Genomic DNA, 54,737 nt, shown 5'->3' on the forward strand with positions numbered 1-54,737 from the left:
TGCGCAGGTTCTGGATGAATGAGTTGAGCGCGCCGACCACGCCGATGTTCGGCACGGCCACGTTCTGCTCCTTGGCCCACTCGTTGACGAAGGTGCCCATCTGCTTGGCCGCCTCGGCGTTGTCCACGCCCACCTGGGTGTCGACCGCCGGGGAGTCCACGATCGCGTCGACGGCCACGACCTTCAGTCCCGCGTCCTTGGCGATCTTGACGGCGGGCTTGATGCCCTCGACGTCGATGGCCACCACGATGACGCCGTCGAACTGCTGCTGAACGAAGTTGTCAATGGCCTCGTTCTGCTTCACGGAGTCGTCGTTGGCGTTGAAGATCGTGAGGTCGACGCCCGCCTCCTCCGCGGCCTGCTGGGCGCCGGCGTTCATCTCGTTGAAGAAGATCGCCTGCTGGTTGATCTGCACCAGGCCGATCTTCGGCTTTTCTCCGCCGTCGGCCGAGGGCGCGCTGCCGGCGGAATCCGTGCCGCCACATGCCGCGGCCAGCAGACCGGTTGCAAGGATCGCCGTGACGGCGGTCAGGCGGGTGAAGCGAGTCGGTCGTGCCATCGAATCAGCCTTTCGAGACGCTGATACAGGGGGGCTTGGTAATCGATTACCAATGTCCGGGGATGGTAGCGACCAGGGCAAACCCTCGTCAAGGTGACGTAAGGCCGTGGACGCTCTATGGTTCTAACAACCCGCACCTGAGCGACCTCACGTGGCGGGGAGGCGACCGGTTATCCTCAGCGCGACCAGGGAAATCGATTACACAACATGGGCGTGACAATCCACGACGTGGCCAGAGCGGCCGGCGTCTCCGTGGCCTCGGCCTCGCGTGCCCTGTCCGGCCGCCGCAAGGTCACCCCCGAGGTGGCCGAGCGGGTGAAACGGGCCGCCGCAGAGCTGGGCTACCGGCCGAACGCCGTCGCCAAGGCACTGCGCGACCAGACCACCGGAACGATCGGCATGATCGTTCCCGGCATCGGCAACCCGTTCTTCACCACGATCGTCGAAGCGGTGGAGCATCAGCTCCAGGAGACCGGGCGCGACCTGCTGCTGTGCGCCTCCCTGTACACGCCCGAGATCGAGGCCCGACGGCTGAACACGTTGCTGGCCCGGCGGGTGGACGGCCTGATCATCAGTCCGTGCGACTTCGAGGCCAGTGCGCCGGCCGTCCTGAACGCCGCCCGTCAGGTGCCCCTGGTGCAGGTGGACCGCTACATCGAGGGCGGCGGAGCCGACTGGGTCGGCGTGGACGACGACTCGGCGCTGGCCCAGGCGGTCGACCACGTGGTCGCCGGAGGAGCACGCTCCGTCGTCTTCGTCAGCAGCCGCCTGATGAACTCCTCCGCGAGGTTGCGGCTGGCCGGCTTCCAGCTCGCCACGGCCCGCGCCGGGATCGTCTCCAGGTCGCCGCTGCTCGGCGAGTTCACCCTCGCCTGGGGCTTCGAGGCCGGGCGGTCGCTCCTGGCCGACGGCCCCCTGCCGGACGCGGTGGTCTGCGGGAACGACGAGATCGCGGTCGGCCTGCTGCGAGCGCTGCGGCTCGGCGGCGTACGCGTTCCCGAGGAGGTGGCGGTGGTGGGATTCGACGACGTCGGCCACGCGGCGATGTGCGACCCGCCGCTCACCACCGTGCGCCAGCCGGTGGAGGAGATGGCTGCCGAGGCGGTACGCCTGCTGGGCCAGGTGCGGGTGGGCGAGCCGCGGGCCGCGCAACGCATCGCGATCGCGCCCCGGCTCGTCGTACGGGAGACCAGCCGCCTCGTGACCGGAGGAACCATGACCGGGGACGGTCAGGAAGGCGAGGAAACGACATGACCGACGTCGTGGCACTGACCCGCGAGCTGATCAGGATCGACTCGGTGGGCGGCGGCGAGGCCGCGGTCGCCGAGCCGCTCGCCCGCAGGCTGGAGGCCGCCGGTTTCGAGGTGCGGGCGCACGACCACGCGCCCGGCCGTACCGGACTGGTGGCCCGATGGGGCACGGGGGTGCCCGTCACCCTCACCGGTCACCTCGACACGGTCCCGCTGGGCGGCCGGCCGTGGACGCACGAGCCGCACACCGCGGAGGTGGACGGCGACCGGCTCTACGGGCGGGGGTCCAGCGACATGAAGGCCGGGGTGGCCGCGCTGGTCGTCGCCGCCGAGCGGCACGTGCGCGGGCCGAACCACCGGGTGGCACTGGAGATCGTCCTCACCGCGGGAGAGGAGACCGGCTGCGAGGGGGCGATCGACATGGTCGCCCGTGGACTGGTCAGCCGGTCCCGGGGGCTGCTGGTCGCCGAGCCGACCGCGAACCGCGCCCTGCTCGGGCACAAGGGCGCGCTCTGGCTGAAGGCGACCGCCCACGGCCGGACCGCCCACGGCTCGATGCCCCACCTGGGCGACAACGCGATCTACAAGCTGGCCCGCGCGATCGGCGCCGTCGAGCGCTTCGATCCCGGCGTGTCCCCTCATCCCTGGCTCGGCGCGCCGACCGTGAACGTGGGGACCGTACACGGCGGGATCAACGTGAACTCCGTCCCCGACCTCGCCGAGGCGACCGTCGACATGCGCACGGTCACCGGTCAGGACCACGCGGAGCTACGCGAGCGGCTCCGGGAGAGGCTCGGCGGGGAGACCTCGCTGGAGGTGCTGACCGACCTGCCCTCGGTGTGGACCGACCCGGACGACCCCTTCGTGCGGGTCCTGGTCGCCGCGGGGGCCCGTCCCCCGGGCGAGCGACCGGCCGCCAGCTACTTCACCGACGCCTCGGTGCTGGCCGTCGCCTGCGGTGGCGCCCCCACCGTGATCTGCGGCCCCGGGGAGCCGGAGCAGGCGCACGTCACCGACGAGTACTGCGAGATTCCCCGGATCGAGGAGGCCGTCGAGATCTACGCCGGCGCCCTGGCGGGACTCTCGGCCCCATAGGCCCTGTCCTGCGCTCCGTTCCTCGGCGGAGGTCGCGAACGCGCTGCGGGAAACCAGCCTGCCTTCCCATGCCGGGACCGAGGTGGATCTGCGCTCCCGGCGCTAGGGTGCGTCGGCGATCTCCCCGAGGCGGGCGGCCAGTTGCCCGGGTTCGCCGTCGACCAGCGCGGACACCCCGCGCCACCAGGCGAACCACTCGCCGCTGCGCCACATCCAGTCGATCCGCTCGATGGCGGCGATGACGTCGCCCCTGTTGCGCCAGACCGCACCCGCCTGTTCCGCGGAGGCGCCCTGGCGCAGCGCCCAGGTGTGCAGGATCCCGGCCGCCTCGGCGTCGACCGGCTGCTCGTACGGGTCGGGGTGCTCGTCCAGCCGGTGCGGGCCCAGCCCCGCGGCGACGCCCCAGCTCCACTGGGCCTCGGCGGGACGGGAGTAGCGCAGGGAGTCGAAGTCGAGGTTGGAACCGAGCTCGTCGTCCGTCCGGCGCAGGACCAGCGCGTCGAGGCGGCCGCCCGCGTCGAAGGAGACCACGATCCGCTGGCCTGGGCGCGCGTCGGGTGGCAGCTCGACCCGGTCCTCGGCCTGCCAGGAGTTGAGGTCCGCGACGGCGGCGGGGCGGCCCCAGGTCTCGTCCGCCGCGTCGTCGGCTATCCAGGCGGCGAGCATCTCCAGGACCGTCAGGTCGGTCCACGGCTCGATCGCGGTGGAGCTCCAGAGCACCTCGTCCGGCGCGGGCAGCTTGCCGCCACGCTCGCGCCGCCACCACCGCTCGCCGAGCTCGCGGGTTCCGACCAGCAGGGCGGCCAGCGCGGCGAGCTCGGTGGATCTGCGGGTGAGAGGGGCGCCTCGGGCCAGTTCGACGGAACGCGCGACACGGTCGGCGCCCAGCACCGCTCCCGCCTCGCCCAGCAGCAGGGCGGCGTCCGGCCGCTCCTCGCCCAGTAGGTCACGGATCAGTCGTCTGGCCTCGGTCCTCGCGTCCTCCGCACGTCCCTCACGCATACCGACACGGTACGCCGGGAGATCCTTAGGCGCGAGCGTCACCGGAGGACGGTACGGCCGTGCCGTCGTCGCCGTCGTCGCCGCCCTGCGGCTTCGCGGTGAGATAGGCGGCTCTTCCCACCATGTAGGCGGCCACCGCGGCCGTCACCACCTGGTAGACGGCGACCAGGATGATGACACCGGCGATCTTCCAGCTGGGGTCGCGCAGCCACATGGCGAGCAGGATGAGGTGGAGGCCGAGCACCTGGGGCTTGGTCGCGGCGTGCATGCGCGCCAGGGTGCCGGGGAACCTGACCATGCCCACTCCCGCCGCGAACGCCAGCGTCGCCCCCAGCAGCAGGCAGACGGCCGCGGCCACGTCCATCGCGGTCATCGGGCACGCCCGGAGAAGAACCTGGCCAGCGAGACCGAGCCGACGAACCCCAGCAGGGAGAGCACCAGCAGCACGGGCAGCATCGAGTACTCCCGGTAGGTCGCCGCCCCCGCCCCGATCGCGCAGATGACGACGGCGGTGAGCACGTCCAGCGAGACGGCGCGGTCCAGCATCGTCGGACCGCGCACCAGGCGGTAGAGCGTCATCGCCGCCGCGGCGGCGAGCAGCCCCAGCGTGATCAGGTAAACCGTCGTCATCGCACCTCCTCCTGATCCGCGCGGGTGCCGAAGGCGGTCACGATGCGCTTCTCCAGCCGGGTCACGTCGTCCTGGGTGACCTGGCCGACCGTCGACGGGTCGCCGGGCACGCCGAGCACGTGAAGCAGGAGCGTTCTCTCCCGGACGTTCGCCTCCAGCACCAGGCTGCCCGGCAGCGCCGACAGCGCCACCGTCACCAGCACCGCCATCGGCTCCGACGAGGCGCGCAGCCTCACCTCGACGACCTGGACCGGCGGCGGTCTGCCCAGTCTCAGCGCCCAGAAGGCCACCCGGAAGCTGGAGATCACCATGTCCCGCGCGAAGCGGACGAGGAACAGCAGGATCCCGACAGGGTGCAGCCGGATGCCGGTGTCCTGGATCGGCAGGGGCAGCAGCCACACGAGGACCAGCCCGACCAGCAGGCCGCCGAGCACGTTGCCCACGCTCAGGTCTCCCCAGAGCAGCAGCCAGATCAGCGTCAGCCAGAGCACCTGCGGCAGCGGCACGGGTCTGCCCAGCAGCCGTAGCACCGTGAACGCCGGGCGGGGCTCGCTCATCGCTCACCGCCGAGCACCGCGGAGATGTACGGTTCGCGGGCCAGCAGTTCCGCTGCGGCCCGCTCCGACAGGGCGGACAGCGGGCCGGCCAGCACGGTGAAGGACAGGGCCAGGGCCACCAGGGCGGCCGTGGAGGCGAACATGAGCTTCGGCATGGTGACGGAGGTGACGATCGTCTCGCCGACGGGCCCGGCGGCGGGCCTCGGGTCCGCTCCGTCCCCGTCCCCGTCCTCCTGGGTCTCCAGCACGGTTCCCCCCTCGGTGACCATTCCCTCGGGCGGCACCCGCCAGAACGCCTTGTTCCAGGTCGTGGCCACCGCGTACAGGGTGAGCAGGCTGGTCACCAGCCCTCCGGCGACCAGGGTCAGGGCCATCGGACCGCCGTCCGCCACTCCCGCCTGGATCAGCCCGAGCTTGCCCAGGAAGCCTGACATCGGCGGGATGCCCGCCAGGTTCATCGCGGGCACGAAGAAGAGCACCGCGATCACGGGTGTCAGTTTCGCCAGACCGCCGAGACCGTCCAGGGAGGTGGTGCCGGTGCGGCGCTCGATCATGCCGGTCACCAGGAACAGGCTCGTCTGCACGGTGATGTGGTGGGCCACGTAGAAGATGGCACCCGCCATGCCCTGGACGCTGAACAGGGCGACTCCGAACACCATGTAGCCGATATGGCTGACCAGGGTGAAGGAGAGCATCCGTTTTATGTCGGTCTGAGCTACCGCCCCGAGCACCCCGACGAGCATGGTCAGCAGCGCCGCCCACATCAGCACGCCGCCCACCGGGCCCCCGGGGAACAGCAGCGCCTCCAGCCGGATGATCGAGTAGACGCCGACCTTGGTGAGCAGCCCGGCGAAGAGCGCCGTCGCGGGGGCGGGCGCGGTCGGATACGAGTCGGGCAGCCACGCCGACATCGGGAAGATCGCGGCTTTGACCACGAAGACCAGCAGGAGTGTCAGCTCGACCAGCAGCCTGACGTGCTGGGGCAGCACCGAGAACCGCTCGGCCAGCTGCGCCATCGACACGGTGCCCGTGGCGCCGTAGGCCACCGCGATCGCGACCAGGAACAGCAGTGACGAGGCCAGTCCTATCACCGTGTAGGTGGCGCCCGCCCGGATGCGGGACTCGGTCCCGCCGAAGGTCAGCAGTACGTACGAGCCGCCGAGCAGCATCTCGAACCCGACGAAGAGGTTGAACAGGTCCCCGGACAGGAAGGCATCCGACACTCCGGCGACCATGATCAGGTAAGCCGGGTGGAAGATCGACAGCGAGGCCTTGTACTCCTGGTCGGCCCAGGACTGGGACAGCGAGTAGATCATCACGCAGAGCGTCACCGCGGAGGAGACCGCCAGCATCAGTGTGGAGAGCCGGTCGGCGACGAGCGCGATGCCGATCTGCGCGCCCCAACCCCCGGCGCGGGCCACCAGCGGCCCCTGCTGATCCGCCGCGAACAGCAGGACCAGCGACACGAGCAGCACCACCGTGAGCGTGCCCACACTGATGAGCGCCTGCAACCTGCGCAGCCGCTGGCCGATGGCCAGCTTGAGACCGACGGCCAGCAGCGGCAGCACCACGGGCACCGGGATCAGCGCCTCCATCAGTCCTCCCCCTCCAGCTCGGGATCTTCCGCCCTGGCCTGTCGTGCCCGGTCCTCCCGGATCGCGGCGCGCATCTGCCTGCGGGCATCGCGCTGGCGGGCGCGGAGCCGTTTGCGGATCTCACGCTCGCGCGCCGCCTGCTCCCGCTGCCTGCGGGCGAACTCGGCGCGCACCTCACGGAGGCGCTGCTCCCGGCCTTCCTTGGAGACGTCCTCCGCCTGCTGGGCCTCGGCGAAACGCTCGGCGAGCCGCTCGGCGGACAGACCGTCGTTCTTGTGCTCCTGCAACCAGCGGCCCAGGTCGACGTTCACGTCCAGGATCCGCTGCTCCAGTTCCTCGGCCTCCCTGCGCTCCCACTCGTGGTGTTCCTCCTCCAGCCGGGCCAGCTCGGCGCGCTGCTCGCGGACCAGCCGCTGGTAGGCGGCCTGCCGGTCGAGCACGGCCTGGCTCAGCTCGCCCTGCCTGGCGCGCAGCCGCACCTGGCGGTCCTCGGTGTCGTCCTGCACCTCGTCGGCACCGGTGAGCTGCCAGGACCGATGGATCATGGCGAGCAGGAAGGCGGTGACGCCCAGCGTGATGACGATGGAGGTGAGCACCATGGCCTGCGGCAGCGGGTCGGCCATCCGCTCCGGATCGGAGGCGCCCAGGATCGGCGGTTCTCCCGGTGGCCCGCCCACGGTGAGGATCAGCAGGTTCACCCCGTTGCTGAGCAGGATGACGCCGGCCAGCAGCCGGACCAGGCTCCTCTCCAGCAGCAGCGTGACCCCCGCGGCCACCAGCACGGCGACCACCAGGAGCGGCAGCGCGGGCGCGGTCACCGGCCCTCCCCCTCGGCGATCTGCCGATCCAGTTCGGCGCCCAGGCTGCGCAGGATGTCCCGCACCATGCCGATCACCGTGATGTAGACCCCGAGGTCGAACAGGAGCACCGTCGACAGGTGCAGCTTGCCGACCAGCGGGACGTACAGGTCGGCGGAGAGCATGTCCAGCACTCCGGCGCCGCCCAGCAGCCCCACCAGCGCGGTGAGCGTGGACAGCAGGAGCCCCAGCCCGATCATCACCCCGGGGGCGACCGGCGCGGCGGCGGCCAGCTCGTGCCTGCCTCCGGCGAGGTAGCGCAGGACCAGCGCGAGACCTGCCACGATGCCTCCGGCGAACCCGCCGCCCACCCCGCTGTGCCCGGTGAACAGCAGGAAGACCGAGACCAGCATCACGGTGTGGAAGGTCACCCGGGCCACGAACTCGAGGACCACCGTCCGCTGCCCCTGCGGCAGGGTGGTCGCCAGCCAGTACGTCCGGGGCTCCTCCCCGGTTCTCTCCGGCGGCGGCTGCGGCGCGTGCGAGCGTCTGCGCAGGAAGATCAGGCCGGTCATGCCGAGGGTGAGCACGACGAGCACGGAGCTCTCCCCCATCGTGTCCCAGGCCCGGATGTCGACCAGGAGCGCGCTGACGATGTTGGCGGCCCCGGCCTCCTTCGCCGCTTCGGCCATCAGCGTGCCGATCGGTGTCGCCTGCCGCGCGTTCATCGCGAACATGCCGGCCCCCGCCAGCACGACACCGCTCACGATGCCGAGGGTGAGCCGCGCGCCGAACGACAGCCGTCCCCGCTCCTCCCTCGGCCCGAGCGGAAGCCTCCGCAGCACCAGCACGAACACGACCAGGCTCAGCGTCTCGACGAGGAACTGGGTCAGCGCCAGGTCGGGCGCGCCGTGGACGAGGAAGAGCAGCGCCGTGCCGTACCCGGTCAGGCCGGCCAGCAGCACGAGCACGATGTGCGCGCGCACCCTGAGCGCGATGGCCGTCGCGGCGATGACGAGCACGCCGATGACGGGCTGCTCGATGCGGTCCCAGGCCACCACGTCCAGCTGGAGGACGGGTCCGGGGCCGTACAGCAGCGAGAAGGCGCCCACCGCCGCCACCAGGACGAATGCGATCATGAGGTAGTCGGGCAGCGAGCCGCGCTGGACCACGCCGGTCAGCTGCAGGGAGAAACGTTCCAGCCCGCGGACCAGGCCCCAGTAGGCCCGGCCGGAGTCGATCACGTGCAGGGTCTCCCCGATCCGCGCCAGCGGCCTCCTGGCCAGGAAGAGGAGCGCTCCACCCGCCAGCGCGACGGCCGAGAGCAGCAGCGGCACCGGAGCACCACTCCACAGCGCGAGGTGGGTGCCGTGGCCGGGCCCGGGGAAGGTGTCGGTGTAGCTCCGCATCGCCTCGCCGTAGCGTGCGGCGAGCGGGGCGACGGCGAGGCCGAGCGCGGAGAGCAGCGCGGGCGGCAGGAACAGCGCGGCGCCGAAGGAGTGCACGGGCACCGGCTCGACACCGGGCTTGACGGCGAAGGCGCCCCACAGGAAACGCGCGCTGTAGCCGGCGGTGAGCGCCGACCCGAGGACGACTCCGGCGAGCACCACCGTGTCGATGCCCCGTCCGGTCAGCAGCGACTCGAAGGCGGCCTCCTTGCCGACGAACCCCAGGAACATCGGGATGCCCGCCATCGAGGCGGCGGCCCCGGTGGCGATCGCGGCCAGCCACGGCGCCGAACGCCGCAGGCCGCTCAGCTCTCGCAGGTCACGGGTGCCGGTGGCGTGGTCGATGATGCCGACGACCAGGAAGAGGGAGGCTTTGAACAGCGCGTGCGCGAGCAGCATTCCGACCCCGGCGATCGCGGTGTCGCGGGTGCCCGCGCCGAACAGCACCGTCAGGAAACCCAGCTGGCTCACCGTTCCGTAGGCGAGCAGCTTCTTGAGGTCGTGCTCGCGCAGCGCCCGCCAGGCGCAGAGCAGCATGGTGAGCAGGCCCAGGGGTACGGCGGTCCACCGCCAGGCGGCGAGCTCCCCGAAAGCCGGTCCCAGGCGGGCGAGCAGGTAGATTCCCGCCTTCACCATCGCCGCGGCGTGCAGGTAGGCCGAGACCGGGGTCGGCGCGGCCATCGCGGCGGGCAGCCACATGCTGAACGGGAAGACCGCCGACTTCGACAGCGCGCCGACCAGGATCAGCACCACCGCCACCGTCACCAGGCCGCCGGACGGCGGGCTCTGCACGATCCGCGAGATGCGGTACGTTCCCGCCGCCTCGCCGAGCATGATCATGCCACCCAGCATCGCCAGGCCACCGGAGGTGGTGACGATCAGCGCCTGCATCGCGGCGCGGCGGCTGGTCCTGCTGGCGGGGTCGTGGCCGATCATCAGGTAGGAGAAGACCGTGGTCAGCTCCCAGAACACGTACAGCAGCAGCAGGTCGTCCGCGACCACCAGCCCGAGCATCGCCCCGGCGAAGGCGACGAGCACCCCGGCGAACCGGCCCAGCCCCTCGGCGTCGGCGGAGAAGTAGCGCGAGCAGTACAGCACGACCAGCGCGCCCACGCCCGTGACCAGGGCCATCATGAGCAGGGCCAGCGCGTCGGCGCGGAAGGACAGTCCCAGGCCGAGGCCGGGCGCCCAGTCGTGGTGTGACTCGACGGGGATGCCGGTCAGGGCGACCCAGATCGTGTAGCCGAACCCGCAGGCCGGTGGCACGGCGAGCATGAGGAACGCGGCCCTGCCGAAGCGGCGCACCAGCGCCGGAGCGATCGCCGCCGCCACGGCGTGCAGGATCAGCAGCGGCTCCATGTTCCCCCGTGACCCGTCGTGGCAGACGTACGCCAGGATCCTAAAAGGCGTAAGTTTGCCTGGTCAAACGCGCGGAGCGCTGACCCGAACACCGTAGATCCTTCACCTCGGCATGATCGACTCCTCGAATGTTCCTGCTGGCAGGGACATTGGCCCTCCCCGGCACCGCCGTCGGCGGAAGCGCTTACCCTTCTCCTTTTGTGAGCGACGTCACCGCTTCCTGCCGGTGCGGCCGAGCACCCAGCCGATCACCGCGCTGCCGAGCGCGATGCCCGCGCCCATGCCGAACGCGGCGAGGAGCGACCAGGCGGGGACTCCGGCCCGGGGCTGTTTCGCCGGGCGCTCGAAGACGTGCGCGGGGCCGACCTCGACCGGTGCTTTCGCTTTCGGTGCGGCGGACGCGGCGACCTCCGCGGGTACGGTCGCGGCGGGGATCTCGCCGGAGACACCGGATACGCCGGAGACGAGATGGCTCTCCACCGCGGAGAAGAAGTCGCCCGCGGTCTTCCTCGCGACGGAGCCGAGCATGCGCTGGCCGACACCCCCGATCATGCCGCCGATCACGGCCTCGGCGTCGTAGTCGATCCGGGTGCCGCCCTCGACCTCGCTGAGACGGACCCGCACCGTGGCGTCCACGGTGCCGGGGGCGCCCTGGCCGCGGGCCCTGAGCACGAACCGTTCCGGAGCCTCGGGCTCCGACAGGGCGACCTCGCCCTGGTAGACGCCCTTGATGGAGGCCACGCCCGCGGTGACGGTCATCCGGTAGGTGTCCGGGCCCGTCTCCTCAAGGCGCTCGCACCCCGGAATCGTGCGTACGAGCACGGCCGGGTTCTGGAGCGCTGACCACACACGATCTCTGTCGATGCCGAGCACGGCACTGCCTGCGAGCTTCACACCAGCACCCTAGGCAATCTCGGGGCGGGCGGATAACAGCAACATCTGCCCGCCGGCGCGGCCCTTCGTTGTCAGTGCTGCCGCCCTGGCGCACGAGACCGGCCGGGTCAGCCGGGCGCGGGGCTTCCGGCTCGCAGGGACGCGCCCACCTCGTGCAGGTGGCGCAGCGCCTGCGCGTACGAGCTGACGATCCCGGTCTCCAGGTAGTCGACGCCCAGCTCCTGGCAGTAGGCCTGGACGATCGGCTGGGCGCGGCGCAGGTTGGGCATCGGCATGCTGGGGAAGAGGTGGTGCTCGATCTGGTAGTTGAGCCCGCCGAGCACGGTGTCGAGGACCCTGCCGCCGCGCACGTTGCGCGAGGTCAGCACCTGGCGCCGGAGGAAGTCGAGCTTCTCCTCGCCCCTGAGCATCGGCATCCCCTTGTGGTTGGGCGCGAAGGTGCAGCCGAGGTAGACGCCGAAGATCGCCTGGTGCAGCAGCAGGAAGGCCACGGCCTTGCCCGGCGACAGCACGGTGAACAGCGCGCCCAGGTACAGGGCGGCGTGCACGGCCAGCAGCGACGCCTCCGCGGCCCGGTTCCTGGTCGTCGGGCGCGTCAGGGCCCGGACGCTGGACACGTGGAGGTTGAACCCCTCCAGCGTGAGCAGCGGGAAGAACAGGAAAGCCTGCCGGCGGCCCAGCAGCCTGGGCAGTCCCCTGCTCTCAGCGGCCTGCTCGTGCGACCAGATCAGGAAGTCGGGGGCGACGTCGGGGTCGTGGTCCTCGTGGTTGGGGTTGGCGTGGTGGCGGGTGTGCTTGTCCATCCACCAGCCGTAGCTCATGCCGATGGCGAGGTTTCCCGCCACCAGCCCGGCGAGCTCGCTGGAACGGCGGGAGCGGAAGACCTGGCGGTGTGCCAGGTCGTGGGCGACCAGGCCGATCTGCGCGAACACCACCGCGAGGAAGGCGGCGACCAGCAGCTGGTACCACGAGTCGCCGACGGCGAAGAAGACGGCCCAGCCGCCGACGAAGGACGCCGCCACCAGGCCGAGCCGTGCGGCGTAGTGACCGGGGCGCCGGTCCAGCAGCCCCGCCTGGGTGATCCGGCGCGACAGGCGGGCGAAGTCACTACCCCGTTCCGCGCTTTCAGGGGGGATGGGGGGATCCGCGTCGTCGATCGCGGTGGAGTTGGTCACGGTTCTCCTCAGATGGGCCGGATCACTCGACATGACAACGTCAGCCGGCGACGCCACATATCCGCGTCAACCGAACATCACGCCTTTCCCAGGATTGCGCGGCTGCCGTGATCGCAAACCCCCGCTTCCACCCCTAATCGTGGTAGTGCTGACCCTACCCCGCCGAACACCGCGATCATCGGAGTACGAGAACATAGCCACTCGGATCATCCTCGCGAGGCATGATCGATCAGACTCCCGGCTGCTGGCAGGATGGTCGCCCATGGCATCGGGGACGTACTGGACGACAAGAGCGGTGGCGGCGGCGACGGCCCTGGCGGTGAGCGCCGGGTGCGCCACGGGCCCGGACGGCGGGGCCGACGAGGGCGCCGCCCCCGTGCCGGGCGCCTCCTCCGGTGCGGGGAAGGCACCCGCCGACGGGAACGGCCGGGCCGCGAGGACACCGGCAGGGCCGCCGGGCGCGATGCCCAGGCCCGGCGAGGTGGGCGTGATCCCCCGCCCCGATGACGGCCTGCCTCCGGTGATCAGCTCCATTCCCACCAGGCGGAAAGTCGTCTTCCTGACCATCGACGACGGCTGGGAGCAGGATCCCGGCTTCGTGGCACAGGTCCGCGACCAGCGGATCCCCGTGGCGGCCTTCGTCACCCGCGACGCCGTGGAGGCCAGGGGCGCGACCGATCCGACCGCCCAGGGCGGCAGGTTCCTGGGCGCGGGCAAGTGGAGGTACGTACGCGACCTGCGCGACGCGGGGGCGACGATCGAGAACCACACGCTGACGCACCCGAACCTGCCCGCACTCGGCTACCAGGGACAGAAGGCCGAGATCTGCGGCACCTCCACGCTGATCCGCAGGCACACCGGCACCGCGCCCACCCTGTTCCGCCCCCCGTTCGGCAACCACAACACCCTGACCCGCAGGGCCGCCAAGGCCTGTGGCATCGACGCGCTCCTGCTCTGGACCGCGACCGTGCAGCCCGGCGGGAAGATCGCCTACCAGGTGCCCGACAAGAGGCTCCGCCCCGGCGATGTGCTGCTGCTGCACTTCCGTCCGAACCTCGCCCGTGACTTCGAGATCCTGGTCGCCAAGATCAGGCGCCGGGGGTTCGAACTCGGCAACCTCGACGCGTACCTGAAGGCGGCGACCTCGAAGGCGGCGACCCGCTAGCCCCGGCCGGGTACCTCGACCGGCTTTCCGGCCGTCGTCCCGCCGCGGCCGTCACCGGTGACCGGGAGTCACCGAATCCGGGGGGCACAGGCACGCCCGCTTCACACGGCGGCGAGGGCCGTGAATCCGGCGCGCGAGACTCGCGATGTCGCCCGCGCGACGTACCTCGAAATCACTCCGGAGGTGGATGCCCCGGGGGCGCCGCCCGCCCCACCATGAAGTCACGCCTCCGGGGGGATGGCGGGCGGCGGGGGTACGTCCCATGTGACGGGACATGCGTGGAGGTATTCCCCACGGCAGGAGGAGAGCCGGCGCCGCGAGCCGAAGGACGGTCTCGGTCCGGCTGAGAAGTGCGGTCTCGCACCGGACCATGTGACAAAGATCGCACCAGCTCGCGGCGCCCCTCCCGCTTTTTACTCTACAGCTTGTAGTACTACTAGGGATAGAACTACAAGCTGTAGAGCAACAGGCCCGCGAGGGGAACGCGAAGGGAAGATGGACGCACTAGACCTGGCCCGGTGGCAGTTCGGGGTGACCACCGTGTACCACTTTCTGTTCGTGCCCCTGACCATCGGCCTCGGCGTCTTCGTGGCCGGCCTGCAGACCGCATGGCACCGCACGGGCAAGGAGCACTACCTGCGGCTGACGAAGTTCTTCGGGAAGATCTTCCTGATCAACTTCGCGATGGGCGTGGTGACCGGCATCGTGCAGGAGTTCCAGTTCGGCATGAACTGGAGCGAGTACTCGATCTTCGTCGGCGACGTCTTCGGTGCCCCGCTGGCGCTGGAGGCACTGCTCGCGTTCTTCCTGGAGTCCACCTTCATCGGCCTGTGGATCTTCGGCTGGGACAAGCTCCCCAAACGCATCCACCTGGCCACCATCTGGATCGCGGTCATCGGCTCCACCGTGTCCGCCTACTTCATCCTCGCCGCCAACGCCTGGATGAAGCACCCTGTCGGCTACGAGGTGATCGACGGCAAGGCCCGGATGACCGACCTGTGGGCGGTGCTCACCAACTCCGCCGCCCTCGCGCAGGTGCCCCACGTGGTGGGGGCGGCCTTCGTGGTCGGAGGCGGTTTCGTGCTGGCGATCTGCGGCTACCAGGTCCTGAAGGAGCGGCGCGCCGCCACGGCGCGGCGGAACACCCCGAGCGTCTGGCGGACCCCGATCCGGGCCGCGCTGGCCATGACGGCGATCGCCGGCGCGGTGGTCGCGGTCAGCGGGGACATGTCCGCCAAGCTGCTGTACGAGCAGCAGCCGATGAAGCTGGCCGCCGCCGAGGGGCTCACCCACGACACGGCCGGCGCGGCGTTCTCCCCGGTGCCGGGCGTGGAGATCCCCAAACTGCTCAGCTTCCTGTCCACCAACGACCCGAACGCGGTCGTCCAGGGCACGGCGGACATACAGACCCGGTTCACCGAGCAGTTCGGCCCGGCCGACTACCTGCCCAACCTGCCGGTGGTCTTCTGGTCCTTCCGCGTGATGATCGTCTTCGGGATGGCCACGGTGGGCCTGTCGGTTCTCGGCCTCTGGCTGACCCGAAGGCGCCGCGGCGGCGGCCGCCCGCAGCAGGAACTCCCGACCTGGTTCGCCAGGGCCGCCCTGCTGGCGCTGCCGCTGCCGACCATCGCGATGATCTCGGGCTGGCTGCTCTCCGAGATCGGCCGCCAGCCGTGGACCGTCCAAGGTGAGCTGCTCACGGCCGCGAGCGTCTCGCCGGGCGTCAGCCTGACCGAGGTGGCCATCTCACTTGCGGTCTTCACCCTGGTCTACGGCGTGTTCGCGGTGGCCGAGGCCGTACTGATCATCCGCCACGTCAAGGCGGGCCCCCAACCCGCCGCTCCCGCCGTGCCCCTCATCCCGCCCTCTCGCGACGACCAGACCGCGGACGTCCGGCTCCAGCCGACGCTGATGTACTGAAGGCGACGATCATGGAACTCACCACCTTCTGGTTCGTACTCATCGCGTTCCTGTGGATCGGCTACTTCGTGCTGGAGGGCTTCGACTTCGGCGTGGGCATGCTGGCACCGGCACTGGCCGGGAACGAGGCCGAGCGCAAGCAGGTCCTGGGCACGATCGGCCCGGTCTGGGACGGCAACGAGGTCTGGCTGATCACCGCGGTCGGCGCCATGTTCGCCGCCTTCCCCGCCTGGTACGCCGGGCTGCTCAGCGAGTTCTACCTGCCGATCACGCTGATCCTCGTCGGGTTGATCGTGCGCGGCGTCGGCCTGGAGTGGCGCGGCAAGGTCCAGCACGCCTCCGACCGCGTCTGGTGCGATCTGGGCGTGCTGGTCGGCAGCGCGCTGCCCGCGTTCCTGTGGGGCGCCGTCTTCGCCGATCTGCTGCGGAACAGCGCGGTGGCCGCGCTGGTCGGCGGGGCACTCTCCCTCTCGCTGTGCGTGCTGCACGGAGCGGTGTTCGTCGCGCTCAAGACCTCGGGGCCGGTGCGCTCCCGTGCCCGGCACGCCGCGATGATCGCCGCCGCGGTGGCGCTGCCCACCGCGGTGGTGGCACTGCCGAACATCCCCGTCACCGACGCGGTGGCCGCCGGCTGGTCGGCGGCCCCGTGGCTCTGGGCGGGCGCGCTCGCCTCGATGGCGGCCCTGGCCGCGGGGATCGCGCTGACCTGGCGCGGCCGGGACGGCTGGGCGTTCGCCGCCACCGCCTCGTCCATCGCACTGGGCGGCGCCGCCCTGTTCGGCGCCCTGTGGCCCGCCCCGCTCCCCGGCCTCACCGTCGCCGAGGCCGCCTCCGGCCCGTACACGCTGGGCATGCTCACCTGGATCGGCCTGATCGCGCTGCCGTTCGTACTCGGCTACCAGGCGTGGTCGTACTGGGTCTTCCGCAAGCGCCTGGTCGCCGAGGTGTCCTGAGACACCCCGGCCCGCCTCTCACGGGTCGGGCCTCCCGCTTCACCGCCGGTCGCCGCTCGCCGGGAGGGACCCGTCGCGGGGCGTTCAGTGCAGGCCCAGCCTGGCGAGCGGCTCGACCAGTTCCCTCTCCTCGTACGACAGGTGGGACAGGAGCGTGTCGGTGAGCAGGTCCATGGCCGCTCGCAGTTCCTTGTGGCCGTCCGGCCGACCGACGAAGGCGACCAGCGCCCGGTCGACGCCTTCGAGGACCTCGTGGATGGCGTGGTGCTCCTGCTGGAGGCGGTCGACGACGGGCGCGAGCCTGGGGTCCGAACGGCGCAGGTGCGGGAAGAGGCTCTGGTCCTCCAGGGTGTGATGGGTCGTGACGAGGCGGCAGTAGGACTCGCAGTACGTGCCGACGGTCCAGTTGTTCTGGCGCATCGTCATCGTGTTGATGTGCGAGCGCGCGGCGCCGGGGTCCATGACACCGGTGGTGACCTGGTCGACGAGCCCGCGAATCTCGGTGAGCTCCTTGCGAAGGTGGTCGTGGATGTCGACGAGGTGCTGTCCGGCCGCCCGCTGCCGAGAGGTGTAGACGCGGTCCGGGTCGGGATCGGGCCCGGTCGGACGGGTGCTCTCGTCCCAGACCTGGACGTCGGCGAGCCGGACGCCGTCGTCCGGGGTGGGGGTGACTCCCAGGGCGGGCACCACTCCCCTGACCTGGGCGGGCGGGACGACGGCCGCCGACGTACCGCGTACCTCGGCGGCGGACGGCCCCGAACCGCCGCGCTCGGCCGCGACCAGTTCGCGGACCCCGGGAACGACCTCGGCGGCGAAACGCCGGACGTCGTCGGGGTCGTCACTGGCCAGGATGTAGGCGCTCATCCCCTGGGTGAGGGTGAGCTCGGCGAGCTGCTCGGCCCAGACCTCCGCCGGCCCCCGCAGGAAGTCGCGCCCCGAGCCGGTGAAGGCGCCGGAGATGTTGTACAGCCGCCGGACGTCACCGGGTGAGCGTCCCGCACCGGTCGCGGCCTCGTCGACGGCGGCGTTCATCGCCGGGAGCGCGTCCGGGGCGGCGTAGGCGCTGCTGGGCAGCCAGCCGTCCGCGAGCCGCCCGGTCAGGCCGAGCATCCGCCTCTTGTAGGCCCCCAGCCAGATGCCGACGTCGTGGGCGGGCGCCGGGCCCGGGTGTGCTCCCCAGACGCGGTGGTACCGGCCGTCGAGGCGGACCGACCCGCCGCCGGTCGCCCAGACGGCCCGGATGACCTCGATGCCCTCCGCCAGGGCGTCGACCCCCTGGGCGGCGTTCAGCCGGGGGCCGCCGACGGCGGCGATGGCCTCCCAGAAGGCGCCCGCCCCGAGCCCGAGCTCGACCCGGCCGCCGCTCAGGATGTCCAGGGTCGCGACGCTACGGGCCAGTACCACCGGCGGGCGGAGCGGCAGGTTCGCCACGTTCGGCGACACCCGCACCGTCGAGGTGCTCGCCGCGATGACCGACAGCAGCGTCCAGGTGTCGAGGAACCGCGCCTGGTACGGATGGTCCTGCACGGTCACCAGATCCAGGCCGACCTGCTCGGTGAGCCGGGCGAGCGCGACGACCCGCTGAGCCTGCTCGGCGACCGGCGTCAGGAAGGTTCCGAACAGCAGCTCGTGCCCGTAGTCGGCCATGTCTCTCCTTGGAATGTCATGTCAGATGTTCGGCACTTGTGGCATGACAGATCGTATTTAAAGCAGATAGATTGTCAAACAGAAGGTCTTTTTCGCCTTTAGTACTGATAATCTGGCGGCATGTCCGCACCCCAACGTCCCGGCACGGAGACCTCGGACGCCCTGGACAGCGACCTGGGCTGGACCCTCGGGGTGGTCTTCCGCGCCTACGTCAGGACGGTGGACGCGCTGTTCGGCCACCTGCCCGGCGGGCCCAGGGGCTACCAGGTGCTCGCCGCGGCCGCCCAGGAACTCCCCGGCGGCCAGGGAGCGCTGGCGCAACGCCTGGGCATCGACAAGACGGTCATGACCTACCTGCTGGACGACCTGGAGCAGGCCGGCCTGGTCGAACGCCGCCCGGACCCCGCCGACCGGCGCAACAAGCGCGTCGTCGCCACCGAGCACGGCAGGGCGACCTGGGCCGACGCGCAGACCCGGCTCGAACACGCCGAGGACCATGTCCTGGCCCCGCTGGAGGAGGCGGACCGCTCGGTCTTCCGCGAGCTGCTCAGGAGGCTTGCCGTCCAGGCCGACAGCCTGGACCCGGTGCACGACACCTGCCGACTCGTCACCGAACTGGCCCCCGACGCCGCCCCTCCCAGACCACGCCGCTCCGCCCGCCGCTGACCGCCCGCCGACCGCCCGGTGTTCGCCTGCGTGCTGCCCGAGGGTCGGCACATCGACTTCCCGGACCGCCACCGATTCGACATCGCCGCCGGCGGACCCGGCCGGGGACTTCGCCCGCTGCGTGACCCGGCCTATGACGGCGGCGAAGAGGATTGGACTCTCCCACCGTGGGAGAGTCCAGCATGATGGCGTGCAAGACGAACTTCTCACCATCGGGCGCTTCGCCCGCCCGGCCGGTCATCCCCGTCCAGGAGAGCATGGCATGACCATGGTCGCAGACATGGACACCCGCGGTATGCGGCACTGCGAAACGACAACTCTGGGGGCGCTGCTGCGGCACGAAGGACTCGATCTGTCCGAGCCCATGCTCTTCGGCCTCGGCTCCGGCCTGTCCTTCGTCTACTGGGACAGCAAGAGTATGGGCTTCCCCTTCCTCGGGGGACGGATCAAGCCTTTCGAGCTCACCAGAAACCTGGCCGCCGGACTCGGGCTGGAACTCCTGGTCCAGGAGACCACCTCCCCCCGCAGGGCATGGCAGAACGTGGTGGCCCCGATCGACGCCGGCCACCCCGTCGGACTGCAGCTTGACAGCCACCACCTGGACTACTTCGGGTCGAAGGTGCACTTCGGCGGTCATGTCGTCGCCATGTACGGCTACGACGACCACGACGCCTACCTGGTGGACACCGACCAGCAAGGCGGAGCGGTATCCACCAGCCTGACCAGCCTCGCCCGGGCCAGGGCCGCGCGCGGCCCGATGACCGCCAGGCACCGGTCCTTCACCCTCACCGCTCCGAGGAACCCGCCCTCCCCACGAGGTCAGATCATCCCCGCCATCACCGCCTGCGCCGACGCCTTCCTCAACCCGCCCATCGCCAACCTGGGTCACCGCGGCATCGAGAAGGCCGGGAGGCTGGTGCGCACCTGGCACCAACGCACCGACAACCCGCGGCGGGACCTGCCGCAGGCCGCCCTCCTGATGGAGAAGGCCGGCACCGGCGGCGCCCTGTTCCGTAATCTCTACCGCGACTTCCTCGCCGAATGCGTCCAGCTGCTCGACAGCGGTCACCTGCGCACCGGTCACACGCTGTACACCGAGGCGGCCACCCTGTGGACGGAAGCCGCAGCACTGATCGCAGAAGCCGGTGAATCAGACGACGCGCGGTACCTCGTACAGGCGGGCACCGTCCTCTGCGATCTCTCACGCATAGAACGCGAGGCCATGCGGGCACTGAGCCGCCTGGGGAGTGAGAGCCCAGGCGCGATCCAGCCCTGACGGCCTTCGAAAACCAATACCGGCCCCTCCGGCGGGCCGACGGCCTCACCGAGCCCGTCCAGGCTGATCCCGCCCGGCCCGGACGGGCCGCTGGTGTTCGAGAACGGCAACACGGTTCAGTGCCTCGCGGTCTCCGCCGACGGCCGCCTGGTGGCCGCCGGGTGCTGGGACGGCGTCCTGCTGTGGGACGTCGCCACCCGGCGGCGGCTCCGGCAACCCCTGGAGACCGGCCAGGTCCACACCGTGACCTTCAGCGCCAACGGGTCCGTCCTGGCGGTGGCCGCAGGTAACGACGTGCTGCTGTACGACGCCGGCGGCCTGCGTACCGCCTGAGGGCGCGGCGATGAGAGCTCAGCCCGCCGCGCGGCGCAGGTCGAACAGCTCACGCCGTCCACCCTGGCCATGCACCCTCCACGTGGCACCGCCCTGCCCGGAACCGCTTGGCCTTCCCTCCAGCACGACGAACTGCTCGTTCGTGATCGAATAGGGGCGCATACCGGTCGTCTCGGCACCCACCTCTTCGGCGGGCACCGGCGGTTCCGCGTATCCGTGGACCGCGTCCTCCTTCTCGTCGAGCCAGCCAAGGCGGAGCACGTTCCCGGGGGGAAGATCGGTTCGGTGCAGGGCCTCTGGAAATCAAGCCCGAACCCCCGCATGCACTCCTCCAGCAGTGCGAAGCGGGAGGGCCAAGTGCGGCACCGTACCGGACTCACCTTCTGCGCGCCCTCGCGCGACAACGACGGCTGGATCCAACTGCTGACGCAGATCGCCACCGCCAAGCGGCATGGCCCGGTCGTCGGCATCACCGACGATCTGTCCCGCCATTCCAGCTGGAAGGTCCGCCAGTGGCTGCTGCGTCACCCGCGGATCCGCCAGGTGTTCATCCCGGTCAAGGCGTGCTGGCTGAACCCGGCCGGGGGTGGTGGCGGCCGCTGCGCAAGGCGGCGTTCGCCGGGCAGACCTTCGCCGATGCCACCGAGATCGCCTAGGCGGTCGCCGCCGCCCAGCTCAACGCCCGCGCCAAGCCCTGGGGCTGGGGCTGGAGCGGCCAGCACCCCAGCCCCCCTCCGCCGCACGTTCGTCCACCGGCTCTGAGGAACACAGCACCAGTCGCCCCCAAGTCTTTTCCAAGTATGCTCACGCATTCCGTCGGCAGGACATCAGGTATTCGAGGTGCAATTCTCACCGAAGCCGTTCATGAAACACGCCCCTCTTCATGAAGGGTGGAAAGAAAATGAAAGCTCACTGTGCAGGACGTCCGCGTCGGCGAGCCGACCGAAAAGACTTTCCGCCGTGGGCGGAAATCCACTGCAATCACTTCAAGAATGAAACGACCCGCACGATAGCGATGCCGCAGCAAGGAAGGCAGTGGGGCCTGATCAGTGCTTTCAGGTCTTCGGAATTTAAGACGACGTGTTCATCTAGATCCTAGGATAGCCCACTAGATCGGCGCGCGAATATATCACGGAAGATACACATAGGAGCACATAGGCGTGAGTGAAAAATCGTGGCAGCTGCTGCGGAGTTGGCTGGCTTATTTTCTGGCCGCCGCGATCCCGATCAGCGTGTTGGTGGAGGATTCTCAGCCGTGCGTCTCACCGCCCAAGGGCACTTGGCCGCAAACGGCCGCGAGCAGTGAGACCGACATCTATCTGCCACTCACCGCGGCGGGAATGCCCCGCATCTCCGTTCGCTCACATGGGGAGACCGTCTTCTCCGCGACCTACCAGACGGCCCACGAAAACAAGGTCGAGGTATTGTCCTACTCTCCCATCGTGAAGAACGGCGATCCGGCGGCGGCGCTCGAAGAGGTTCTTCAGGAGTCGGCGACCGAAAGCCACTGGAGTCGGGGTCGGGGTCGCCAGTTCGTCGATACCTGTCCCGGCGGTATCGTCGTGGTGCGGACCGCGCCGCTCGGCGGCGCCGCCGCCTGTTACCCGTCGACGCTCTTCAAGGATCCGAACACCTACGAGAGGGAACCGGGCGCGGTGTGTCTTTTCGCCGATCGATGGTCCGGAGCGACTCTGAACGGGCACGGTATGACCGTGGACGAACTGATCGAGGTGATGTCCCGCCTGCGACCGGCCATCCAGCTCCCTTTTTCCCAGAACACGCCTGCCCCTTCGGATACGATCGGCACGCCCCGTGCCCAATCCGGCGCCTGAGTGTCTCCGGACACAGGAAGAGACGAGGAGGGGCTTTTCTACGCGTTGATCCTCTTCAGCACCGCCTGGGACCACAGCCGTCCGGCCGAATGATCCGCGACGACCTCGTCACTCCGGAGATTGAGTCCTGTCCGGCCGAGAAGACCCGGCCATGGGGACCCTGAAAACGCCAAGGTTCAGCCGGCGACGGCGCGACGCAGGTCGAGCAGCTCCGAGGGTGAGATCGGCATCCTGTCAATCCTGATGCCCTCGGCGTCCTCGATCGCCGAGAGCGGGATGAACCCCGGCTCCCCGCTCCCCTTGATACCGAGGGTCGCAGGCGATCCGACTTCTTCTGGTGGCGGTGGCCGTCTTATGGTCATTGACGCATGTCGGCGTAAGGGGGGATGGTTATGGTCGAGGAGCAAGGCAGTGCCGCTCTGATGGCGGACACGGCCGTGGTGGGCGCCGCGTCGGCCGGCGACAAGGGGGCGTTCGGAGCGCTCGTCGAGCCTTTGCGGTGGGAGTTGCGAGTGCACTGCTACCGGATGCTGGGCTCCTACGACGACGCGGAGGACATCGTTCAGGAGACGTTCCTGCGGGCATGGCGCCGCCGGGAGACCTATGAGGGGCGGTCGACGTTCCGGGCCTGGCTGTACCGGATCGCGACGAACGCATGCCTGGACCTGATCGACCGGAACAAGCGGCGGGCCGCGCCGTACCGGGTTCCGCCGCTGGTGGAGTCGGGTACGCCGGTGCAGCCGCCTGCTGATGTGTCGTGGTTGCAGCCGGTCCCGGATCGGCTGCTGGAGCCGGCCGTCGACGGGGCCGAAGGACCGGAAGCGGTGGCGGTCGCGCGGGAGACGATCGAGCTCGCCTTCCTGGTGGCGATCCAGCATCTCCCCGCCCGGCAGCGAGCCGTGTTGATCACCAGGGATGTGCTGGGCTGGCCCGCCACCGAGACGGCCGCGCTGCTGGACACCAGCGTGGCGTCGGTGAAGAGCACGTTGCAGCGGGCGCGGGCGACGCTGAGACAGCACCTGCCCCAGCGGCGCGAGGACTGGGCGCCTTCGGCCGAGCCGAGTACGGACGAGCGCGCGCTGTTGCGACGTTACGTCCAGGCGCATCAGCGAGCCGACCTGGACATGCTCACCGAGTTGCTCGCCGAGGACGTACGGATGACGATGCCGCCACACCCGGCGTGGCTGGTCGGGCGGGATGCGCTGCTGACCCTTACCGGACAGGTCTTCGACTCCGGCTCGGAGTGGTATCACGGGCGCTGGCACTGCGTGGTCACCGGCGCGAATCTCCAACCCGCGGTCGCGCACTATGCCGAACACTCCCGCGCACCCGAGACCAAGGACCTGGCCGGGCGGTTCCGCGGCCAGGTGCTGGATGTGCTGCGGATCGACGGCGGCCGGATCACCGCGATCACGTCGTTCGCACCACGCCACTTCGCCGCGTTCGGCCTGCCCCTGGTCCTGCCGTGAACGTGGGATTCCAACGGCGCGAGGTGCCCCTGGCCGGTGAGGTGCCGGCTGGAATTCCTGCACGGCTGAGCCGGGCACCGATTCCTTTTCCGGCGCCGTGCCGTCATACCTACAAGCCCAGCAGCATCGCAGCGTACGAGGGAGGACCCCATGTCGAACAGGCAGGACACCGCGCTGGCCGAGCTCGACCGGCTCGTCGGCACCTGGAAGGTGAGCGGCGAGGCCACCGGCCAGGTCACCTACTCCTGGCTGGCAGGCCGTCACTTCCTCAAGCAGGAGGTCGACCTGCGGCAGGCCGGCCAGCCCATCACCGGCATCGAGATCATCGGCCGGGAAAGGCCGTTCGGCGCCGAGGAACCCAGCGAGGACATCACCTCCCGGTTCTACGGCAGCCAGGGCGAGACCCTCGACTACGTCTACGAGCTCAACGGCGACACGCTCACCATCTGGAGTGGCGAGAAAGGCTCACCCGCCTACTACCGCGCCCGGTTCAGCCCCGACGGCGACACCCTGTCCGGGGACTGGGTCTGGCCCGGCGGCGGCTACCACGCCGAACAGACCCGCGTCCGATGACCGACACCACGACCACAAAGCGACTGCTGACCGCTGGCGCGGTCGCGACCCCGCTGTCCTTCACGCCGAGGACCAGCGGCGGAGGTCCGGGAGGGGCGGGAAGATCAGGCGGTCGCCCGACAGGGTGGGCAGGGCGAAGGCGACGGCCTTGCCGGGGGTGGCGGTGGTGAGGGTGATGGCCGGATAGGTCTGGCAGTGACCATCGGAGAGCCGGTGGGCCAGGAGCAGTCCGCGACCGTTCTCGGCGAGCAGCGGCAGGCCGATCTCCTCGACCGAGTGCAGCAGGTTGAGGATGAGGCGGATCTCGTGCGGGTCGGGGTCGCCGTCGACGATCTCGCACCAGGTGGGGATGCCGTCCAGGCTGAAGATCCGTAGCTCGTACGGGGGGCGGGCGTGCTTCTCTGCGTTGGCGGCGAGTTCGGCGACGATGAGTTCGGCGGTGTCAATGTCGTCCTCGGGCAGGCCGGCCCGCTGGAGCACCTCCCGGACGACGGCGCGGGCGCGGCGCGAGGCGGAGCCGGGCTGAAGGACCTTCACCAGCGCACGGATGTCACTCTGCCCCGCCGCGCCACCGTCCCGCCCCGTTGTCCCGGCGTCCGGCCCCACCGCTCCGCCGCCCAGCCCTCCCACCTCGGCGCCCAGCCCTCCCATCTCGATGTCCAATCCCACCGCCTCGGCGCCCGGCACCGTCACCCCCGCGTGTCGCCTCTTCATCTCGGTGTTCGGCGCCGTCGCCCCGGTGTCGTGTACTGACGGGGTGGTGCCCTGCCCGGTCGCGCCGAGGTGTTTCCAGCTCTGGTCCGGCAGGGGCGCCGGGCTTTCGGCCGGGTGGTGTTGGGCACCCGGGGGGATGTCGTCGGCTGACCGCATGAGCACGCTCCGTTCACTGTGGGGGCTGTGCACAACAGGAAAGGTCAGGGTGACCGGAGGGGGGAACGTCAGCGTCGCTCGTTGGCCGTTGGCCGATCTCGTTACGTTCCGGAGGCGGACGTTAACTGAACGTTTTCTCGGAGGGTAGCGACCGAAGGTCTTCGAATATCACAATGAGTTGTCATTCGATTACCAGGGGAGAACGGTCGTGGGTGAACTATGCGGCGGCAAGGGGCGTCCGGAGCTGGCCAGGGCGCGCAAGCGACGGGGGATGACGCAGGAGGCGGCGGCGGAGGCGGTCGGAGTGTCCGCCGCGGCCTGGGGGCGGTGGGAGCGGGGCGAGCAGGGAGTCCGGGCGTACAGCCGGAAGCGGATCGCGGCCGTGTTCGAGGTGGATGCGGTGGAAGTCGAGCGCTGGATAGAAGGGTGGGCCTTCGCGGCGACATCATCGTGGCCGAACGCTGACTTCGGAGACGGTTCGCAGGCGGCTACCGTGAAGGCGGTCACGCATCTGTGGAGGTGTGAGTTGGACTCATCTCGGCGCGAGATGCTGGCCACGTTGCCGTTCGTGCCCGCGGCCCTGGGCGAGTGGCTGGTCTCCTGGAGCTACGGCGTCCCTGCCGAGTCGACCGCGCACCACGGATCCGGGCCGGTCGTGGGTCTCTCCGACGTCACCCGGATCAACGAATCCCGCAGGGCGTTCAGCCAAATGGACCAGCAGTTCGGGGCTGGAGTGGTGCGCCCGGTGGTCATGAACTATCTGAACGGCAGCGTGACACCGCTGTTGCGTGGTCGCTACAACGACAAGGTCGGGGCCGAACTGATGGTCGCGGCGGCGGGGATGACCGAACTGGCGGGCTGGACCGCCTTCGATCTTGGCCAGCACGGCAAGGCCCAGCACCACTTCGGCCAAGCACTCAAACTGGCAAAGGCCGGAAACGACCTTTTGGCAGGGGCCTGGGTGCTGATGACGCTGACACAACAGGCGATTTATCTGCAGCAGCCCAATTGGGCGGGATGGCTGGCCCGCGCCGCCGTCGACACCGCGCGCCGGGCCGGAGCTCCCCCACGTGTCATGGCATTGATGCTGGTCAAGGAGGCCGGAGCGACAGCTTCGCGGACCAAGGGAAACGGGATCCCTGGCGGACATGCCGCCAAGCAGGTCGAGCGGCTGCTCGCCGAGGCCGAGCACGCATATGACCAGGGTTCCGACGATCGTGACCCAGAATGGCTTGCCTCATACGGCAGGCCGGGGCTGGTCGCGGCCATGGGCTGCTGCTGGCAACAGATCGGCGAGCATCGGCGGGCGGTCACCTTCGCGGAAACAGCGATACAGGGCTACGACGGGCGCTTTGTCCGCGCGGCGCAGTTTGCCCAGGTCAACGCCGCCGAGGCATACCTCGGGACGGGTGAGTTGGAGCAAGGGATCACCCGCGCACGGGCCGCGATTCCGGCGATCAAAGCGCTGGCCTCCCCACGTCTGGTGGAGCGCCTCCGGCAGTTCGCCGGGCAGCTTGAGCCGTACAAGGGCAGCATGATGGTCCGCGAGTTCCGCGACCACCTCAACCACGAACTCGCCGCCTGACCTTCACCCGCCCGGCAGCCTGCGGCATCGAAGCCCTATGCGACGGGGGCGGCGGTGACGGCGTCCTTCGTTCGGCCGGAGGCATCGAGGCTGCGAAGGACGCCGCGTAACGCCCGGCTGGCGTAGCGGGATTTGCGATGATGTCGTCCCTTGTCCGGCCAGAAGCATCGAGACTGCGAAAGGCGCCGCGTAACGCCCGGCTGGCGTAGCGGGATTTGCGATGATGGCCAGGCGGAAGTGTGGTTCACGGAGCGCGGAAGGGGTGAGGTGATGACGTACGACCCGAAATTGGCTGCCGCGCTGTCAGGCGCCACGCTCCGCCAGCTCGCACATTGGCGCAAGGCCGGCGTCAGACGGGGCGCGGTGCTGATACCGGAGATCTCCGGCACGCGACCCGTCCTCTACTCCTTTCGCGATGTGGTGGCGCTGCGAACCTGCGTCAAGCTGCGTAACGACGCCTCACTGCAGAAGATCAGGCGGGCGCTCGACACACTCCGTGGCGATCTGAAAGAACACGACCATCTCTCGTCGTACACGCTGGTCGCCGACGGCAGCAGCATCTACCTGGCCGAGCCGGGTCAGGCGGTCGACCTGGTGCGGAGGAAGGCCAACGTGGTCATCCACGAGATGGTCGATGTCCTACAGCCGTTCTACCGTGACGGCAGGCACATCCCGCCGCTGCTGCGGCCTCGCGCGCACGTGACGGTGGATCCGGCGGTTCGCGGTGGGGTGCCCGTGATTGAGGGCACCCGCGTCCCCTATGACGAGGTCGCCGCACTGCTCCGAGACGGGGTCCTCCCGGAGCGGATCTCCGAGTACTACCCGAGCGTAACCGCCACAGCGGCCCTGGATGCCGCCGATTTCGCCGACTACGTTGACAGCTACGATCCCCCCAAGGAGCCTCGTGAGGCTGCTGCTGGATGAGAACGTGTCCCGGCCGCTCCACCAGGCCATCGCCGCTTTCGTCCTGGGGCATGAGATCGTCCACCTGCTGGATCTCTCGTTGGTCCGGAACACGGGATGAGAACCTCTACCCCCGGGCGGTGGCCGAGGGGTTTCAGGTCATCCTGACCAACGACGCCCGGCAGATGCAACGTCCCCGGGAAGTCGAGGCGATCGCCGCCTCCGGGTTGCATCGGATCGAATACCCGCACAAGCATCCTGGCCTGATCGGACTCGGTCTCGCGATCGCCACGGTCGCCGCCGGACTGCCCGCTGCCCTCACCCTTCTCAGCGAGGCGGACGGGCAACGTCTGGTGACCTTACGCGGCATCGACCCGACCTCGGCCAGCCGCCTGCGCGTCATCGACCCGGTCACGATCTCGCCGAAATACTGGCCGTCTCTGACGTAGCCCTCCTGCTGTGGAATCCGTAAACCAGTGGACGGAAGTCACCTGCACATTGGCTGTTAAGCCTTCGAAGCCGTTCGGTGGCGAAGGTCTCCACCCGCCCGACGACCAGGTCCACGGCCGCGCGCTCCTCCTCCGATCGAAGAGGTCGATCAGCATATAGGCGATCGAGTGCGAGAATTCACCCGCGTTACCGGTGGACGCCAATGCCGATGTGAGCACCACCGCCGGGTCAGCGGTAACAGGGTGAGGAGCGGCATGGCTGATCAACATGTGAACGATGTGGGAGCGCCCAGGCGAGGCCCGGGGAGCGGGGAAGAGCGTGGGGGCCTCGCCTGGGTGGTGACGGAGGCGGCCGCTCCCCAGTACGTCGCGATTGCGCTGCCGCCGCTGACAGGCCTGCTCGCTCACGGGTGGACAGGTGCGGCGTGGGGTCTGCTCGCGGCGGCGTTGTGCGCCGGCCTGCCCGTAGGGGTGATCGCGGTCGGTGTGCGGCGGGGCCGCCTGGACTCGATGCACCTGGTCGACCGGAAATCCCGTAGAGGGCCGATGCTCGCCGGTCTGACCGCGGTGACGATCGGCCTGGTGCTGCTCGCCCTGCTGGACGCGCCGACCATCGTGACGGCGACGGCGGCGGTGATGCTCGGCTGGGTCCTGGTCATGGGTTCGATCACGATTAGGTGGAAGATCTCCTTTCACACGGGGGTGGCCGCCGGGGCGGCTGTCGTGCTGGCGCACGTGCTGCCTGCCGCGGCGACTCTTGCGGTGGGTGCCGCTCTCGTCGGTGTGATCGGCTGGGCGCGGGTACGGGTATCCCACCACACGCCCGCCCAGACCATCGCGGGTGCGGCGGCCGGAGCGGGCGTGGCGTGGGCAGTGCTGACGCTGACGCTCTGACCTCGACGGTCATCGCCCATGTCACGCGGCTGGAACGAGGTCTTCGCGTGTCCCGTTTGAGCCCGGCAAGGGGCCAGGGTGAGCCGGACAGGGTCCGGCCCGCACTTGGGCGGCTTCAGCGGAAAGCGATGTGTTCGCTGGCGATTGGAATCGACGACGCGTTCGTCGCGCGGCCCTGCGGGGGCCGATCACCCGAAAGGTCAGGTTCCGGCTGTGGACCGCCCGGGGGCCGCGCGGCGCAGGTCGAACAGCTCCGAGGGCGAGATCGGCATCTTGTCGATCCTGATCCCCTCCGCGTCCTCGATCGCCGAGGCGATCACCGCCGAGACCGGGATGACCCCCGCCTCCCCCGCCCCCTTGATGCCCAGGGGGTTGAGCGGTGACGGGGTCTCCAGGTGCGCGGTCTCGACGAGGGGCACCTCGGTGGCGTACGGCATCAGGAAGTCCATGAACGAGGCGTTCAGCAGCTGGCCGTGGCCGTCGTAGACCATCTTCTCGTACAGCGCGCCGCCGACGCCCTGGGCGACCCCGCCGTGGATCTGCCCCTCGACGATCATCGGGTTGATCAGGTTGCCGCAGTCGTGCACGACCACGTAGCGCAGGATGCGGATCTCGGCGGTCAGCGGGTCGGTCTCCACGATCGCCGCGTGCATGCCGGAGGCGAAGGTCGAGCGGATCGGCGAGTAGTAGTCGCGCCCCTCAAGGCCCGGCTCCTCCCCCTCGGCCACCGGCGGCCGGTCGAAGGACGAGGCGCCCGCGAACTGGGTCGCCCTGGCCGCCTCGGCGTCGAAGGCGTAGCGCAGCGGGTTGGACAGCACCGCCACCGTCGCCAGCGGGATCGCGCTGCCGGGGGCGCCGACCACCCGCACCTCCCCGTCGACGATCTCCAGGTCGCGGGGGTCGGCCTCCAGCGCCTCGGCGGCGATCCGCAGCGCCTTCTCCCTGACCTTCCTGCAGGCCAGGGCGATCGCGTTGCCGCTCATCACCGCGGCCCGCGAGGCGAAGGTGCCGACCGCGTAGCCGAACCTGCGGGTGTCGCCGGTGACCACCGAGACCCGTTCCAGCGGTACGCCCAGCTCGGCCGCGGCGATCTGGGCGAACACCGTCTCGTGGCCCTGGCCCTGGGAGGTGAGCCCGGTGGAGACGTGCACCCGGCCGTCGGAGGTGACCTGGACGTGCCCGCCCTCGTAAGGGCCGACGCCGGTGCCCTCGACGTAGCAGCCGATCCCGATCCCGATCGCGCGTCCCTCGGCGGCGGCGCGGGCCTTCAGCCCTGGGAAGTCGTCCCAGCCGATCAGCTCCTTGAGCAGCCGCAGCGACTCGGGGTAGTCACCGCTGTCGTAGATCAGCGGCCGGCCGTCCTGGAAGATCAGACCCTGGTCGTAGGGGAACTCGTCGGGCTGGATGAAGTTGGCCGCGCGCACCGCGGTGCGGTCGGCCCCCAGGTGCTCAGCGATGTGGTCCATGGTCCGCTCCATGCAGAAGACCGCCTGCGGGCGGCCCGCCCCCCGGTACGGGGTGACCTGCACGGTGTTGGTGTAGATCGAGGAGAACTCGACCCGGTAGGCGCCGATCCGGTACGGGCCGAGAAGCTGGGTGGAGGTGATGATCGGCACAATGATCCCGTACGGCGTGTAGGCGCCGTGGTCGTGCAGGATCTCGACGTCCAGGCCCAGAATCCTGCCCTCGTCGTCGAAGCCGACCCGGACCGACTGCAGCTGGGCGCGCTCGTGCGCGGAGGAGACGAAGTGCTCGCGCCGGTCCTCGGTCCACTTGACCTCCTGGCCGAGCGTGATCGCCGCCCACGGGACCAGGATCTCCTCCGGCCACGGGTGCACGATCTTCACCCCGAAACCGCCGCCCACATCCGGGGCGACCACCTCGACCTTCGGCAGCGGCAGGCCGAGCTTGGCCGCGATGGCCATCCGGACGCTGGTGGAGGTCTGGGTGCTGGAGTGGACGCGCAGCGAGCGGTCGTCGGCGTCCCAGCGGGCGTGCACGCCGCGCCCCTCCAGCGGCATGGACGCGCTGCGCTCGATGTCGAGCCGGAAGGCCAGCGTGTGCGGCGCGGCGTCGATGGCCTCGCGCGCGCCGAGCCCGGCGGCCGAGGGCACCTCCTGGACCAGGTGCGCGCCGACGTTGCCCGGCACGTCGGCGTGCACGAGCTGGGCGGACTGCGCGGCCTCCTCCACCCCGACCACCGGCTTGAGGATCTCGTAGTCGACCTCGATGAGCGCGCAGGCGTCCTCGGCGAGGTAGCGGTCGCGGGCGACGACCATCACCACGGGCTCGCCGACGTGCCTGACGATCTCGCGGGCCAGCGGGTACGCGGTGCGGCCGTGGGTCAGCGCCGGATGCGGGATGAGCAGCGGCAGCGGCTCGGCGAGCGCGCCCGGCAGGTCCTCCCAGGTGTAGATCGCCACCAGCCCGTCCACCTCGATGGCGGCCGAGACGTCGATGTCGCGGATCCGGGCGTGGGCGTGCGGGGAGCGGACGAACGCCGCCTGCAGCGCCCCCGGCGCCAGGTCGTCGAGGTAGAGGCCGCGTCCGGTCAGCAACCGGGGGTCCTCGCGCCGTTGGACCGGCTCGCCGAACAGTTTCGTGGTCATGATCGCCTCACCGGGACGTGTCTCCTGCCTCGCCCGCCCGCGGGTCCTCCGGGGCCGCCTGGAATCTCCCGCGCCCGCTCAAGGTTCCTCCGCCATGATCTCGGCCGCGCGGTGGACGGACTTGACGATGTTCTGGTAGCCCGTGCACCGGCACAGGTTGCCGGAGATGCCCTCCAGTACCTCCTCGTCGCTCGGCGCCGGATTGTCCCGCAGCAGCGCGGTCACCGTGCACAGGAAGCCAGGCGTGCAGAAGCCGCACTGCAGGCCGTGGCACTCGGCGAAGGCCCGCTGCACCGGCGAGAGCGTGCCGTCCCGGTCGGCGAGCCCCTCCACCGTGGTGACGTCGCGCCCGTCCACGGTGACCGCGAGCGTCAGGCAGGAGCGGACCGGCTCGCCGTCCAGCAGCACCGTGCAGCATCCGCAGACCCCGTGCTCGCATCCGACGTGCGTGCCGGTCAGGCCGAGGTCGTGCCGCAGGCAGTCGGACAGCAGCCGCCGCGCCGGGACCGAGGCCTGCCTGACCACCCCGTTGACGGTCAGCGTGATCTCATGCACCTACGGCCTCCCTGGCGGCGTCACGGAGTGCCTGCTCGGTGAGCACTCCGGCGAGATGCCGCCGGTAGGCGGCGGTCGCGTGGATGTCTGCCTCCGGCTCGATCCGGTCCTGCACGGCGCGGGCCGCCGAGGCCCAGTCCGCCGAGTCCGGCGGCCGGTGGCCGACGGCCGCGGTGACGTCGACGAGCACCGGGACGGGGCCGAGGCTCACGCAGGCCACCGTGGCCGAGGTGATCCTCAGATCGTCGTCCAGTGCGACCAGTGCCGCGATCCCGGCCAGGGCGTAGTCGCCGTGCCGCCGGGCGACCTCGCGGAACGCGGTGCCCGAGCGCGGGGGCGGGGCGGGGAAGAACGCGGAGACGGCCAGTTCCCCCGGATCCATCGCCGACTCCAGGGGGCCGGTGAAGAAGTCCTCGGCCGCCACGTCCCTGACGGCGTCCGGCCGGGCCAGCCGTACCGATCCCTTGAGCAGGGCGAGGACGGCCGGCAGTTCGGCGGCGGGGTCGGCGTGGGCCAGGCTGCCGACCACGGTGCCCCGGTTGCGGATCACCGGGTGGGCCACCAGCCGGAGCGCCTGGCGCAGCAGCGGCTGCGCCGCGGCGACCTCCTCGGAGCGTTCCACCTGGGCGTGTCTGGCCAGGGCACCGACCCTGACACCGCCCGGCTCGACATCGACGGTCGCCAGTTCGGCCAGCCGGTTGATGTCGACCAGGTGCGCGGGGGCGACCAGCCGCATGTTCAGCAGCGGGATCAGGCTCTGCCCCCCGGCGAGCACCTTGCCGTGCTCCCCGGCCCCGGCGAGGGCGTCGAGCGCCTCGCCGAGAGAACGGGGGGCGTGGTATTCGAAGGGGGGTGGTTTCACCCGGCGGCCTCTCGTTGCGGCTCGGACACCTCTGCCGGACCGGCGCCGCCCCGTCCGGAGATGGCCCGGAGCAGGTGGTAACCCACCACCACCACGATGGTGCCGAGGGCGATGCCCTCCAGCGTGAAGTCCGAGCTGATCATATGCTTGACCGGGCCGATCGCGAGGATGATTCCCGCCCCGATCGGGACGAGGTTGACGGGGTCCGCGAAGTCGACCCGGTTCTCGATCCAGATCTTCGCGCCGAGCAGGCCGATCATGCCGTACAGGATGACGGTGATGCCGCCGAGCACGCCGCCCGGTGTGGCCGCGACCAGCGCGCCGAACTTCGGGCAGAGGCCGAACAGGATCGCGATGACGGCGGCGATGTAGTAGGCGGCCGTGGAGTAGACGCGGGTGGCGGCCATCACGCCGATGTTCTCGGCGTAGGTGGTGGTCGGGGAGCCGCCGAAGGTGCTGGCCACGACCGTGGCGGCGCCGTCGGCGATGACCGCCCGGCCCATGTACGGGTCGACGTCGGTCTTGGTCATCTCGCCGACGGCCTTGACATGGCCGACGTTCTCGGCGACCAGCGCGATCACGGCGGGCAGCACCAGCAGCACGGCGGAGAACTTGAAGTCGGGGAAGTGCATGCTCGGCAGGCCGATCCAGTCGGCCGCCGCCACGTCTTTGAAGCTCACCCTGGGGTGCGTGTCGACCGCGCCGGTGACCGCGTTGAAGGCGGTGATGTTGCCGAGTACCTTGTCGGCCACCCAGGAGAGGACGAAGCCGATGATCAGGCCGAGCAGGATGCCGATCCTGCCGATGAAGCCCTTGAAGAGCACGATGGCGACGAAGGTGACGATCATCGTGATCAGCGCCATCCACTGGTCCTGCGGCCAGTAGACGTCGGCGACGACGGGCGCCAGGCCGAAGCCGATCAGCATGACGACGGCGCCGGTGACGACCGGCGGGAAGACCCGGTTGATGACCTGCACGCCGAGGAAGTGGACGGCCACACCCACGAGCGCGAGTACCAGTCCGGCGACGAGGATGGCGCCGGTGACGATCGCGTCGGCGGCGAGTGTGTCGTCACCGCCCACGAGTGCCCGGATGGCGAGCACGCCGCCCACGAACGACGCGCTGGTCCCGAGATAACTGGGGACCTTTCCCTTCACGATGAGCAGGAACATGATCGTTCCGACGCCGGAGAACATGATGGCGACGTTGGGATCGAGTCCCATCAGCAGGGGGAAGACGAACGTGGCGCCGAACATCGCCACGACGTGCTGCGCTCCGAACCCGAGCATCCGCGGCCAGGACAACCGCTCGTCGGGTCTGACCACCTCTCCCGGGGCGAGTGTCCGGCCGTCGCCGTGTTTCGTCCAACCTGCAACCATCGAGCCCCACCTTTCACCGGGCCGTCGGTCGGTGGCCACCCCGCGGGCATCCCTCCGGCGAGTCCCTTACTACCGTTGCGGGCACATTAGGACCGAGTCCATGCGCGGACATCGTCATGATCTGCCAAATCTAAACGGCCGACCGGTGAATGCCTCGCGCACCACCAGCGAGAACGCCCGGTGAGGGACACGGGGGACGGCGAAAGATATAGGTATGTGACATAACCCGCAGCGCGGGCGGCCCGTCACAGCCCGGAAGAACGGCCCGGAAGAACGGCCGCAGGCGGACGGAGCGCCGCGGAGCCGGGCGAGGCCGCTGTCGGGATCAGGCTCCGGCGGCGACCACCCGGATCTCGAAGCCGTCGCCGGTCACCACCTGGCCGTTGCGGATCTTGCAGGTCTTGCGGAGCTCGACCTCCCCGTCCACCAGCACGTTGCCGTCCGCGATGAAGTGCTTGGCCTGGCCACCCGTCTCGGTGACACCGCAGTACTTGAGCAGGTCACAGAGCGGGATGTAGTCGGTCTCCAGCTCGAAGGTCTCGTTCACGCCGAACAGCTTAGGTCCCGCGCGCTCCCAGGGCGCGGAGCACCGGTCTCAGATCCCCCTCATCCGCAGGACGTGCAGGGCCAGGGTGAGGTTCAGCCGCAGGTGGGCGTCCTCGGTGAAGCCGCCCAGCATGCGCTCCAGCTTGCCGATCCGGTAGCGCAGCGTGTTGTAGTGGAAGTGCAGCCTGCGTGCCGTCTCGGCCACGTTGAGGTTGGTCTCCAGCAGCACCTGCAGGGTGCGGCGCAGGTCGGCGTTCTCGGCGTCGTCGTCGGAGGCGAGCGAGCCGAGCGTCTCACGGACGAAGGCGTGCAGCTCGGCGGTGTCGTTGACCAGGGAGAGCAGCCGGTAGACGCCGAGCTGGTCGAAGTGCGCGACCGCGCCGTTGCCGTGGAGCTGGCGGCCCACCCGCGCGGCCTTCAGCGCCTGCCCGTACGCCTCGGGCAGCGCCTCGGCGCCGACGGCGGTACGGCTGGCACCGGTGGAGAAGGTGGCGGGCAGGCACTCGGCGAAGGCCGCGGCGGCGTCCTTGGCCAGGCGATCCGCGTCGACCGCCGCGTCCACGATGGTGACGACCTCGTGGGAGAAACCCGCCACCGCACCGCGCGCGTCGTGGCGGCGCATCGCACCGGTCCAGCAGGTGACCAGCCGGTCCTGGGCGGCGCGCTCGTCACCCTCCGGGTCGAGTTCGGCCACCAGCACGGTGACCGGGCGCTGCAGGTCCCACCCGAAGGCCCTGGCCCGGGAGGAGACCCGCTCGGAGCCTCCCGCCCTGCCGGTGAGCACGTCGCGCAGGAAGTCGGCGCGGTACTTGCTCTCGACGGCGTTGACCGCCTCCTGCCGGGTCACCACCAGCGCGGCGACCGTTGCGGCACGTTCCAGAATGCCGACATCGCTGTCACCGATCGAGCCGACGGCGCCGCAGGCGACGATCCTGCCGTGGTGGTGGCCGCCCGCCACCACCGGCACCGAGGTGTGGCGGGAGTCGGGGGCGCCGCGCAGCGCGGCCACGTGCTCGGCGGGCCCGGCCGAGGCCAGCACGTGGCCCGTCCCGTCCAGCACCGCCACGCCCACGTCGAGCAGCCCCGCCACCTCGGCCGTCACCTCGCGCAGCCCGCCCCCGGCGAGCACGACCTGGACCAGCGCCCGGTGCGCCTCCTCCGCCCTGGCCAGCACGACGGCCTGGCGGTTGAGGATGTCGGTCAGCACCTGGTTGAGGATGTCGTCGAAGCCGACGTCGTCGGGGAGCTGGATCAGCGGGAAGCCCAGCCGGTCGGCCTGCTCCACCATCTCCTCCGGCAGCTCGTCGAGGTAGCGGCCGAGCTTGATGGCCAGCGCGGCCAGACCGCGCTCGTCGAGGTCGGCCACCAGCCTGCCGAGCGACTGGGGGGTGTTGCGCAGCGGGTAGCCGGTGGTGAGCAGCAGCTCGTGCGGCTTGACCCAGGCCAGGACGTCGGGCACCTCCATCACGTTGAGCCGCTGCACCACCCGGTCCAGGCCCCGCTCTCCCGCGATCAGCCGGGCTCCCGCCAGTGTCGAGACGCCGAGGACCTCGCCGACGGCGACTCCGTGAATGATCGTTCCGGTGCTCGCCGGCCGTACGGGAGGTTCCATGAGGCGATTGTGACCGATAGACCCGTCTGTCAGGAAGAGCCAACCTTTGGGCTGACTGTTGGCACCTTTATCCGTACGGCCTGCGTCCACGCCCGTTCTACCGTACGGCTCAATGGATGGGGGAGTCCGTGAGCGAGCGAACCGCTGGAGAGAGCACCTTCACACCCACGGGGCCTGCCGAGGAGCGCTCATGAGCGTTGGAACGCGTCCAAAGGCGCGACGCGTACACGTGCGGACACATGGGACCGGTGCGGCCAGCACGACTCTGCGCCAGGTGCTGGAGGCGCCTCGCCGCCCGGCGCGGGTGCTGGCGGCCTTCCCCGCCGGCGTCTACCTTGAGATACGCACCGAGCTGGAGCCGCAGGTCATCGCGGTGGTGACCGGGCAGGCCACCCGCCTGCCCAACGCCATGGTGGTCAGCGACCCGATGCCTCAGGTCGCGGTGGGGGACGAGGCGTGCGTCGGCGACGGCTCGATCGACGTCGGGCGGCTCAGCCTGCGGGCCCACCGCTGGTGGAACCCGGCCCCACCGCTCGGCACCGTGAAGGTGGCGGAGCTGGTCCGCTCGCTGCCCGCGATGGCCGGGCTGTGCGAGCGCTCTTCGAGGCGTTCGGGGCTGGAGGGCAACGGTGCCGCCGACCTGCTGGCCCAGGGGTGCGCCGAGGGCTCGCTGCTGAAAAGCGTCGTGGCCGCCGAGCAGCTGATCGGTCTGGGCCCCGGGCTCACGCCGAGCGGCGACGACGTGCTCGCGGGGCTGCTGGTCGCGCTGCGCCACCTGGGCGGCGCGACGGGGGCCGATCGTGCCGTCTGGCTGGCCGACTGGCTGGCCGCCGCCGTCACCTTCGACGTACGGGGCAGGACCACCCCCATATCGGCGGCGCTGTTGCACTGTGCCGCCAGGGGCGAGGCCAGCGGCGAGGTCCTGGCCGTGCTGCGGGGCCTGGCGGGGCGGCAGTCCCTGGAGCCGGCGCTCCACCGCCTGCTCCAGCTGGGCCACACCTCGGGGGCCGACCTGGCGTGGGGGCTGCGCATCGGGCTCGCGGCGGTGATCGATCTGGAAGGCAGGGGCAATTGAGCACTGATGTGGTCCGGGTGCGCACCGGGGTCTACCACGACTCCGTGAGCCTGATGCGGGTCAGCCGGGCGGCGACCGCGCTTCCCGGTGTGGAGGTCGCGGTGGTGGCGATGGCCACGGAACTCAACCTCGGGATCGCCGCCGAGCTGGGTTTCGACCTCCCCAAGGCCGGCCCCGCCGACCTGCTGATCGCGCTGCGCGGCGGCGGGGCGGACACTCTGGAGGCCGCCCTCGCGGAACTGGACGGGTTGCTGGCGGGACTCTCCGCCATGCCGGCCGGCGGCACCGCCGTCGAGCACCCCCCGCACACGGTCCGTGCCGCGGCCCGCGAGCGCGCCGCCACGCTGGCCCTGGTCTCGGTGCCCGGGCCGTACGCGTTCGCCGAGGCGCTGGACGCGGTCGAGGCCGGCCTGTCTGTGATGATCTTCAGCGACAACGTGCCGGTCGAACAGGAGGTACTGCTCAAGCGACGTGCCGCCGAGCTCGGCGTGCTGGTCATGGGTCCGGACTGTGGCACCGCGGTGATCGGCGGAGCCGGTCTCGGATTCGCGAACGTCCTGCGGCCGGGCCCGGTCGGTCTGGTGGCCGCCTCGGGGACCGGTGCGCAGCAGGTGGCCTGCCTGCTGGACCACGCGGGAGTGGGGATCTCCCACCTGCTGGGTGTGGGCGGCCGTGACCTGTCCGCGGACGTGGGCGGGCTGTCCACCCTGCGTGCCCTGGAGGCCCTCGACGCCGACCCCGCGACCGAGCTGATCGTCCTGATCTCCAAGCCTCCCGCCCCCGAGGTCGCGCGGGCCGTCGCCGAGACCATCGCGAAGCTCGGCACTCCGGTCGTGACCGCCCTGCTCGGCCCCGGCCAGGACGACCTGACCGCGGCGACCGAGACCGCCCTGCGCGCCCTCGGCGCCCCGGTCCCCGCCTGGCCGTCCTGGCCCGCCCCCGGCACGGCGGGGGAGCACGCGGGAAGTCTGCGCGGCATCTACTCGGGTGGGACGCTCTGCGTGGAGGCGCGGCTGATCACCGGGAGCGGGGAGTTCACCGACTTCGGCGACGACGCCTACACGGTCGGCCGGGCCCACCCGATGATCGACCCGACGCTCCGCCTGGAGGCCCTGGCCGAGGTGCCGCCGGGCGAGGTCGTCCTGCTCGACGTGGTCCTCGGCCACGGCGCCGACCCCGATCCCGCCGCGACGCTCGCGCCGGCGATCGCCGGGGCCGCCGCGCGAGGTGTCACGGTGATCGTCGCGCTGGTCGGTTCCGAGGGCGACCCACAGGGACTGAACGCGCAGGCCGAGGCCCTGAACGCGGCGGGCGCCGCGGTGTTCACCTCCAACGCCCAGGCCGCGGGACACGCCGCGGAGGTCGCCGCCGGGATCGCTCGTTGACCGCCGTCGGACGCCGGGGATCGGCCGCTCTCCCCCCGGCCGTCACCGCTCTTCGCTCAGGAGTTGACGCATGACGCTGACCATGCTTTCCGGCGAGCCGGAAGTGATCACGGTGGGGGCCGACCTGCTCGGCGAGGCGCTGGACTTCCAGGCCGTCCCCCGGACGCGGGTGGACTGGCGCCCGCCGATGCCCGGCACCGAGGCCGACCTGGCCCGGGTGCTGGCCGACCCGCGCAGGGGCCGCGCCAACGAGACGGCCGTGGGCCGCCTGGTCTCCGCCCGGCCGCAGCTCGTCGGGGTGCGGCCCGCGCACGAGGTGCTCGACCTGCCGAAGGGCACGTTCCTGCACGCGGGGCCGCCGATCGAGTGGGAACGGGCGTCGGGTCCGATGCGGGGCGCGCTCATCGGGGCGATGCTGCTGGAGGGGCTGGCCGCCGACGCCGCCGACGCCGAGGAACGGCTGGCACGCGGGCAGGCGCGGCTGGACTCCTGCCATCACCACCGGACCGTCGGACCGATGGCGGGCGTGGTCACCTCGTCGATGTGGATGTTCGAGGTTCGTGACGCCGAGCACGGCGGTACCGCCTACTGCTCGCTCAACGAAGGGCTGGGCAAGGTGCTGCGCTACGGCGCGTACGGCCCGGAGGTGCTGAGGCGACTGCGCTGGATGGCCGAGGTGCTCGGCCCCGCGCTCCAGGCCACCCTGGAGCGGAGCGGCCCGCTGGACCTGCGGGCACTGACCGCGCAGGCCCTGCAGATGGGCGACGAACTGCACAACCGCAACCGTGCCGCCACCTCGCTGCTGGTCCGCGAACTGGCTCCCGAGGTGGCGGAGGCCGCTCCCGGCCACGCCGCCGAGGTGCTCCGCTTCATCAACGGCAACGACCACTTCTTCCTCAACGCGGGCATGGCCGCGTGCAAGGTCAGCGCGGACGCCGCGCGGAACGTCCCCGGCTCCACGATGGTCGTCGCGATGGCACGCAACGGCACGGACTTCGGGGTCCAGGTCTCCGGGCTGGGCGATCGCTGGTTCACCGGCCCCGCGGGCGTGCCGGACGGTCTCTACCTCGGCGCGTACGGTCCGGACGACGCCAATCCCGACATCGGCGACTCCACGATCACCGAGACGGCCGGCCTGGGAGGCTTCGCGATGGCCGCTGCCCCGGCGATCGTGCGGTTCGTCGGCGGTGACGTCTCGGACGCGATGGCGGCCACCCGCTCCATGTACGAGATCACCCTGGCCGAGCATCCCGCGTACCAGATCCCGGGGCTGGACTTCCGGGGCACGCCGGTCGGCGTCGATGTCACGCTGGTCGCCAGGACGGGCCTGCTGCCCACCGTGAACACCGGCATCGCCGGCCGGGTCGCGGGGACCGGACAGGTCGGCGCGGGTCTGGTCAGCCCGCCCGCCTCGGCTTTCACCACGGCGCTGGCCGCGCTGGCCGAGGCGGTCGATCATGGAAACGGATCGGTTTAGTGATCCGTTGGCTATTAGGAACGGGCGAAGCTGACAATTCACCCACTCGCCGGTAGCATTCGGCGACGTCAGGGTGTGGACACCGGCTCAGTGCTCCAAAGAACACCGATCACTGACAAATGCCCTCGCGCGCTTTCTCCACAGGCCAACTTCCGTTACCGAATGACCTCCCGATATTGTGTCCAGCCTTAACAAAAAGGGCTGGTTGTGGGGAACGGGGTACGATGACCGATCGCTTGCTCGGGAGAAACCCCCAGGGGCCTGAGGGGGGCGATTTCGCCGGAGCCACGCCGGAGGGCCAGGGCAGGCTGGTGGGCAGGCGCTACCGCCTGGTGTCACCGGTGGGCCGCGGCGGGATGGGCATGGTGTGGCACGCCCACGACGTCCTGCTCGACCGGGACGTCGCGGTCAAGGAACTGATCCTCCCCTACGGGCTCGACCACGCGGGCAAGCAGGGCGCGCACCGGCGGATGCTCCGCGAGGCCCGCTCGGCGGCCCGGCTCAGCCACCCCGGCATCGTCACGGTCCATGACGTCGTCGAGGAGGACGGCCGCCCCTGGATCGTGATGGAGCTGGTCCGCGCCTGGTCGCTTGAGCAGGCCGTACGACAGAGCGGACCGCTGCCGGTGGTCCAGGCCGCCGAGATCGGCATCCGGGTGCTCGACGCGCTCCGCCACGCCCACGCCGCCGGAATCATGCACCGCGACGTCAAACCCGGCAACGTGCTGCTGACCTCCGACCGGGTGGTGCTCACCGACTTCGGCATCGCCGCGATAGAGGGCGACGTCACGATCACCCAGACCGGCCTGCTGATGGGCTCCCCCGCCTACATCCCGCCGGAGCGGCTGTCCGGCCAGCAGGTCACTCACTCCTCCGACCTTTGGTCCTTCGGTGCCACGCTCTACGCGGCGGTCGAGGGCCGGCCCCCCTACGAGGGTCCTGACGCGGTGGCCGTGCTCGGCGCGATCCTCACCCAGGAGCCCAACCGCCCCCAGCGGGCCGGCGCCCTGATCACCGTCATCGAGGGCCTGCTCCGCAAGAACCCCGCCGACCGGATGAGCGCCGCCCAGGTGTCGGACCTACTGGACCGGGTGCTGCGCAGCCACGGCTCCAGCACCCCGAACCGCACGCCCAGTCCGTCGCCCCCGTCGATGCCGGTCCCCGGCGACTCCATTCCGATGCACCTGATGCCCCCGCTGGACGTGCCCTCGGGGCCGATGCCCTCCCGGATCATCGAGACGCCCTCCGGCCCGATCCGGGTGCCCTACGACCCGGCCGCCGACTCCCCGGGGGGCCACGCGCCCCCCTACGACGCACTCGCCGGCCCGAGCGGGGGCCACCGCGCGGACCTGCTCTCCCTCCCCGGGCACTCCTCGTCCCCCAGGACCCCGCAGAGCGGCGGGCACCAGCGCGGGTACGACGCGCTGCGCAGCCCGGCGACCGGACCTGACGGCAACCCGTTCGACGCGCTGACCAGCTTCTCCGGCGACCTCCCCGGCGTCCCGCCGTCCGCACCGCCGCGCGACGGGCGGAGCGGGGCCGCACTCTGGCCGATCCCGGGACCCACCCCGGCCCCGCAGGAGCAGCCCACCTCCGACGCCGTACGGAACTCCCAGGCCCTGACCTCACCCGGCAGGGCCGGGACACGCGCGGGCACGCGCCGCGCCCCGGAGCGCGAGGGCGGCCGGTCGCGCGGCAGCGGCCCCGACAGCCGTCTGCTGATGCTCGGCGGGGGCGGCGTGCTGGCCATCGTGGTCGCCGGGCTCATCGCCTTCCTGCCCGGCGACGACTCCGGCACCGCGAACTCCACGGGCCCCTCGGCGGCGATCTCCGCACCCGCCGACCCGGGAACGTCCTCCGGGTCCGACGAGGAGATCCCCGACGGCTTCAAACTGGCGAGCGCCGCCGGGGTCTCCGGCGCGGTGCCAGGCGACTGGACCGTGAAGGCCGACTCCAAGGGAACCGTCACCTTCTCCGGGCCGAAGGGCGGCGGGCAGAACATCGTCGTCGTCGAGGTGCCGGTCGAGGACCCGGTGGCGGCACTCGGCAAGGCGAGCAAGAAGGGCCTGGACGAATACACCGAGGTAGGCGTGACGGTGGTGAACTACCGCAGCTGGAAGGCCGCGGACTGGGAGTACACCTACGTCCAGCCCAACGGCGTTCCGATGCACGGGCTGACGCGCTACGTCGCCGTCAACGGCCAGACCGCCTACCAGATCACGTTCAGGGTGCAGGATCTCGACTGGGAGAAGAACTCGGAGATCCTGGGCACCTTCTTCGCCACCTTCACCTCCGCCGACTGAGCCCGCCCGCGAGACGGTCTCCCGGTCCGGTCACGAGTGATGGCAGACTTCACTCGTGACCGCCGATACCACGCCCCCCGACATCTCCGGTACCCGCGGTGACGGCGGTGCGCGGATCGCCACGGTGCAGCGGCGAACGCTCGCCGTCCTTTCCACCGCCCAGATCAGCGGCGGGATCGGGGTCGCCGTGGGACTCAGCTTCAGTTCGGTGACCGTGCAGGAGCTCTCCGGCTCCACGACGCTCAGCGGACTGGCCGGGACCGCGACGGTACTGGGCGCCGCGCTGCTGGCACTGCCCACCGCCAGATCGTCCGGCCGGGGCGGCCGACGGGCCGGGCTCACCCTGGCCTACGGGTGCGCCCTGATCGGCTGCCTGGTCTCGCTGCTCGCCGTCGCCATGGGTTCGTGGCCGCTGCTGCTGGCCGGGCTGGTGCTGTTCGGCGCGGCCAGCGCGGGCAACCTGGCCTCCCGCTACGCCGCGACCGACCTGTCGGCGCCGGGGCACTCGGCCCGGCACCTGTCGCTGGTGGTGTGGGCCACCACCGTCGGGGCGGTCGCCGGCCCGAACCTGGCGGGACCCGCCGAGCGGTTCAGTGCCGGGCTCGGCCTGGCGGCGGGCAGCGGCCCGTTCGCCCTCGCCCTGCTGAGCTTCACGATCACCCTCGGCGTCATCCTCCTCGCCCTGCGCCCGGACCCCCTGCTCCTGGCCGCCCGCTCCGCGCCCCCGCCCCCGGACGCCGCGTCGCCCGTCCCCGGGGAGCGTCTGGACGAGGGACGGCAGACCGCGTCTCACCCCTCTGCCCCCTCGACCCCGGCCACGGCATCGCGACAGGACAAAGGCACGTTCCGCGCCGCCTGGCGGGTACTGCGTGAGACACCCCTGGCGGGACGCGCGCTGGCCGCGATCGCGGTCAGCCACACCGCCATGGTGTCGATCATGTCGATGACCCCGGTCCACCTCGACCACGGCGGCTCGACGTACACGGTCATCGGCATCGTGATCAGCCTGCACATCGCGGGCATGTACGTGCTGTCCCCCGTGGTCGGCTGGCTGGCCGACCGGGCCGGGCGGACACCGGTGCTGGTGCTGGGCATGGGCCTGCTGCTGACCTCCGCCGTCCTCACGGGCGGGGCCGAGGCGCACGACGTCACGCGGATCACCGCCGGGCTGGTCCTGCTCGGCCTCGGCTGGTCCTGCGGGCTGATCTCCGGTTCGGCGATGCTCAGTGAGGCGGTGCCGCCGGCACACCGCACCGCCGTACAGGGTCTGTCGGACCTGCTGACGAACCTCTGCGGCGCGACCGGCACCGTGGTCGCCGGGGTGATCGTCGGCAGCCTGTCCTACGGCGTGCTCGGCGCGGCCGTCGCGGTCATGGTGACGATCACCGGCGCCTGGCTGGCCCTGGGCAGGCCCTGAGCAGGCGTTTCCAGCCGTTCCTCCACTGGCGTGCCCGCCGGGCGGAGCTCACTTGGCGTCGGCGTAGCAGCGCACCGGGACCGCCTGCATCGGGAAGCGGACGGGAGTCGATCCGAACAGCAGCCGGCTCGCCTCCTCCGCCGCCCTGCCGACCGCCGCGACGACCTCGTCGGCCTGCTCGGCCGGGCAGTGCACCATCACCTCGTCGTGCTGGAAGAACACCAGCCTGGCCGGGTCGGGCAGCAGGCCGCGCAGCACCGCCATCAGCGCGAGCGCCCACTCGGCCGCGGTCGCCTGGACCACGAAGTTCCTGGTGAACCGGCCGCGGTCGCGGGCCGCGCGGCCTCCCTCGGGACCCGAGACCAGCTTTCGCCAGCCGGCCGAGGGCGGCGGCGAGGTGCGGCCCAGCCAGGAACGGACCACCTTGCCCTCCTCCCCCGCGCGGGCGGCGTCCTCCACGAACTGGTAGGCGCGGGGAAAGCGCTGGCGCATCACGGCCAGCAACTTGGGCGCGTCTCCACTGGTGCCCCCGTACATCGCCGACAGCATGGCGATCTTGGCGTTGTCGCGCTCGCCACCGAACGCCTGTGCCAGCGCCTGGTAGAGGTCGATCTGCCCGGCCGCCCTGGCCAGGCCGCCGTCCCCGGCCATGGCGGCCAGCACCCGCGGTTCCAGCTGGGCCGCGTCGGCGACGACCAGTGTCCAGCCGTCGTCGGCCACGATGACCTTGCGCATCAGCTTGTGGATCTGCAGGGCACCGCCGCCGTTGGTCGCCCAGCGGCCCGTCACCACGCCGCCCACCACGTACTCCGGCCGGAAGCGGTGGCCTCGGACCCACTGGTCGGCCCAGGCCCAGCCGTGGAAGCTGTAGAACCTGGCCATCTCCTTGTAGGCGAGCAGGGGCGCGACACCGGGGTGGTCGACCTGTCTGATGTCGTGGGCCCTGGTGGAGGAGACGGGCACGCCCGCCGCCTTGAACGCCCTGACGATCTGCTGCGGGGAGTCGGGGTTGAACGGGGTGCCGAAGGCCGCCGTCACTTGGTCGGCCAATGCCTGGAGCTTGGCCGGCCGCATGCCGTGCACCGGGCGCGGGCCGAGCAGGTCCGTCAGCAGTTCGTCGTGCACGTCCTCACGCCAGGGCATGCCCTCGGCGGCCATCTCCGCGGCGATCAGCGCCCCGGCCGACTCCGCCGCGACCAGCAGCCGGAACCGCCGCGGGTCCGCGGTGGCCTCGACGCGCCGCAACTGGTCGGCGTGGACCTCGGCGACCAGGTCCGCGTCGGGCGCCGGCGCCTCCTCCTCGAAAAGGGTGGCCTGTCGCGCCTGGGGTCCCTGGTGGTCGTCCGGCACGGGGAGCCCGTGCAGCCTGGCGTGGGCGGCCCTGGCCGAGCGGGGCTCGCCGAACCGTTCCTCGTGGGCCAGGAGCAGGCTCTCGGTCAGCGCCAGGTCGTGGCAGCGCGCCAGCCGCACGCCGGCGGCGAGCAACGCGGGGTAGACCTCCCGCGTGTCGGCCCAGACCCAGCGTGGCCGCCGGGCCTCCAGCTCGCGGACCGCCGAGACCAGATCGGCGACGGCCACGGCGGACTCGCCGTCCACGCGCAGCACGCCCCCACCGCCGGGAGTGGCCGCGACTGACACGTTCATACGCCAACAGTGCCACGCCGATACGACATTCCGGCCGGATCAGACGAGCGGTATGACGATCTCGTCCTCGAGCGGGGGCTCGATCTCCTGCGGCAGGCAGCCGGTGGCGGCGAAGCAGCGGATCCGCAAGGCCTCGGGCGTCACCGAGACGTGCAGGAAGCTCTTGAAGAACGGCGGGATGTCCCAGTCCGACAGCTCCGACAGGTAGCGGTGGAACACCCTGCCGACCGGAAGCCGGAACGGCATCGGCCAGCCGCCGAGGATCCGGGCCGCCCATCTCATCCGCCGGGTGATCGGCACGGCCGGGATGTCCCGTACCGGGGTGTTGCCGATCTGCCGGGACATCAGCGCCGTGCTCTCGTCCGGCGTGAGGTAGAGCCATCGCATGCGCAGCCGGTCGCTGTAGAGCCTGCTGTAGAAGGACAACGAGTCACCGCGGAGCGGGTAGCACCGGTAGTCGTCCTCGTGCAGGCCGCCGACGGTGACCCTGGGGGTGGTGTGGGTGGCGTGCATGAAGGCCCCCGAGCCGCCCGCCACGATGTACTGGATGGTCCGCTCCCCGACCCTGATCGGGAAGCGCTGGTAGTTGTGCACGTCGCCGCCTATCGCCGCGACGTAGCTGTGCGCGGGGTCGGTGACGATGTCGTCGATGGTGCCGCCCCCGGCCAGCTTCGACGGTTTGTAGTCGTTGCGGGTGTAGATGGGCTTTCCGGTGATCAGCACCTTGGGCCTGGGGTCACGGGAGACCTCGCGCAGCCAGCCGGCCTGCTCGGCGTCGATGTCGCCGCGTATCCCGGTGTCCACGCCGACGATGAGCAGCCCGGGGGTCTCCATCGCCCAGTAGGGAGCCGGCTGCGCGGCCTGCTGTTCGGGCTTCGACCGCCGCTCGCGCGCCCTGGCCAGCCTGGCCTCGTCGATCTTCTCGGGCCTGCGCCAGAGCAGGCCGCGCAGTCCGGAGGGCGACAGCTTGAACCCCTCGCCCTCCGCCTCCAGCGACGGGGCGTCACAGAAGACGCGCATGAAGCCGCCGAGCCCGTCGTACCAGTCGTGGTTGCCGGGGATCGCGTAGATCGGCGCCCGGTAGTCCTGGTAGGGGCGGAAGAACTTGTCCTCGTACTCGTTCCCCGAGCCTGTGGGATAGATCACGTCACTGGCGACGACCGCGAAGGCGGTGTCCTCGCCGATCTTTAGCATGCCCGGCACCACGGCGTACTGCGAGGAGTCGCCCTCCCCGGTGTCACCGAGGACCAGGAAGGAGAACTCGGGACCGACGTCCATCGGGATGCGGAAGGAGGGGTCGGCGCCCCGGGCCCGCTGGGACGCCACCCAGCGCGCCCGTACCTGCCCCGACGGGTCTCCGAACAGGGCCGCGAGGACCTCGTTCCTGGAGCGCCAGACCGTACGCACGTCGAGCCAGGAGAAGGGCTCCTGACTGGGCAGCAGGTCCTCGAAGGTCCCCCTGCGCGTGCAGGACCAGCCCGCCCCCTCCTTGGACACCCGGGAGGAGACCTCACGCCCGCGCTGCGCCGCCCGTCCGACATCGACCATGACCATATCTTGGCAATGATCTTAAGGAGTCGCACCCGAATCACCGTCAACAAAGGAGGGCGATCCATACCCGAAGCGGTTGAACCGGAAATCGCCGAGGCGGATGAGGACGGGCCCGCCGTCCAGGTCTCGGGTGAGGAACGATCAGGCGGTTCCCCCTTCCCACCGGGATCCGCCACGGATCCGCCGGAACCCCACGGGGAGCGGATCGTCCCCGCGCCGATCTCTGGAATACAGTTCCACCGTGTACGCCTACTGGGAGACCGTTCCGACCAGGTGGAAGGACAACGACGTCTACGGCCACGTCAACAACGCCGTCCACTACTCGATGATGGACACCGTGGTCAACACCTGGCTGATCAGGAGCGCGGGTCTGGACATCCACGACGGCGACGCCATCGGCCTGTGCGTCGAGTCGCACTGCGTCTACAGGGCGTCGGTCTCCTTTCCCGAACCCGTCCGGGTCGGGCTGCGGATCGGACACCTGGGCCGTTCCAGCGTCCGCTACGAGCTCGGGCTGTTTCGCGCGGACGGCGAGACGGTCGTGGCCGAGGGCCACTTCGTCCACGTATTCGTCGACCGGGAGACCCGGCGGCCCACCGGAATCCCCGGGCCGCTCCGCGAGGCCATGGAGAAGCTGGTGGTCGCCGGTTGACCTCGTTCCCGCCCCCCGCCGGAAGGCGGAGGGCGGAAGGCTAGAGACCCGCCGGAAACGGGTCCCAAAGGAGCGGGCCTCAGGGGACGGACTTCTCCGGGGCGACCAGGACACCCGGACTGAGGATGCCCCCGGGGTCGAGCCGGTCCTTGATCCCGCGCAGGATCTCCACACCCAGGTCGCCGATCTCGACCGCGTGGGCCTCCCGGTGGTCGCGGCCGACGCCGTGGTGGTGCGAGATGGTGCCTCCGGCCGTGACGATCGCCTCGTTGACCGACCGCTTGGCCGCCTCCCACTGCCCGACGGGGTCGTCGGCCTGCGCCGTGACGACCGTGAAGTAGAGAGAGGCGCCGGTGCCGTACACGTGGGAGATGTGGCACATCACCAGCGGTGAGCCGAGCGAGGCGTGCAGCGAGAGCCGCACGGCCTCGTACAGGCGGGGCAGGTTGGACCAGAATCCGGCGGTCTCCAGCGTCTCGACGGTCGCCCCGGCGGCGAGCAGCGAGTCGCGCAGGTAGGGCGCGGAGTAGCGCCCGTGGGCCCACGACTCGCCGGGGTCGGGACCGAGGTAGACGCCGCCGAGCCCGGACGCCACGGCGGCGACCCGTTCCCTCAGGGCGGGCACCTCCGAGAAGCCCTCGTACCCGGCGATGGCCAGGCAGCCCGCGCCGGCGGACAGGGCGCCGATCTCACTCGGCCTGGCCAGCCCGATCATCGTCTCGGTCTCGTCGGACAGGCGCAGCACCGTGGGCACGGCGCCCTCCTGGACCAGGCGCCGCAGCGCGGCCGAGCCCGCCGCGAACGACTCGAACCGCCATCCCTCGTAGACGCGCTCGGCGGGCGCCGGTCGGACGCGGAGTCTCAGGGAGGTGATCACGCCGAAGGCCCCCTCCGATCCGAGGATCACCTGGCGCAGGTCGGGCCCGGCGGCCGAGGCGGGCGCCCGGCCCAGGTCGAGGGTGCCCCGCGGGGTCGCCACGGTCATGCCGACGACCATGTCGTCGAAGCGGCCGTAGCCGGCCGAGGCCTGGCCGCTGGAGCGGGCGGCGGCGAAACCGCCCAGCGTGGCGTACTCGAACGACTGCGGGAAGTGTCCTAGGGTGAGCCCGTGCCCAGCCAGAAGCTGCTCGGCCTGCGGGGCGCGCAGCCCCGGTTCCATCTCGGCGACCATCGACTCGCGGTCGACGGCGACCAGCCGGTTCAGCCGGGCCAGATCCAGCGCGACGACACCGGCGAAGCCCTGCCTGGACGCGACCAGGCCGCCGACCACGGAGGTACCGCCGCCGAAGGGGACCACCGCGACCCGGTGCGCGGCACAGGTCGCCAGCACCGCCAGCACCTCGTCGTGGGAGCCGGGCAGCACCACGGCGTCGGGCGCGTCGGAGCCGTCTCCGGCGCGCATGCGCAGCAGGTCGGGGGTGGACTTGCCGCGGGTGTGCCGGATGCGGGCGTCGTCGTCGAAGTGCACGTGGTCGGCACCGACGACACCGCGCAACTCGGTGAGAACCAGCGGTGACAGGGCCACGGCGGGCAGGCGCACCTCGCCGAAGTCGGCGGCCCGGCCCCGAGGCGGGCGCACGCCCAGCATCTCGTGGAGCAGCTTGCGAATCGGTTCCGGCAGGTCGGCGGCCTTGGCGGGATCCCCCCAGCCGGACCAGAGCATGGGTTCCGCGGCACTCGTCGGTTTTTCCACCTCTACACTGTGACATATGACGTCCATCCGTCACAACGCGGCCGTGGAGAGCGGCGACCAGATCCTCGATGCCGCCCGCGAGGTGGTCCTCGCGGTGGGAGTGCGGCGAGCCACGCTCACCGACGTGGCACGCCGGGCCGGGGTGTCACGCATGACGATCTACCGCCACTGGCCCGACATGCGCACTCTCGTCGCCGACCTGATGACCCGCGAGTGGGTGCGCGTCGCCGGCCGGTTCGCCACCGAGGACCCGGTCACCGCGGCGGTGGCGGTGGTGCGGGCGCTGCGCGACCATCCGCTCTGGCGGAAGATCGTCGAGGTCGACCCCGAGCTGCTCCTGCCCTACCTGCTGGATCGCCGGGGCTCAAGCCATGAGGCCATGCTGGGCCTCGTCGAGTCGGCGATCACCGCGGGACAGGACCTCGGCACCGTGCGCCCCGGTGACGCGGTGACGCTGGCCAGGGGCGTACTGCTGACGGCCCAGTCGTTCCTGCTCTCCGGCCCCACCATGCTGAACCCGCTCACCAGGGACGATCTGGACGCCGAGCTCGCCACGCTCCTGGAAAGGTACCTAAGACGGTGAAATCCTCTCTCAATGCCGCCCGCCGCGCCCGCGAGCTCGCCGAGGTCCGCGACCTCGTGGTGGACGTGCTGGTGGTGGGGCTGGGCGCGACCGGTGCCGGGGCGGCGCTCGACGCGGCCTCCCGAGGTCTCTCCGTGGCCGCGATCGACGCCCACGACCTGGCGTTCGGTACCTCCAGGTGGAGTTCCAAGATGATCCATGGCGGGCTCCGCTATCTGGCCAGAGGACAGGTCGGGGTGGCCTACGAGAGCGCTGTGGAGCGTGGTCACCTGCTCGGGCGTACCGCACCGCATCTGGTCAGGGCGCAGCCCTACCTGCTGCCGCTGGTCCCCGCGGTCTCCCGCCGCCAGGCGGCGCTGGTGATGACCGGGTACCGGCTCGGCGAGGGGCTGCGGATCGCGGCGCACACGCCCCGCCACCTCCTTCCCGGCCCCTTGCGCATCTCCGCCGAGCAGGCGCTCGCCCTCGCCTCCCCGCTGGGTTCGCGCGGGCTGCGCGGCGCCCTGCTGTCCTGGGACGGGCGGCTGACCGACGACGCCCGCCTGGTGGTCTCCGTGGCCAGGACCGCCGCTCGCTGGGGGGCGAGGGTGCTGACGCGCTGCCGGGCGCTGGAGGTGTCCGGCGAGGGCGCGCTGGTCCGCGACGAACTCGGCGGGGACACCTTCACGATCCGGGCCAGAACGGTGGTCAACGCCACCGGGGTATGGGCCGCCGGGCTTCACCCGGACATCCGGATGCGCCCCTCACGCGGCACCCATCTGGTGCTGCGACCCGAGACGCTGCCGGGTCTGGCCGCGGGGCTGCACATTCCGATCCCCGGCGCGAGCAACCGGTTCGCGCTGGTGCTCCCCCAGCCCGACGGACGGATCTATGTCGGCCTCACCGACGAGCCGGTGGACGGTCCCGTCCCGGATGTCCCGCAGGCGCCGGAGGATGACGTGACCTTCCTGCTCGCCGTCCTGAACTCCGTGCTCGAGGAGCCGGTACGACGTGAGGACGTCGCGGGCACCTACGCGGGGCTGCGGCCGCTGCTCGCCGCCGGCGGCCACACCGCCGACCTGTCCAGGAAGCACGCGCTGTTGGCCACGCCGGACGGGATGGTGACGGTGGTGGGCGGCAAGCTGACCACGTACCGGCGGATGGCCGAGGACGCGGTCGACCGGGCCGTGTCGCTCGGCGGGCTCAGGGCGGGCCGGAGCCGCACCGCGAGCCTGCCCCTCGTCGGGGCCGTCCGGCCGGACGGCGGTGGTAAGGGCACGGACCGGCTCCTGGAGCGGTACGGGAGCGAGGCGGGCGCCGTGCGGGCGCTGATGGCCCGCGAGCCCTGGCTGGCCGAGGCCGGTCCGACCGGGGTCACGGGGGCCGAGCTCGTCTGGGCGGTCAGGCACGAGGGCGCCCTGGACGTGGACGACCTCCTCGACCGGCGGACCAGGATCGGCCTCGTCCCCTCCGACCGCGAGGCCGCCCTCCCGCTGGCGCGCGCGGCACTGGCCTACTGACACCACTGACACCACTGACACCACTGCCACCACTGCCACCACTGGCGCACTTTTACCCGCCTATGATCTTTTTCCCCCTGCGCCACCCTGATTCGATCGTTAGGTTAGTCTTGCCTAACTCGGAGCAAGGAGAGAGTGTGATCACGGGCGGCGGCGTGAGCATGGCGGACATGGCGGGCAGGGGATGCGAGCACCCCCGGGGGTGCCATACCGGCGAACTGCCCGTCCACGCCAGCGCGACCGTCGGAGCCCGCTTCTGGCTGCTGATCGAACACTCCGGCCCCTGGGCCTCCCACCTCGAGGACTGCAAACTTCCTGAGGGCGTTCACACTCTTATCAAACGGGCCACGCGGCTCGGCATCCGGCCCCAGCTGATTCGCCGCCCAGGTCGCAGAAACCCCGTGGAAACCGGCATTCACGTCATGGTCGCCGACTCCACCGCCGCCGAGCCGTGGATCGCCGAAGGCATCTTCGCAGGTCCAGACGATCTTGACCTTGACAGCGTGGTGGCCGGAGTGGTCCCGGAGTCCTGCATACTTGTGAGTGAGCCGGTTTTTCTGGTCTGCACGCATGCCAAGCGCAACGCGTGCTGCGCCCGCATTGGACTACCCCTAGCTCGGTCCTTGGCAAAATCATTGCCGGACACAGTATGGGAAACATCACATGTTGGCGGCGATCGATACGCCGCCAACCTCGTGTGCTTGCCACACGGGCTTTACTACGGCAGCATGTCTCAGGCTGCTGCGATCGCGGCAGCCGACGCGTACCGGTCCGGCGAGATCATTCTTGACCGTTTCCGGGGACGCGCAGGCATCCCTGAGCCACTGCAGGCCGCTGAGCATTTCATCCGCATTCATACGGGTGAACTCTCGGTTGGCGGAGTGGCCGTGGAATCCTCCAGGTCGGACGGCGCCGTCACCGAGGCATTTGTGCGCGGTAGCGGCGCTCGTTTTCGGGTAGTGGTTGAACCCATGACGCTGACAACGCCATGTGGTACGGCTTGCGCCGATACGATCACTACCTACCGGCTGGTAGCGCTGGACAGGCTGACCCCTGTGCTGTACGCCACGTCCGCGCTGACCTGACTTGAGGGAACATCACGGCCAATCCAGGCGTTGGATCCAGGGACGCCACAAGCGTCCAAATGCGGCATCAACCAGAAATACCTCTCAACTATAAGGTGGTTTTCTCATGTCTCAGGTACGTCGGCAGACCGCCCGGCCTCGGCCCAGCTGGGGATGGCAGGATGACGCCGCGTGCCGGGGCGAGGACCTCGTGCTCTTCTTCGGTCCCGACGGTGAGCGTCAGCCCGAGCGTGACATTCGCGAACGTAAGGCCAAGGCGATCTGCGCCCAGTGCCCTGTTCGCGCCGAGTGCCTGGACTACGCGCTGTCCCGTCCGGAGAAGTACGGCACCTGGGGCGGTCTGAACGAGGACGAGCGCGCCTCCGAGCGTCGCCGTCGTATGCGCCGCGCCGCCAGCGCCGGCATCAGTGCCGTCGCCTGAGCAGTACCTCCACCCGGCTTCCCCTCACGTGTGATCTCGCGCACCCCCTGCGAGATCACACGTTGTCGTGTCGGGCCCCGCACGTGCGGCGTCTGGAGCAGACCACCGCACGGCGGGCATTTCCCCTTTACGGCCTACTGCGGCCCGGCTTCCGCATCTCCTTGTGGATGATCTTCCACTTGTTCTGCAGTTCCTTGCGGAGTCGCGCGTCACTCCTGGAGGCCATCCAGGCGGCCTCCCTCTGGAGCTTGTTCCAGCTCTCCAGCCGCCGCTCGGGAAGCGTGCCGTCCTCGATCGCGGCGAGCACCGCGCAGCCCGGCTCACTGTCGTGGCCGCAATCGCCGAACCTGCACCGCTCGGCGAGTTCCTCCAGGTCGGAGAAGACCATGTCCACGCCCTCGCCCATGTCGTACAGGCCGATGCGGCGGATACCGGGCGTATCGATGATCAGTCCGCCTTTCGCCAGCGGGATGAGCTCGCGGTGCACGGTGGTGTGACGCCCCCGGCCGTCGCCGGCCCTGACCTGCTGGGTCTCCATGACGTCCGTCCCGGCCAGGGCGTTGACGAGCGTGGACTTGCCCGCGCCGGAGGCACCGAGCACCACCGCGGTACGCGTGCCCTGAAGGTATTCGCGGACGATGCCGACCCCCTCCCCGGTGACCGAGCAGACCGGGTGCACGTCCACCCCCGGCGCCGCCGTGGCCACCTCCCTCAGCAGGAAGTCGAGCCCCTCGCCGATCAGGTCGGACTTGGTGACGAGCACCACGGGACGGCCACCGCTCTCCCAGGCGAGCGCGAGCAGCCGCTCGATCCTGCCCAGATCGGCGGTGTCGGTGGCGTGCAGCGCGGGTTCGGCGACGAAGACGACATCGACGTTGGCGGCGAGCACCTGCCCCTGTGAGTCACCTGAGAGCCCGCCCCTGGAGACCCTGCCGACACCGCCGCGCACGAACGCGGTGCGCCGGGGCAGGAGCGCCTCCAGCTCGAAGCGGCCTTCGGACAGCCGGCGGAGCCCGACCCAGTCACCGACGCAGGGCAGTGCCACGGGATCGGCGGCGGCTTCGCGCCGCACTCGGGCACCGTAGTCGGCCCGGAGATGGCCGACGGCGGACAGCACCTCGGCGGCACCGCGATCGACGCGGGACACCCGGGCGGGAGTCAGACCGGCAGGGAGTTCGGCGGCGAAGAAGTCGTTCCAGCCGAGCGCGGTGAGAGCGGCGGATGAAGAAATGATTGGCGAAGACAACGTGGTACACCCTTTTGGAAGGTCGGGTGCCCCGTCACGAATCGGCTAGGCGGGCACCCGAAGGTTGGTGGATGGCATGATCATCAGAACAACCCGCATGATCTCCACCTCCTCGTGGCTCACGACCGCCCGTCTCTCGGACGACGTCTTCCGGAGAACCATAGCGCAGCCCCTCCCGTCCGGCGCAAACCCGTTTTCGGCCGTAGCCCGGGAACGCGTCGGGGCCCCGGGACGCGTGACGTCCCGG

General features: G+C 70.7%; 49 protein-coding genes (1 of these 49 only partly in view). 25 read left to right on the forward strand and 24 right to left on the reverse strand.

From position 1 onward, the window contains the following. Positions 1-559, reverse strand: the 5' portion of a protein-coding gene (locus tag AB0J58_RS15480) for a substrate-binding domain-containing protein (protein ID WP_364215483.1). 425 nt of this gene lie to the left of the window's left edge; the window shows 559 of its 984 coding nt (coding positions 1-559); its start codon is at positions 557-559; its stop codon lies off the left edge, out of view. A 207-nt stretch (positions 560-766) separates the two neighbouring features. On the opposite strand from AB0J58_RS15480, the gene AB0J58_RS15485 reads away from it, so the two are divergent. Continuing rightward, a complete protein-coding gene (locus AB0J58_RS15485) occupies positions 767-1,813 on the forward strand; it encodes a LacI family DNA-binding transcriptional regulator (protein WP_364215486.1) in 1,047 nt (348 codons plus the stop codon). Then, entirely contained in the window at positions 1,810-2,904 is a 1,095-nt protein-coding gene (locus AB0J58_RS15490; RefSeq protein WP_364215489.1) for a M20 family metallopeptidase, read from the forward strand. The genes AB0J58_RS15485 and AB0J58_RS15490 overlap by 4 nt, the downstream gene beginning before the upstream one ends. A 102-nt stretch (positions 2,905-3,006) precedes the next feature. Here the strand turns inward: AB0J58_RS15490 and AB0J58_RS15495 are convergent, their stop codons facing one another. The 9 genes from AB0J58_RS15495 to AB0J58_RS15535 form a co-directional block, all read right to left on the reverse strand. Next, on the reverse strand, positions 3,007-3,906 hold the full coding sequence (locus AB0J58_RS15495; RefSeq protein WP_364215491.1) for a hypothetical protein: 900 nt from the start codon (positions 3,904-3,906) through the stop codon (positions 3,007-3,009). A 25-nt stretch (positions 3,907-3,931) separates the two neighbouring features. Then, positions 3,932-4,279 carry a monovalent cation/H(+) antiporter subunit G gene (mnhG, locus tag AB0J58_RS15500; RefSeq protein ID WP_343967366.1) on the reverse strand — a complete coding sequence of 116 codons (348 nt, stop codon included), beginning with the start codon at positions 4,277-4,279 and terminating at the stop codon, positions 3,932-3,934. Beyond that, positions 4,276-4,536, reverse strand: a complete 261-nt coding sequence (locus tag AB0J58_RS15505) for a monovalent cation/H+ antiporter complex subunit F (protein ID WP_343967367.1) — start codon at positions 4,534-4,536, stop codon at positions 4,276-4,278. The genes mnhG and AB0J58_RS15505 overlap by 4 nt, the downstream gene beginning before the upstream one ends. Next, positions 4,533-5,093, reverse strand: coding sequence for a Na+/H+ antiporter subunit E (locus AB0J58_RS15510; protein ID WP_364215494.1), 561 nt, complete (start codon positions 5,091-5,093; stop codon positions 4,533-4,535). The genes AB0J58_RS15505 and AB0J58_RS15510 overlap by 4 nt, the downstream gene beginning before the upstream one ends. Then, entirely contained in the window at positions 5,090-6,688 is a 1,599-nt protein-coding gene (locus AB0J58_RS15515; RefSeq protein WP_364215497.1) for a Na+/H+ antiporter subunit D, read from the reverse strand. The genes AB0J58_RS15510 and AB0J58_RS15515 overlap by 4 nt, the downstream gene beginning before the upstream one ends. Beyond that, the gene (locus tag AB0J58_RS15520) at positions 6,688-7,506 is read right to left on the reverse strand and encodes a Na(+)/H(+) antiporter subunit C (protein WP_364215500.1); all 819 of its coding nucleotides are present in this window, start codon (positions 7,504-7,506) and stop codon (positions 6,688-6,690) included. The genes AB0J58_RS15515 and AB0J58_RS15520 overlap by 1 nt, the downstream gene beginning before the upstream one ends. Beyond that, a complete protein-coding gene (locus AB0J58_RS15525) occupies positions 7,503-10,292 on the reverse strand; it encodes a Na+/H+ antiporter subunit A (protein WP_364215503.1) in 2,790 nt (929 codons plus the stop codon). Before AB0J58_RS15525 ends, AB0J58_RS15520 begins: the two co-directional genes overlap by 4 nt. 210 nt (positions 10,293-10,502) lie before the next feature. Next, positions 10,503-11,186: a carbon monoxide dehydrogenase subunit G gene (locus AB0J58_RS15530; protein ID WP_364215506.1), complete on the reverse strand. Its 684-nt coding sequence runs from the start codon at positions 11,184-11,186 to the stop codon at positions 10,503-10,505. 107 nt (positions 11,187-11,293) lie between these two features. After that, entirely contained in the window at positions 11,294-12,250 is a 957-nt protein-coding gene (locus tag AB0J58_RS15535; protein WP_364215605.1) for an acyl-CoA desaturase, read from the reverse strand. 373 nt (positions 12,251-12,623) lie between these two features. On the opposite strand from AB0J58_RS15535, the gene AB0J58_RS15540 reads away from it, so the two are divergent. The 3 genes from AB0J58_RS15540 to cydB all read left to right on the forward strand — a co-directional run bounded on the left by AB0J58_RS15540 (position 12,624) and on the right by cydB (position 16,399). Next, positions 12,624-13,526 (forward strand): polysaccharide deacetylase family protein, encoded by a 903-nt coding sequence (locus tag AB0J58_RS15540; protein ID WP_364215509.1) that lies wholly within the window; start codon positions 12,624-12,626, stop codon positions 13,524-13,526. Between the two features lie 495 nt (positions 13,527-14,021). Next, the gene (locus AB0J58_RS15545) at positions 14,022-15,446 is read left to right on the forward strand and encodes a cytochrome ubiquinol oxidase subunit I (RefSeq protein WP_364215512.1); all 1,425 of its coding nucleotides are present in this window, start codon (positions 14,022-14,024) and stop codon (positions 15,444-15,446) included. Positions 15,447-15,457: 11 nt separating this feature from the next. After that, positions 15,458-16,399 carry a cytochrome d ubiquinol oxidase subunit II gene (gene cydB, locus AB0J58_RS15550; protein WP_364215515.1) on the forward strand — a complete coding sequence of 314 codons (942 nt, stop codon included), beginning with the start codon at positions 15,458-15,460 and terminating at the stop codon, positions 16,397-16,399. 84 nt (positions 16,400-16,483) lie between these two features. Here cydB and AB0J58_RS15555 read toward each other — a convergent pair whose 3' ends face one another. Continuing rightward, the gene (locus AB0J58_RS15555; RefSeq protein WP_364215518.1) at positions 16,484-18,046 is read right to left on the reverse strand and encodes an LLM class flavin-dependent oxidoreductase; all 1,563 of its coding nucleotides are present in this window, start codon (positions 18,044-18,046) and stop codon (positions 16,484-16,486) included. Positions 18,047-18,166: 120 nt separating this feature from the next. Between AB0J58_RS15555 and AB0J58_RS15560 the strand changes: the two genes are divergently transcribed. From AB0J58_RS15560 to AB0J58_RS15570, 3 genes are all read left to right on the forward strand, one after another. Next, the gene (locus AB0J58_RS15560) at positions 18,167-18,712 is read left to right on the forward strand and encodes a MarR family winged helix-turn-helix transcriptional regulator (RefSeq protein ID WP_364215521.1); all 546 of its coding nucleotides are present in this window, start codon (positions 18,167-18,169) and stop codon (positions 18,710-18,712) included. 262 nt (positions 18,713-18,974) lie between these two features. Continuing rightward, the gene (locus tag AB0J58_RS15565) at positions 18,975-19,988 is read left to right on the forward strand and encodes a BtrH N-terminal domain-containing protein (protein ID WP_364215524.1); all 1,014 of its coding nucleotides are present in this window, start codon (positions 18,975-18,977) and stop codon (positions 19,986-19,988) included. Positions 19,989-20,081: 93 nt separating this feature from the next. Then, positions 20,082-20,321 carry a hypothetical protein gene (locus AB0J58_RS15570; protein ID WP_364215527.1) on the forward strand — a complete coding sequence of 80 codons (240 nt, stop codon included), beginning with the start codon at positions 20,082-20,084 and terminating at the stop codon, positions 20,319-20,321. An 18-nt stretch (positions 20,322-20,339) separates the two neighbouring features. Here AB0J58_RS15570 and AB0J58_RS15575 read toward each other — a convergent pair whose 3' ends face one another. Then, positions 20,340-20,582, reverse strand: a complete 243-nt coding sequence (locus tag AB0J58_RS15575; RefSeq protein WP_364215530.1) for a hypothetical protein — start codon at positions 20,580-20,582, stop codon at positions 20,340-20,342. A gap of 899 nt (positions 20,583-21,481) precedes the next feature. Here AB0J58_RS15575 and AB0J58_RS15580 point away from each other — a divergent pair. Continuing rightward, a complete protein-coding gene (locus tag AB0J58_RS15580) occupies positions 21,482-22,153 on the forward strand; it encodes a hypothetical protein (RefSeq protein ID WP_364215533.1) in 672 nt (223 codons plus the stop codon). Positions 22,154-22,329: 176 nt separating this feature from the next. Here the strand turns inward: AB0J58_RS15580 and AB0J58_RS15585 are convergent, their stop codons facing one another. Continuing rightward, positions 22,330-22,515 (reverse strand): hypothetical protein, encoded by a 186-nt coding sequence (locus AB0J58_RS15585; RefSeq protein ID WP_364215536.1) that lies wholly within the window; start codon positions 22,513-22,515, stop codon positions 22,330-22,332. 30 nt (positions 22,516-22,545) lie between these two features. Between AB0J58_RS15585 and AB0J58_RS15590 the strand changes: the two genes are divergently transcribed. Next, complete coding sequence (locus AB0J58_RS15590; RefSeq protein WP_364215539.1) at positions 22,546-23,622, forward strand: sigma-70 family RNA polymerase sigma factor; 1,077 nt, start codon at positions 22,546-22,548, stop codon at positions 23,620-23,622. Positions 23,623-23,772: 150 nt separating this feature from the next. Further along, positions 23,773-24,195 carry a hypothetical protein gene (locus AB0J58_RS15595; protein WP_364215542.1) on the forward strand — a complete coding sequence of 141 codons (423 nt, stop codon included), beginning with the start codon at positions 23,773-23,775 and terminating at the stop codon, positions 24,193-24,195. A 60-nt stretch (positions 24,196-24,255) separates the two neighbouring features. Here the strand turns inward: AB0J58_RS15595 and AB0J58_RS15600 are convergent, their stop codons facing one another. Then, a complete protein-coding gene (locus AB0J58_RS15600) occupies positions 24,256-25,065 on the reverse strand; it encodes an ATP-binding protein (RefSeq protein WP_364215545.1) in 810 nt (269 codons plus the stop codon). A 208-nt stretch (positions 25,066-25,273) separates the two neighbouring features. Between AB0J58_RS15600 and AB0J58_RS15605 the strand changes: the two genes are divergently transcribed. The 4 genes from AB0J58_RS15605 (at position 25,274) to AB0J58_RS15620 (ending at position 28,896) form a co-directional block, all read left to right on the forward strand. Next, positions 25,274-26,650 (forward strand): helix-turn-helix transcriptional regulator, encoded by a 1,377-nt coding sequence (locus AB0J58_RS15605; RefSeq protein WP_364215548.1) that lies wholly within the window; start codon positions 25,274-25,276, stop codon positions 26,648-26,650. A 270-nt stretch (positions 26,651-26,920) separates the two neighbouring features. Next, on the forward strand, positions 26,921-27,574 hold the full coding sequence (locus AB0J58_RS15610) for a DUF433 domain-containing protein (protein WP_364215551.1): 654 nt from the start codon (positions 26,921-26,923) through the stop codon (positions 27,572-27,574). Between the two features lie 119 nt (positions 27,575-27,693). Beyond that, the gene (locus tag AB0J58_RS15615) at positions 27,694-28,002 is read left to right on the forward strand and encodes a hypothetical protein (RefSeq protein WP_364215553.1); all 309 of its coding nucleotides are present in this window, start codon (positions 27,694-27,696) and stop codon (positions 28,000-28,002) included. A gap of 255 nt (positions 28,003-28,257) precedes the next feature. Continuing rightward, positions 28,258-28,896: a hypothetical protein gene (locus AB0J58_RS15620; RefSeq protein ID WP_364215556.1), complete on the forward strand. Its 639-nt coding sequence runs from the start codon at positions 28,258-28,260 to the stop codon at positions 28,894-28,896. Between the two features lie 200 nt (positions 28,897-29,096). Here AB0J58_RS15620 and cutA read toward each other — a convergent pair whose 3' ends face one another. The 6 genes from cutA to AB0J58_RS15650 all read right to left on the reverse strand — a co-directional run bounded on the left by cutA (position 29,097) and on the right by AB0J58_RS15650 (position 36,459). Next, positions 29,097-31,505 (reverse strand): aerobic carbon-monoxide dehydrogenase large subunit, encoded by a 2,409-nt coding sequence (cutA, locus tag AB0J58_RS15625; protein WP_364215559.1) that lies wholly within the window; start codon positions 31,503-31,505, stop codon positions 29,097-29,099. A 78-nt stretch (positions 31,506-31,583) separates the two neighbouring features. After that, on the reverse strand, positions 31,584-32,060 hold the full coding sequence (locus tag AB0J58_RS15630) for a (2Fe-2S)-binding protein (protein WP_364215562.1): 477 nt from the start codon (positions 32,058-32,060) through the stop codon (positions 31,584-31,586). Then, on the reverse strand, positions 32,053-32,922 hold the full coding sequence (locus AB0J58_RS15635; protein WP_364215565.1) for a xanthine dehydrogenase family protein subunit M: 870 nt from the start codon (positions 32,920-32,922) through the stop codon (positions 32,053-32,055). Before AB0J58_RS15635 ends, AB0J58_RS15630 begins: the two co-directional genes overlap by 8 nt. Beyond that, entirely contained in the window at positions 32,919-34,301 is a 1,383-nt protein-coding gene (locus AB0J58_RS15640; RefSeq protein ID WP_364215568.1) for a solute carrier family 23 protein, read from the reverse strand. Before AB0J58_RS15640 ends, AB0J58_RS15635 begins: the two co-directional genes overlap by 4 nt. A gap of 325 nt (positions 34,302-34,626) precedes the next feature. Beyond that, positions 34,627-34,848, reverse strand: coding sequence for an RNA-binding S4 domain-containing protein (locus tag AB0J58_RS15645; protein ID WP_343967406.1), 222 nt, complete (start codon positions 34,846-34,848; stop codon positions 34,627-34,629). Positions 34,849-34,896: 48 nt separating this feature from the next. After that, a complete protein-coding gene (locus AB0J58_RS15650; RefSeq protein ID WP_364153282.1) occupies positions 34,897-36,459 on the reverse strand; it encodes a PucR family transcriptional regulator ligand-binding domain-containing protein in 1,563 nt (520 codons plus the stop codon). 190 nt (positions 36,460-36,649) lie between these two features. On the opposite strand from AB0J58_RS15650, the gene AB0J58_RS15655 reads away from it, so the two are divergent. From AB0J58_RS15655 to AB0J58_RS15675, 5 genes are all read left to right on the forward strand, one after another. After that, complete coding sequence (locus AB0J58_RS15655) at positions 36,650-37,534, forward strand: DUF2877 domain-containing protein (protein WP_364215570.1); 885 nt, start codon at positions 36,650-36,652, stop codon at positions 37,532-37,534. Next, positions 37,531-38,919 carry an FdrA family protein gene (locus tag AB0J58_RS15660; RefSeq protein ID WP_364215573.1) on the forward strand — a complete coding sequence of 463 codons (1,389 nt, stop codon included), beginning with the start codon at positions 37,531-37,533 and terminating at the stop codon, positions 38,917-38,919. Before AB0J58_RS15655 ends, AB0J58_RS15660 begins: the two co-directional genes overlap by 4 nt. A 70-nt stretch (positions 38,920-38,989) precedes the next feature. Further along, positions 38,990-40,396 (forward strand): DUF1116 domain-containing protein, encoded by a 1,407-nt coding sequence (locus AB0J58_RS15665; protein ID WP_364215575.1) that lies wholly within the window; start codon positions 38,990-38,992, stop codon positions 40,394-40,396. Between the two features lie 224 nt (positions 40,397-40,620). Next, a complete protein-coding gene (locus AB0J58_RS15670) occupies positions 40,621-42,699 on the forward strand; it encodes a protein kinase (protein ID WP_364215578.1) in 2,079 nt (692 codons plus the stop codon). Between the two features lie 55 nt (positions 42,700-42,754). Continuing rightward, the gene (locus AB0J58_RS15675; protein ID WP_364215581.1) at positions 42,755-44,116 is read left to right on the forward strand and encodes an MFS transporter; all 1,362 of its coding nucleotides are present in this window, start codon (positions 42,755-42,757) and stop codon (positions 44,114-44,116) included. Between the two features lie 48 nt (positions 44,117-44,164). Here the strand turns inward: AB0J58_RS15675 and AB0J58_RS15680 are convergent, their stop codons facing one another. Together AB0J58_RS15680 and AB0J58_RS15685 are read right to left on the reverse strand one after the other, a co-directional pair. Further along, on the reverse strand, positions 44,165-45,760 hold the full coding sequence (locus tag AB0J58_RS15680; RefSeq protein WP_364215584.1) for a bifunctional 3'-5' exonuclease/DNA polymerase: 1,596 nt from the start codon (positions 45,758-45,760) through the stop codon (positions 44,165-44,167). 39 nt (positions 45,761-45,799) lie between these two features. Beyond that, the gene (locus tag AB0J58_RS15685; protein WP_364215587.1) at positions 45,800-47,308 is read right to left on the reverse strand and encodes a metallophosphoesterase; all 1,509 of its coding nucleotides are present in this window, start codon (positions 47,306-47,308) and stop codon (positions 45,800-45,802) included. A 244-nt stretch (positions 47,309-47,552) separates the two neighbouring features. On the opposite strand from AB0J58_RS15685, the gene AB0J58_RS15690 reads away from it, so the two are divergent. Next, positions 47,553-47,963, forward strand: coding sequence for a thioesterase family protein (locus tag AB0J58_RS15690; RefSeq protein ID WP_364153263.1), 411 nt, complete (start codon positions 47,553-47,555; stop codon positions 47,961-47,963). Positions 47,964-48,042: 79 nt separating this feature from the next. On the opposite strand, the gene AB0J58_RS15695 is transcribed toward AB0J58_RS15690, so the two are convergent. After that, a complete protein-coding gene (locus tag AB0J58_RS15695; RefSeq protein ID WP_364215608.1) occupies positions 48,043-49,626 on the reverse strand; it encodes an FAD-binding oxidoreductase in 1,584 nt (527 codons plus the stop codon). 46 nt (positions 49,627-49,672) lie between these two features. Here AB0J58_RS15695 and AB0J58_RS15700 point away from each other — a divergent pair, with 46 nt between their 5' ends. The 4 genes from AB0J58_RS15700 (at position 49,673) to AB0J58_RS15715 (ending at position 53,244) form a co-directional block, all read left to right on the forward strand. Then, complete coding sequence (locus AB0J58_RS15700) at positions 49,673-50,239, forward strand: helix-turn-helix domain-containing protein (protein WP_364215590.1); 567 nt, start codon at positions 49,673-49,675, stop codon at positions 50,237-50,239. Next, a complete protein-coding gene (locus AB0J58_RS15705) occupies positions 50,236-51,738 on the forward strand; it encodes a glycerol-3-phosphate dehydrogenase/oxidase (protein ID WP_364215593.1) in 1,503 nt (500 codons plus the stop codon). Before AB0J58_RS15700 ends, AB0J58_RS15705 begins: the two co-directional genes overlap by 4 nt. Positions 51,739-51,875: 137 nt before the next feature. Further along, positions 51,876-52,823, forward strand: a complete 948-nt coding sequence (locus AB0J58_RS15710; protein WP_364215596.1) for a sucrase ferredoxin — start codon at positions 51,876-51,878, stop codon at positions 52,821-52,823. Between the two features lie 106 nt (positions 52,824-52,929). Beyond that, a complete protein-coding gene (locus tag AB0J58_RS15715) occupies positions 52,930-53,244 on the forward strand; it encodes a WhiB family transcriptional regulator (RefSeq protein WP_012893126.1) in 315 nt (104 codons plus the stop codon). Positions 53,245-53,371: 127 nt separating this feature from the next. On the opposite strand, the gene rsgA is transcribed toward AB0J58_RS15715, so the two are convergent. Further along, positions 53,372-54,490 (reverse strand): ribosome small subunit-dependent GTPase A, encoded by a 1,119-nt coding sequence (gene rsgA / locus AB0J58_RS15720; RefSeq protein ID WP_364215599.1) that lies wholly within the window; start codon positions 54,488-54,490, stop codon positions 53,372-53,374. Positions 54,491-54,737 lie beyond the last annotated feature (247 nt).

The organism is Streptosporangium sp. NPDC049644 (assembly GCF_040675205.1).
GTDB lineage: Bacteria > Actinomycetota > Actinomycetes > Streptosporangiales > Streptosporangiaceae > Streptosporangium > Streptosporangium fukuiense.

Coding starts and splice junctions, on each gene's coding strand:
- AB0J58_RS15485 (WP_364215486.1), top strand. CDS start 767: ATGGGCGTGACAATCCACGACGTGGCCAGAGCGGCCGGCGTCTCCGTG.
- AB0J58_RS15490 (WP_364215489.1), top strand. CDS start 1,810: ATGACCGACGTCGTGGCACTGACCCGCGAGCTGATCAGGATCGACTCG.
- AB0J58_RS15495 (WP_364215491.1), bottom strand. CDS start 3,906: ATGCGTGAGGGACGTGCGGAGGACGCGAGGACCGAGGCCAGACGACTG.
- mnhG (WP_343967366.1), bottom strand. CDS start 4,279: ATGACCGCGATGGACGTGGCCGCGGCCGTCTGCCTGCTGCTGGGGGCG.
- AB0J58_RS15505 (WP_343967367.1), bottom strand. CDS start 4,536: ATGACGACGGTTTACCTGATCACGCTGGGGCTGCTCGCCGCCGCGGCG.
- AB0J58_RS15510 (WP_364215494.1), bottom strand. CDS start 5,093: ATGAGCGAGCCCCGCCCGGCGTTCACGGTGCTACGGCTGCTGGGCAGA.
- AB0J58_RS15515 (WP_364215497.1), bottom strand. CDS start 6,688: ATGGAGGCGCTGATCCCGGTGCCCGTGGTGCTGCCGCTGCTGGCCGTC.
- AB0J58_RS15525 (WP_364215503.1), bottom strand. CDS start 10,292: ATGGAGCCGCTGCTGATCCTGCACGCCGTGGCGGCGGCGATCGCTCCG.
- AB0J58_RS15540 (WP_364215509.1), top strand. CDS start 12,624: ATGGCATCGGGGACGTACTGGACGACAAGAGCGGTGGCGGCGGCGACG.
- AB0J58_RS15545 (WP_364215512.1), top strand. CDS start 14,022: ATGGACGCACTAGACCTGGCCCGGTGGCAGTTCGGGGTGACCACCGTG.
- cydB (WP_364215515.1), top strand. CDS start 15,458: ATGGAACTCACCACCTTCTGGTTCGTACTCATCGCGTTCCTGTGGATC.
- AB0J58_RS15555 (WP_364215518.1), bottom strand. CDS start 18,046: ATGGCCGACTACGGGCACGAGCTGCTGTTCGGAACCTTCCTGACGCCG.
- AB0J58_RS15560 (WP_364215521.1), top strand. CDS start 18,167: ATGTCCGCACCCCAACGTCCCGGCACGGAGACCTCGGACGCCCTGGAC.
- AB0J58_RS15565 (WP_364215524.1), top strand. CDS start 18,975: ATGACCATGGTCGCAGACATGGACACCCGCGGTATGCGGCACTGCGAA.
- AB0J58_RS15585 (WP_364215536.1), bottom strand. CDS start 22,515: ATGACCATAAGACGGCCACCGCCACCAGAAGAAGTCGGATCGCCTGCG.
- AB0J58_RS15590 (WP_364215539.1), top strand. CDS start 22,546: ATGGTCGAGGAGCAAGGCAGTGCCGCTCTGATGGCGGACACGGCCGTG.
- AB0J58_RS15595 (WP_364215542.1), top strand. CDS start 23,773: ATGTCGAACAGGCAGGACACCGCGCTGGCCGAGCTCGACCGGCTCGTC.
- AB0J58_RS15600 (WP_364215545.1), bottom strand. CDS start 25,065: ATGCGGTCAGCCGACGACATCCCCCCGGGTGCCCAACACCACCCGGCC.
- AB0J58_RS15610 (WP_364215551.1), top strand. CDS start 26,921: ATGACGTACGACCCGAAATTGGCTGCCGCGCTGTCAGGCGCCACGCTC.
- AB0J58_RS15620 (WP_364215556.1), top strand. CDS start 28,258: ATGGCTGATCAACATGTGAACGATGTGGGAGCGCCCAGGCGAGGCCCG.
- cutA (WP_364215559.1), bottom strand. CDS start 31,505: ATGACCACGAAACTGTTCGGCGAGCCGGTCCAACGGCGCGAGGACCCC.
- AB0J58_RS15640 (WP_364215568.1), bottom strand. CDS start 34,301: ATGGTTGCAGGTTGGACGAAACACGGCGACGGCCGGACACTCGCCCCG.
- AB0J58_RS15650 (WP_364153282.1), bottom strand. CDS start 36,459: ATGGAACCTCCCGTACGGCCGGCGAGCACCGGAACGATCATTCACGGA.
- AB0J58_RS15655 (WP_364215570.1), top strand. CDS start 36,650: ATGAGCGTTGGAACGCGTCCAAAGGCGCGACGCGTACACGTGCGGACA.
- AB0J58_RS15665 (WP_364215575.1), top strand. CDS start 38,990: ATGACGCTGACCATGCTTTCCGGCGAGCCGGAAGTGATCACGGTGGGG.
- AB0J58_RS15670 (WP_364215578.1), top strand. CDS start 40,621: ATGACCGATCGCTTGCTCGGGAGAAACCCCCAGGGGCCTGAGGGGGGC.
- AB0J58_RS15680 (WP_364215584.1), bottom strand. CDS start 45,760: ATGAACGTGTCAGTCGCGGCCACTCCCGGCGGTGGGGGCGTGCTGCGC.
- AB0J58_RS15685 (WP_364215587.1), bottom strand. CDS start 47,308: ATGGTCGATGTCGGACGGGCGGCGCAGCGCGGGCGTGAGGTCTCCTCC.
- AB0J58_RS15695 (WP_364215608.1), bottom strand. CDS start 49,626: ATGCTCTGGTCCGGCTGGGGGGATCCCGCCAAGGCCGCCGACCTGCCG.
- AB0J58_RS15700 (WP_364215590.1), top strand. CDS start 49,673: ATGACGTCCATCCGTCACAACGCGGCCGTGGAGAGCGGCGACCAGATC.
- AB0J58_RS15715 (WP_012893126.1), top strand. CDS start 52,930: ATGTCTCAGGTACGTCGGCAGACCGCCCGGCCTCGGCCCAGCTGGGGA.